We start from the raw sequence: 57671 nt of genomic DNA on the forward strand, positions 1-57671 counted from the left end.
TATCGTCGAGCCAAAACAATTACACTCATTGTTGATAACTACATCATTCATAAGAGCAAAAAGACCCTGAGTTGGTTGAAAAAAAATCCGAAGTTCGTCCTGATTTTTCAGCCTGTTTATTCTCCTTGGGTAAATAAAATTGAGAAACTCTGGCATGCGTTACACGAGACAATCACACGCAATCACCAATGCAAGACAATGTGGAAACTCCTGCAGCAAGTACGCCACTTCATGGACAATGCGTCACCATTTCCTGGCGGAGGTCATGGTTTACTGAAAGTGAAGCACAATTAGGATCAGTTATTTAGAATCATTGAATATAATAACTTATCTCAGTTTTCACACATCAATGAATAAAGGCGCAACTATTATTGGCTAATGGTGCAGCCATGCTGGCCATCGTATTTTATATTAATCCGCAATAGCACTATTCATAAATAGATAGGAACCAGTATGAAAGCCTTTCTTTTCACACTCCTTACTATATTTTCACTCACTAGCTTTATTGCTCACGCCACTCAAGAAAATTGTCGCACAGTACACTTAAACCAGACACAAAACGATACCGTCATCACCAGCATTGCACCGGCCGAAGAAGCTCTCTGCTTCACGCTTTCCGGCCTCACCGGTCAAAAAGTATCCCTAAACCTTGTTCAGGGTCACAACGTTATTTTTTCAATCATAGATTTAATCGATGCTCAGGAAAAGTATGTGTTCGATGCACAAAAAGACACTTATAAAATTATCGTCGGTCAGCTAATGCGCAGTATTAATCCAGAGCCTTTTCGGCTTGAAGTTAAAATTCAAAAGTAATTCCTTAACTGCCAACAAGTTCAAACAATGACAGCTAAGGTAAAAAAAAGGCTTAAGCTCGCTTCTCGCAGGTTGATGACAAGAAAAAAGCGAGCGTAAGTTTTTGAGCGGCAGAAACAACAAAGCCCCGACTTTCGTCGAGGCTTTGTCGTTGAAGTTGGTGCCCGGGGCCGGACTTGAACCGGCACAGTGTTACCACCGGCGGATTTTGAATCCGCTGCGTCTACCAATTTCGCCACCCGGGCAATGGCGGTCATTATACGTATACGGTGTTGATGTGCAAGCGACTTTATGAGGAGTAAGACACTGTTTGCTGCTTTTTTCGTCGCTCCGGCTTTTTACCATGCACAGTGTTGCCAATCCGCTCGACACTATGGCGTGCAATGGCACGGTAACGCGCGACTTGAGTACACTGAGCCTGGAACTATTGCTACACTGTGCCGCAGTTTTTTAGGGCAGGCAGGCTTGCCTGCCCTCTTTACTCTTTGTGGTGGAACCATGACAACAACAGTGAAAAAGGACATGACGCAAACCAAACAATACCCGGGGCTGTTTCGCCGGATCGGGGCCTGGATTTATGACGCTCTGGTCGTTGCTGCGGTGCTGATGCTGGCAGGCGGCCTTGCCATGGCCGTTATTGCTCTGCTGCTCAGCAGCGGTGCACTGAGCCTGGGCAACTATGCGGATGCCAGTGAATACCTCACCAGGCACCCGGTTGCTGCCCCCATCTACTCTGTGTATCTGGGGGCCACCATAGTCGCCTTCTTTGGTTATTTCTGGTGCAAGGCTGGCCAGACACTGGGCATGCGCGCCTGGAAGCTGCGCATTCAAAATGCCGATGGTTCGAATATCCGCTTTACCCAAGCGCTCATCCGCATGGCGACATCGGCCTTTGGCCTGGGCAATTTGCTGGTGCCTTTCAGCCACACCAAACAGTCGCTGCAGGATTTGATGGCAGAATGTGAAATGGTGCTGCTGCCAAACCCCAACTGATCGGCAGCTCAAACGACACAAAAAAGGCGCCTGAACGGCGCCTTTTGTTTATCTGTCATCGGAGCCTGTCACCGGACTCAGAGCTTGCGCCGGAGCAGATAAAGGGTAATAAAGAGGAACACTAAACTCGGCCCCAACGCGCCAATAACCGGGTGCAAACGGTACACCATACTCAGCGGGCCGAACACTTCATTAGATATGTAGAAAGCAAAGCCGAAGATCACCCCGGACAATACCCGCGCGCCCATAGTCACGGAGCGCAACGGACCGAAAACAAAGGACAGCGCCAGCAGCATCATGACGGCTATTGAGAACGGTTGCAGGGCTTTACGCCAGAAAGCCAGCTCGTAGCGGGAGGCATCCTGCTTGGTGTCTTTTAAATACTGCACGTAATCGTATACGCCGGAGAGCGCCAGCTCTTCCGGTTTGACTGTGACGACCGCCAACTTATCCGGGGTCAGACTGGTCTGCCAGATTTTGGTGTCGAAATGGGTATTTTCCTGCTTTTCTTCGCCAATACGGGTTACAGTGACATCTTTCAGCTCCCAGCCTTTTCCGTCGAGAAAAGTCGCAGAGCGGGCGAACAAACTGTCTTTCAACACGTCTTTTTCATCAAATTCCCAGATGTTTATCGCGTTGAGGTTGGTCTGCTCATGGATCCGGCCAATGTAAATAAAGTCGTTATCATCTTTGGCCCAGACCCCGCGCTGTACCGAGAATACATTACCGCCAGAGGTCCAGATCGCACGTAATTCCCGCGCCGCTTTCTGCGCCTCCGGCGCTCCCCACTGCCCCAGCACCATCACCAGCAGCATCAGTGGCACAGCGGTTTTCAGCACCGACAGGCCGATGTCCAGTTTAGAAAAACCTGCGGCCTGCATGACCACCAGCTCGGAGCTGGACGCCAGTGTCCCCAGACCAATCAGCGCTCCCAGCAACACCGCCATCGGGAAAAACATTTCAATATCGCGTGGCACGCTGAGCAGCACAAAGAGCAATGCTTTCCATAAATCGTACGTCCCCTCGCCCACTTTACGCAGCTGTTCCACGTATTTGATGATGGCCGACAGGCCCACCAGAGTCGACAGCGTCAGGGCAGAAGTGGCAATAATGGTACGGCCAATGTACCAGTCGAGAATTTTAAACATCAGCCGCGTCTCCGGAATTTGTCTCTGAATTGTCGCATGGGCAGCGAATCCCAGCTATTGAGCCCTATCGCCACGAACAGCATGAGAATATTGATACTCCACAAGCCGACACCGACCGGCAGTCCACCATCTTCCACCGCCGATTTCGCCGCGCTGATAGCCAGGAAATAACAAAGATAGATCAGCACCGCAGGCACCAGTTTGGCAAAACGGCCCTGACGCGGATTCACCGCCGATAAAGGCACCACCACCATAGTCAGCAGCGGGATACAGATCACCAGGGACATCCGCCACTGGAACTCGGCCTGGGCCGCCAGTTCTGACCGCTGCATCAGGGTCAGGGTCGGCAAGGCATCCCAGTCACGATCTTTTTCTTTGATTGCCCGCTGGCCGATCACCGCCTGATAATTATCAAAAGCCGTGATCGAATAGTCCAGACGGGTCGGCAGCCCTTCATAGCGAACGCCGTCCTGCAGATCGAGGACCTGGCGGCCATCTTTGAGCACATCCACAGTGCCGCTGCTGGCAAACATCACGCTGGGACGCAATGTGTCGCTGGCAGTCGGTTGCGCCACAAAAACGCGGTGCAGTTTGCTGCCCTTGTCTGAAATATCATCGACGAACACCACGCCACGGCCATCCGGCGCGCCCTGAAACTGGCCTTTGACCAGCAGATCCAGACCCGAGTCTGCTTCCACCTTCTCCATGACCTGGGTTTCTTTTTCAGCACTCCAGGGCGCCAGCCACAGCGCATTGAACGCTGCAATGGCGCCAGTGATAATCGCCAGCCACAATGCCGCGCGGATCAGGAAAGTGTTGCCGATACCGGTTGCATTCATTACCGTGATTTCACTTTCGGCGTATAATCGTCCAAAAGTGAGCAGGATCCCGATATATAAACTCAGCGGCAGCATCAGCATCGCCATCGAGGGCATATAAAGCCCCATCAGGGTCAGGACCAGATCACCAGGAATGGAGCCGTCTGTCGCATCAGCCAGAATGCGGATAAACTTCTGACTGATAAAGATAAGAAACAATACAAAAAGGACCGCTACCTGGCTCTTGATTGTCTCACGTGTCAAATAACGAACAATAATCACGCGTTATATACCCATAGAAAACTTGTTTTTTTGCTGGAATCACTATAATTTTCCGGTAAATCAGTTATTTTTTTATCTTTCGGCTAACTGTCAGCCTGCACTTTGATCTTAACCTGAATTCAAGAACCAACAAGTAAGTGCGGTATTATCTAACATTTAGCCCTAATTGTCTTTATAGGATGTAGGAGTACGCATGGAGTTCAGTGTAAAAAGTGGTAGCCCCGAGAAACAGCGCAGTGCCTGTATTGTCGTTGGCGTCTTTGAACCACGCCGCCTCTCTCCAATTGCTGAACAGCTGGATAAGATCAGTGAGGGTTACATCAGTTCCCTGCTGCGTCGTGGTGATCTGGAAGGAAAACCTGGCCAGATGCTGTTGCTTCACCATGTCCCGAACGTTCTTTCCGAGCGCGTTCTGCTCGTTGGCTGTGGTAAAGAGCGTGAGCTGGATGAACGTCAGTACAAACAAATAATTAAGCAAACTATTAGCACGCTGAATGAAACCGGGTCAATGGAAGCCGTCTGCTTCCTGACTGAACTGCACGTTAAAGGCCGTGACACTTACTGGAAAGTCCGTCAGGCAGTTGAGACCACCAAAGACAGCCTCTACACCTTTAACCAGTTCAAGAGCACTAAACCGGAAACCCGCCGCCCGCTGCGCAAGCTGGTGTTCAATGTGCCGACCCGCCGCGAATTGTCACTGGGTGAGCGTGCTATCAGCCATGGTCTGGCGATCGCTTCAGGTGTCCGTGCAGCGAAAGATCTGGGCAATATGCCGCCTAACGTGGCGAATCCGGCCTACCTGGCCTCTCAGGCCCGCCGACTGGCAGACGACTTCGACACCGTCAGCACCAAAATCATTGGCGAGCAGGAAATGAAAGAGCTGGGCATGACCTCGTATCTGGCCGTGGGCCAGGGCTCGAAAAATGAAGCCATGATGTCGATCATTGAGTACAAAGGTCATCCAGACCCGAATGCCAAGCCGCTGGTGCTGGTCGGTAAAGGTCTGACATTTGACTCAGGCGGTATTTCCATCAAGCCGTCAGCCAACATGGACGAGATGAAATACGACATGTGCGGCGCGGCAACCGTATTCGGCGCCATGCGTTCACTGGCGAAACTGAATCTGCCCATCAATGTGATCGGCGTGCTGGCAGGTTGTGAAAACATGCCGGGCGGCAATGCCTACCGGCCGGGTGACATTCTGACCACTATGTCAGGGCAAACCGTGGAAGTGCTCAATACCGACGCCGAAGGCCGCCTGGTATTGTGTGACGCACTGACTTACGTTGAGCGCTTTGAGCCTGAGTGCGTGATTGACGTCGCCACCCTGACCGGTGCCTGTGTGGTGGCCCTGGGCAATCACATCAGCGGCCTGATGGCTAACCATAACCCGCTGGCGCATGAGCTGGTCAACGCCTCTGAGCAGGCCGGTGACCGCGCATGGCGGCTGCCAATGAACGATGAATACCAGGAACAGCTGGCGAGCCCGTTTGCGGATCTGGCCAACATAGGTACACCGGGCGCTGGCACCATTACCGCGGGTTGCTTCCTGTCGCGCTTCGCCAAGAAGTACAACTGGGCGCACCTGGATATCGCCGGGACGGCCTGGACAGGCGGCAAAAACAAAGGCGCTACCGGACGTCCGGTGCCTTTGCTGGTCCAGTTCCTGCTCAACCGGGCCGGGCTGGAAAACCTCGATTAACCATCATCGACAGAGGGGCCAGCCGGCCCCTTTTTTCGGATAAAACATTATGAGCCATGCTACCTTTTATATCATTGACGACGCCGCACCTGAGGCGAGGCTGAAACTGGCCGGTCAGCAAGCAGCATGGTGGTATCAGCAAGGCCAGTCTGTGTTCCTGCTGGCGGAAACCCGTGAGCAGGCCGAATGGCTGGACGAATACCTCTGGCAGCAAGATCCCGACAACTTCGTGCCCCACAACCTGATTGGAGAAGGCCCCAGACAAGGTTCTCCGGTTGAAATCGGCTGGCCCGGCCTGCGACACAGCGGTCGCCGGGCGGTACTGATCAATCTCAGTCAGGATGCACCAAATTTTGCCGTGACCTTTGCACAAGTGGTAGACTTCGTGCCTTGCGATGAAAAACTCAAGCAGCAGGCCCGCGAACGCTATAAAGCGTACCGGTTGGCAGGCATTCAATTGCAGACCACACCTGCGCCTGAATCGCCCTAATTCCACCTAGATCCATCAAGAGCGCTATGGAAAAGACATACAACCCACAATCGATTGAACAAGCGCTGTACAAGCGCTGGGAAGAGGCAGGTTACTTCAAGCCTCACGGTGACACGACGAAAGATGCCTACAGCATCATGATCCCACCGCCAAACGTCACGGGCAGCCTGCACATGGGCCACGCGTTCCAGGATTCCATCATGGATACCCTGATCCGCTGTGAGCGCATGAAAGGCAAAAACACCCTGTGGCAGGTCGGTACTGACCACGCTGGTATCGCGACTCAAATGGTTGTGGAGCGTAAGATCGCCGCAGAAGAAGGCAAAACCAAGCACGATTACGGTCGTGATGCCTTCATCGACAAGATCTGGGAATGGAAAGGCGAATCCGGCGGCACCATCACCAAACAGCTGCGCCGCCTGGGTGCGTCTGTTGACTGGGATCGCGAACGCTTCACTATGGACGAAGGGCTGTCTAACGCCGTGCGTGAAGTCTTCGTGCGCCTGTATGAAGACGATCTGATTTACCGCGGCAAGCGCCTGGTAAACTGGGATCCTAAGCTGCACACCGCGATTTCGGATCTGGAAGTCGAGAACAAAGACAAGAAGGGCCACATGTGGCACTTCCGCTACCCGCTGGCCGACGGTGTCAAAACCGCAGACGGTAAAGACTACATTGTGGTTGCCACTACCCGTCCTGAAACTGTACTGGGTGATACGGGCGTTGCGGTTAACCCTGAAGATCCGCGCTACAAAGATCTGATCGGCCAGCACGTCCTGCTGCCAATCATCAATCGTCGCATCCCGATTGTCGGTGACGAGCACGCCGACATGGAAAAAGGCACGGGTTGTGTAAAAATCACCCCGGCGCACGATTTCAACGACTACGAAGTCGGCAAACGCCACAGCCTGCCGATGATCAACATTCTGACCTTCGATGCCAACATCCGCAACGAGGCTGAAGTCTTTAACAGCAATGGCGAACCCACAGATGCTTACAGCACCGACCTTCCGGCGGCCTACCAGGGCATGGAACGATTCGAAGCACGTAAAGCCATCGTGGCCGAGTTCGATCAGCTGGGTCTGCTGGATGAAGTCAAAGATCACGACCTGACCGTCCCTTATGGCGACCGTGGCGGCGTGGTGATCGAGCCAATGCTGACCGACCAATGGTACGTGCGTACCGCCCCGCTGGCTGCACCGGCGGTGAAAGCGGTTGAAGACGGCGATATCAAATTCGTGCCTAAGCAGTACGAGAACATGTACTTCTCCTGGATGCGCGACGTGCAGGACTGGTGTATTTCCCGTCAGCTGTGGTGGGGTCACCGCATCCCGGCCTGGTACGACAACGACGGTAAGGTCTATGTGGGCCGCACCGAAGAAGAAGTGCGTGAAAAATACAGCCTGGCCCCTGTCGTGGTGCTGAAACAAGACGACGACGTGCTGGACACCTGGTTCTCCTCTGCCCTGTGGACCTTCGGCACCCAGGGCTGGCCTGAGCAGACTGACGACCTGAAAGTCTTCCACCCGTCAGATGTGCTGGTGACAGGTTTCGACATCATCTTCTTCTGGGTTGCCCGCATGATCATGATGACCATGCATTTCTGTAAAGACGAAGACGGCAAAGCCCAGGTCCCGTTCAAAACCGTTTATGTCACCGGTCTGATCCGTGATGAGAACGGCGACAAAATGTCGAAATCAAAAGGCAACGTGCTGGACCCGATCGATATGATCGACGGTATTGATCTGGAATCGCTGGTTGAGAAACGGACCGGCAACATGATGCAGCCACAGCTGGCGGCGAAGATCGAGAAGAATACCCGCAAGACGTTCGAAAACGGCATTGAACCATACGGCACCGATGCCCTGCGTTTCACCCTGGCTGCCATGGCGTCTACCGGCCGTGACATCAACTGGGACATGAAACGCCTGGAAGGTTACCGTAACTTCTGTAACAAACTGTGGAACGCCAGCCGCTACGTGCTGATGAACACCGAAGATCAGGATTGCGGTTTTGCCGACGGTGCCGAGCTGGAATACTCACTGGCTGACAAGTGGATCGAGTCGCAGTTCGAGCTGGCCGCGAAAGAGTTCAATGCCCACATTGACAACTTCCGTCTGGACATGGCTGCCAACACGATTTACGAGTTCATCTGGAACCAGTTCTGTGACTGGTACCTGGAGCTGACCAAGCCAGTGCTGTGGAAAGGCAGCGAAGCCCAGCAACGCGCAACCCGCCGTACACTGATCACTGTGCTGGAGAAGACCCTGCGTCTGGCCCATCCGGTGATCCCGTACATCACGGAAACCATCTGGCAGAGTGTCAAACCACTGGTGAAAGGTGTTGAAGGCGACACCATCATGACTCAGGCGCTGCCTCAGTATGATGACGCAAACTTCAATGCGGACGCCCTGGCTGACATCGAGTGGGTGAAGCAATTCATCACCAGCATCCGTAACCTGCGCGCCGAGTACGACATCGCACCAAGCAAAGGCCTGGATGTGATGCTCAAAGCTGCCGACGACAAAGAGGCGGCCCGCCTGCAGCAAAACCAGGCCGTTCTGGTGGCGCTGGCGAAGCTGGACAGTCTGCGTGTACTGGCAGCGGGTGAAGCAACCCCAGCCTGCGCCACCGCGCTGGTCGGTAAGTCTACCCTGATGATCCCGATGGCCGGCCTGATCGACAAAGACGCCGAGCTGGCGCGTCTGGACAAAGAAATGGCCAAGACGCAGGGCGAAATCAAGCGCATCGCGGGCAAACTGGGCAATGAAGGTTTCGTGGCGAAAGCCCCGGAAGCCGTCGTGGCCAAAGAGCGCGAGAAGCTGGAAGGTTACAAAGAAACCCTGATCAAACTGGAAGAGCAGAAAGCGACCATCGCGGCGCTATAAGCAGTTTCGGTTTACTCAGACAAAAAAAGCGACCGATATCGGTCGCTTTTTTTATCCTGTTTTTCGGCATGCTGACGACGCTTTAAACCCGCAGACTAGTCTGCCGTGCACGTCACCCCTGGCTGGACTGCAACAGCGATAGAGACACCTAACCTCCTCAGTTCAGTCATTTGTGAACAAGGCACAACAACCGCCCCGGTGAGATCTACCCTTCTTAAAACCTTGTCGATATCCCCTTTCTTCAGTTCAATCAGCGGGCTGATATCCCGCCCCTGAAAACCTTGCAAGAGAATCTGCTCCGCGAGTGTAAAACGGAGAAAAACAGACAAATCCGTTACCTCAGTATATGAAATATCGATTTCTCTTAAATTCATTGATTTTCGCAATGGCGACAAATCTGCAATGTCAGTATTCGATAGATTCAGCTTACGTAACCTCGTTAACCCAAACAGTGTCGAAATGTCCGTGATTGGGTTACCGGAAATATCCAAAATTAAGAGGTCCGGTTTATTGTCAAACCAATGAGGATCAAGCCGGGTGAGCCCTGAGTCCGCAATCACCAATCCGTACAAATCATATAAGTCAGAAATAAAACCCAGATCTGTGCTCTGTATATGACCGACATTGAGATATCTCAGGCCGGGGAACTTATCCAGAAGATAGCCATCAGTCAGTCCTGTGCCATAAAAATTCGCGGTATACAGCTCAGTCAGTTGAGGCAGAGCACTAAAGTCGGTCAACAACGGACTGTGCTTGAGGCTTAACTGTCCCAGTTTCAGGACAGTGAATGCCGTTAGATCCGTCATCACTGTCTGTTCAATGGCGAGATTGCGCAGCTTGGGTAAACTTGCTAAGGGAGTGACATCCGTGATCTGGTTTTGCGCCAACACGCCCAAATAAGTCAGATAGGTAAATTGCTCCATGCCATCCAACTGGCTGATCCCCGCATAATCCGGACCACATTCAAGACGCCTGACATCCTCTATATCGCGGACTTTCGGAGAGCGCAACTCAATACATTGGCGCAGTTGCGGATCGATAATTTTATCCAGTACGGCATTGGGATAAGGCTGTACCTCAATCGAAAATGTTTCTGAAGCGGTCAGTTCATCCCAATCGCTGACCGTGACTTCGAAGGTCAGAGTTTCAGCGAGCTCTCCATTGAGTTCAGGCAAGCTAATTCTGAAAGAGTTTCTGGATTGCTTCTCTGTGAATTTCGCTGCCGGCCCACTGAGCTGCCGTAAAGAATAAAAATGGATCCCACCTATCCCTGTGTCTTGAGCCTGCACCAGCACATTGATTTGCGCCCTTTCATAACCATCACTGGAAGAAATTAACAGTATTTCAGGTGACGTACTGCGATAAAATCTCCGCGCTAGATTACTGTCCAGCTCTGTAATTCTGACATGATTGTGAGGCGAGCGGATAAAACTGTTTACCCCTCGATACAAAGCATTCAGTGTCTCAATATCATCAATTTTTCCGTTATCGGATAAGTCTTCAGACACCCGATCCAGCCAGTCGGTTAAACTCTGTGAATGTGTGTGCATGGCAACCATAGCCGCAGCCAGAGAGAGTGCATAATCAGACTCAGCACTGAAGCGCTCGATCTTGTTCCAGGGATCCATCAGGTTTACAGGTTCAGTGCCGACCACACTTGACCCACTCAATGCGTTTGTCACCTCTTGGTTTGCTTGTTCTACCGTGGTTTGAGTAAAGTGCTCCCCCAAGTTTTTGGCCCGGCGAACCGCCAGCTCAGTGAAGGGAGTGATATGAATCGATTGATCAGTGGCTTTCAGGTGGGTGACAGCATGTAAAGTTGACTCTAGCGGCACTGTCTTTCCCGTCGCTTCGCTGACATACGTGCCACCCGTCACCTCAGCGATGACCAAACCCTGATAAACATTGTTATTCCTGATCTGATACCAGCCATCCGATGTAGTAGTGGCTTCCCCGATGAGGGTACCGTCAACTTGGGTGATTTTGACCCTTGCCCCCTTAATGGGCCCTTTGAACGCCACACCGGAAATCACAGGAATCGGCAACACCCTGACATAGTAAGTTTGACTGACACTTAAGCCATCTATGTCAGTCACGGTTAACTCGAATGCCAGGGTCTGTTTTTTTACCGTGTCCGCTGCCTTGAAATACATTGCCTCGGTGTGAGCACCTTCCATCAACACTGTCGGCCCCATCACCTGACGCCAGTGATAAAACAGTTGCCCTTTATCATCGGTGATGTCAGGTGCTATGCGCAGTTGATGATTTGCATAGACAGACAGCATGTCTAACGGGGCCACAACAGGATAAGTATTGCGATAATGTTGCGCCTTGTTCACCACCACTTTGTTCTGCGCTGAATCGAGAAAAGCATTGATCCCTTTATTTAACCGGGTGAGTTGCAGCTCATCATCAAGCGTGCTGTTGTCCGCAATATCCTGATTCAGTTCGAACATCAAGTGACTGAGTTTCATTTCCTCCGCTTCGGCGGCTTTCGTCATCCCGGCGATGACCAGCGCATAATCGACCCTGCCGCCCGTTTTGCCTACGTTCGCTTCATCCAGCAGATCGACTGGCGCTTCGCTGACAATATCCAGATCTAAAAGCATGGCTTTTGCCACCTTGCGGTTTGCTGCTGCGACAAGCTCAGGCACTAAAAAAGGCAGCTCGCGCACAGCCATTTCCGTCAGTAACGTCACATTCATGACAGAGTCTTTCTCTGTCAGTACTTTCACGGACCGGAGCGTTTCAGTCAGAGGTGTTCGCATGCCCGTTGCTTCGTTAATGTAGTCCCCGCCGGTCGCATCAATCTGCACAACCCCACGATAAGACGCATCCAGCGACAGGGTGTAAAAACCTTGATCATCGGTCACCGTACTTGCCAACGCGTTGCCATCGGCATCAAACGCGGTGACGGTCGCATACGCAACCGGCCCTTTAAATACCTGGCCGCTTACCCTGGTTGATATATCTTCAACCGGCGGTTTATCTGATTTTTTACCATCACTGTCGCTGTCACTGCCCCCGCCGTTACAGGCAGTCAGAAAAATCACACTTGCAAGTAACACTATTTGTTTGATGTTTGAATATGTCAGCATCGCCATTTCCGTTTTATGACGCAATCCGATAAGAAAGCACAGTGATAAACCCTTATTCAGCAACAGGATAGTCAGCACGCCCCCTGCGTTATCAGGAGAAAAGCTTGGTATTTAAATATGCTACTGATTTATTAATATTCCGGAGGCGAAAGATACCTTGCATATACAATGTATTGCAATATTTGATTTATGCACCTGATTGATTTTTGCGTTCTTATCTGAACACAAAGCGACCATCGCAGCGCTGTAAGCAGTTTCGGTTTACTCAGACAAAAAAAGCGACCGATATCGGTCGCTTTTTTATGCCACAATTTTAAACCGAATCTCCGACCTGAATCGGATGGATACTATTTCAAGGCCTGAATCCGTTGCTCCAGTTCAGGGTGACTTTGGAGCCACTCAGGTAACTCGCTGTCGCCATAATGTTCCATAAAACGGTTAAACATGGCGGCCATCGGTTCTGTGGTGCCATAGTTTTTCCGCATTTGCTCGGCCGCAAACTGATCCGCTTCCCGTTCGGCATCCCGTGAGTAGCCGCTGGAGGCAACGAATACGCCTGTGCTGGTCAGCATATCTGCCATCCCAGAGCTGTCGCCGACAATCAGTGCGGTGGCTACAGAAATCAGCGCCGATTGCACCACAGACTCCATCACATGCTGATGATACACATGCCCGACTTCATGCAACAAAATACTGTCCAGCTCGGCGGGTGTGGTGGCCATTTCCACCAGTGAGTCCAGCACGATCACTGTGCCATCGCTCAGGGCAAAGGCATTCGGGCCATGCGGCCAGGATCGAAACACTATGTTCAGCTCAAAAGGTAACGGCGGCAGGTTATCCTGTAATAAGGCAAACCTGTCCTGTATTTGCCACTGTTCCTGAGCATCAAGCTGAGAAGGTGCCAGCATATGATCGTCCAGCGTCTCCAGGACATGCTCGCCCAGATACACAGGCACGGCTTGCGGCAGCAGACGCGTAAGCATATGACTGGCCGCCGGAATACCGTAGCGATAAGCGCCCAGGCACAATACGGCGACCAGCGCCGCGCTGGCCACTATCGCCAGCCAGTTTCGCTCCAGCCTGTGTACCCAGCGCTGAGACTGAACCGCGTTGTGGCGAACCCAGTCAGCCAGCTCATTATCCTGAACAGCTTTAAACTGCCAGCCATCCGCAAAATCAATGCGGGCAGGCAAGGTACCCAAAGGCGGCGATATCTTCAGCTCGGCCACGGCAACCATGACTACATGCTCGCCACAGCGCAATGTCACCTGACCCGTCTGATCGCAGTCCAGCTCAGCTTCCCGCCGCTCAGAGCTGAGCGGCGGGTGGCAGAAGCCTTTGATGATCATCCAATACCCACTCCGACATCAAAGGCCTGAGCCACTTCGTCGGCAATGGCTGCACCGTCGTCGAAAGCCTCACCTGTCACGTTGAGCAAAGACAAATCACCAATGACAGCCGTGTTATCGGCCAGGTAACGCTGGGTACGCACCATGGCCCAGGGACGGGCCAGCCCCAGTGTCAGCAGTTGCATCAGAATATTCGACACGATCAGCCAGACAAAGGCCGGGGTTCTCAGTGAAGAGGAAAAGCCATACTCTGGCTCACCGGCCGCTTTCAGCTGAGCAAAGGTGTAATTGCGGGTGCGGGCTTTCACAAATGCCGATACGGTAACCATCACCAGCAACATACCTATATAGACGATAAATATTGCCAGGAAAGGCCAGAGCGAACCGCCTTGCAGGTTATCCAGTTGCCCGCTGGCAATGGATGACACCGCCCCCACGCCAGCCACCAGCACAAACACGCCAATCAGCGCCACAAACAGCCCTAATCCGAGCAAAGACGCCAGCGCTGTGGTTTTCACAAAGAAACCTGTCCCTATCTCAGCGCTAAACTGACGGTCACCATACTGGTAACCATTGGCAAAATAGCGGGTGATGGTGGCCGTGATATTAGCAAACACATAGATATAAGCGGCAACTGCCAATAACGCAAACAGCGCGCCGACTAACAGCGATTTATCAAATACCATGGCAGTGATCACAAACAGGATCACCAGCGGAATCATGGAAACCAAACCACATCCCAGCATGGCCCAATACGCCCCTTTCACCGAGCCGTTAAAGTTAAAACGGACATTGCGGTAGCTGCTCATGCGGGCATCAAAGCGGGCATTATTGCGGGCCAGCAATGGATAAATAGCAACAAACGCCAGCATCAGCACAAGGGCGAAAAGCGGCATGAAATGGCTGGCGGTAAACCACACCAGCACACAGACAGAGGCAATAACACGGCTAATCAGGATCTGTTTCGGTGTGGCATGGTAATCAAACCTATCCCCCGCCAGCTCAGTATTACCGTAAAAATATTTCTTGGTGCGGACTTTCGCCCAGGCAGAATAAATCCCAAGAGTGACGACAGAGAGCAGAATATTCACGATCCAGATACCGAAAAATTCGCCTCCCTGACCGTGAAACCTAACCTTGTTTTCCATTGTTTTTATCCTAAGTCTTCGCAAAAAATGTGAGAAATCCAGCCCCATTGCTGGAAAAGAGTGTGTTCAATATAAACCAACTAAATGCAACCAACAGCATAAAGTTTTTGCTCACTGTTTGATTCTGAAACAGCGCTCCCAATCATAAAGCGACGATAAGTCATTATTCATGTTTATTAATATCAAACCATAGGTTTTGACTATTAATTAGATAGAATTAAACGCTTTTTCTGATTATATGGTCACACCCATACTGAGAACATCTACAGAGGGTTTTACTATGAAAAAGACACTCAGCTTTGCTGCCATTCACTTTACCGTTGCCTTCAGCATCGCTTATTTGCTGACGGGTGATGTGATCCTCGGCAGCCTGATCGCCATGATTGAACCTATGGTCAACACTGTGGCTTTTTATTTTCACGAGAAAGTCTGGCAGTGGCCTGTGCTGAAACAGTCCCGCTTTGGCAAACCCGCCAATAAAACCCTGAGTTTTGCGGTAATCCACTTCAGTGTGGCTTTCAGTGTGGCGTACTTACTGAGCGGCAGCTGGATGGTAGGAGGGGTGATGGCACTGATCGAACCGTCGATCAATACGCTGGCTTATCTGGCACATGAAACCTTCTGGCAACGCAAAGAGCAGCGCCGGCATCAAGCCGCTTTCTTATCCTGCCAGCATCACTCCGTCATCCATTAACTTGCTCTCTGTTGACATAGTTGTGGTTCGCAATTATATTTAGCTGCAAATAACAACTATATGGATAAAGCAACATGGATGCCCAGACACTCCGCCAGTTATCCCGCCAGCTTGTGCGCCAGCTCGGCATGCTCGACAGCCAGTGCGGCAACATGGATCTCACCCCGGTTCAGGCCCATGCCCTGATTGAGCTGGAGGCGAATCCCTGCACGGTCAACGACATGGCCGCCCTGCTCAATGTGGATAAATCCAACGCCAGCCGCACACTGGCGGTGCTGAGCAACAGCGGGCTGATCATCAGCCATCCGCACCCTGATGATAAACGCAGCCAGATTGCCAGCCTTACCGCGGCAGGTCAGTCCAGACTGGCTGAACTGCACCAGAGACTGAATCAGCAGGTCGACGGTTTTCTGGCGCAAATGGACGCAGATGAAATCGAACAGCTGGGCAAGAGTCTGGAGCGGTACCGCAAAGCCATGGTGATGGCGGGCAGACAGCAAGGCTACGAAATTCGTCCGCTGACGTCATTGGACAATGCGTCGATTGCGGCCGTGATCCGAAAAGTCTCTGCGGAATACGGACTGACGGCAGACAAGGGATATGGCGTGGCCGATCCCACCTTAGACAGCATGAGTGAGGTTTACCAGCCTGAAGGGCACGCGTACTGGGTGATTGAACACCGTCACCGGGTGCTCGGAGGCGGCGGTATTGCCAGGCTGGCTGGCGAAGAAAACATCTGCGAGCTGCAGAAAATGTATTTCCTGCCTGAGCTGCGCGGTTTAGGTCTGGCGCGCAAGCTCGCGGTAAAGGCCCTGAAATTTGCCCGTGAGCAGGGCTACCGGGCCTGCTATCTGGAAACCACCGCCAATCTGACAGAAGCCATTGCGCTGTATGCATCGTTAGGTTTTGAACACACCAAAGAACCTATGGGCAACACAGGCCATGACGCCTGTGAGATCCGGATGGTGAAGTGGTTCTGAGCATCCGTGGTTTAGCAACTGACAGATAAGAAAAAAGCTGGCAAGCCAGCTTTTTTCCTGAGCACGGAATGGAATTACTCTTCGTCGTCTTCACCAGACTCAAAGTACGTTCCCCAGCCGTCGTAATCGATATTGTACTTCTGAGCCAGCTCTACCAGCCTGAGTACCTGCTCATCGATCAGCTCGGCGTCCAGGGCCGACTCCATGACCGCATCGAAGCAAACGACGGTACCGCCACCGTCTTCTTCATCCAGCTCCAGCTCTTCGGCATCCATCACTTCAAAGCCCATCTTGAAGGCTTCAGCAGCGGCACCTTCCAGCTGAGCAAATGTATCAGCAGAAAAATGGTGTTCAATCGAATACAGCGCATCCGGATCACTGCCATCTTCCAGCAGGGACTCAATGATCTCGCGAGTCTCTTCCTTCTGCTCTTCAATCAATTCTGCGTAAGACATAAGGTCTCTCCAAATAGGGGCACCAGCCACACTAGTATGTATGAAATTGGTCGCCAATATGGCACGGATCCCCGCGAATTTCCATCCTCTGTCGCGATTTCCCGTCCCATTCTCTGTTCAGCGAAAGTTGCACTATCGCCTTTCTGATGCATCAGGCGATTTTTCCCGCATTTACTTGCGGCTTTACGATTGACACGGATATATATAATTTCATATTTTATGGGTAATTATTCATAAAACATCAATTTTCACACATAACGCAGCGATCAGTGTTCGCTGAAGTCATGAACACGAGGACGAGATATGGCATTTAATCTGCGCAACCGGAATTTTCTCAAGCTGCTGGATTTCACCCCACGCGAAATCGGGCACCTGTTGTCGCTTTCCGCAGAACTGAAAAAAGCCAAATACGGCGGTTATGAACAGCCGCGCCTGAGCGGTAAGAACATCGCCCTGATTTTCGAAAAGTCCTCAACCCGTACCCGCTGTGCTTTTGAAGTTGCCGCCTTTGATCAGGGTGCCCGTGTGTCTTATCTCGGTCCGTCCGGCAGCCAGATCGGCCACAAAGAATCCATGAAAGACACGGCGCGTGTGCTTGGCCGTATGTACGACGGTATCCAGTACCGGGGTTTCGGTCAGTCTGTGGTTGAAGAGCTGGGACAATATGCCGGTGTGCCGGTCTGGAACGGTCTGACCGATGAGTTCCATCCCACTCAGATTCTGGCCGATTTTCTGACCATGCAGGAACACAGCCCGGGCAAGCAGTTACAGGACATAACATTTGCTTATCTGGGTGATGCCCGTAACAACATGGGCAATTCCCTGATGGTCGGTGCGGCCAAAATGGGCATGGACATCCGGCTGGTTGCGCCCAAAGACTACTGGCCGGAAGCCGATCTGGTCACCCAGTGTCTGGAGATTGCCAGTGAGACAGGTGCCCGCATCACCCTGACCGAGTCAGTGCAGGAAGGCGTACAAGGCTGTGATTATCTGTATACCGACGTCTGGGTTTCAATGGGTGAAGCACAGTCGGCCTGGGACGAGCGGGTTAAAACCATGCTGCCGTACCAGGTTAACGCGTCGACACTCAAGGCAACCGGCAATCCCAATGTGAAATTCATGCACTGCCTGCCAGCGTTTCACAACGATGAAACCACAGTAGGTAAAGAGGTGGCCGAAAAGTATGGCCTGTCTGGCCTGGAAGTGACCGAAGAAGTCTTCGAGTCAGCCCACTCTATCGTCTTCGATCAGGCTGAAAACCGAATGCACACCATTAAAGCCGTGATGGTCGCGACTTTAGGTCAATAGCACTGACATATGCGCAACCGTCAGGGTCAGATTCGGTGCAGGCAAACGCTTGCGCCATAGAGAAATGGCGGTATAATCCTCCGCAATTTGTCTAGCGAGTACCAAAAATGGCCCAATCTGCGATCACAGTTGTGCAGCGACGCCGCCGGTTACCGGTGTGCCGTGCCGTTTTTGTTACTCCGGATCGTCATCCGAAAGCCTCCTGATCTCAGGGGGCTTTTTTTTGCCTGTACGACAGCCAAGACAGATCCCAAGCACCGTTCCAGACCAAAAGAGGGAAAAGCGCCATGGCGAATTCGCTATATCATAAGCACATTATTTCCATCCCCGAGCTTAGCCGCAGCGAACTCGAGCTGATCGTTGACACCGCGGCCCAGCTGAAGAAACAGCCTAATCCTGAACTGCTCAAGCACAAAGTGATTGCCAGCTGTTTCTTCGAGCCATCTACCCGCACCCGCCTGTCTTTTGAAACGGCGATTCAGCGTTTAGGCGGCAGCGTGATTGGCTTCGATAATGGTGGCAATACCTCATTGGCAAAAAAAGGCGAAACACTGATCGACTCGGTTCAGGTTATTACCTCCTACGTGGATGCGTTCGTGATGCGCCATCCGCAAGAAGGGGCCGCCCGTCTGGCGTCAGAATTCTCAGGCAAAGTGCCGGTGATCAATGCCGGTGACGGTGCCAACCAGCACCCGACCCAAACCCTGCTGGATTTATTCAGTATTGCCGAAACGCAAGGCCGCCTGGACAACCTCAATGTTGCCTTTGTCGGCGATCTGAAATACGGCCGCACGGTACACTCGCTGACTCAGGCACTGTCGAAGTTCAACAATATCCGCTTCTATTTCATCGCTCCTGAAGCGCTGGCGATGCCGGATTACATCTGCGAAGAGCTGGATGAGGCCGGTATTGCGTACAGCCTGCACACCCAGATGGAAGAAGTGATCCCTGAGCTGGACGTCCTGTATATGACCCGGGTACAAAAAGAGCGCTTTGATGAATCCGAGTATGCGCACATGAAAGCCGCCTATATCCTGAGTGCTGACATGCTGACCGATGCCCGTGACAACCTCAAAGTACTGCACCCGCTGCCACGTGTTGATGAAATCACGACAGATGTAGACAAAACCCCGCACGCTTATTATTTCCAGCAGGCGGAAAATGGCGTCTATGCCCGCCAGGCGCTGCTGGCACTGGTGCTCAATCAAGACATTTAAGCAGGAGAATATCGCATGACGAAAGAGTCCCAACTTCAGGTCGAAGCCATTAAGAACGGTACTGTCATTGACCACATCCCTGCCAATGTCGGTATCAAAGTGCTGCGCTTGTTCCAACTGCATCAGGCTGAAGAAAAAGTCACTATCGGTCTCAATCTGCCTTCCTCGGCACAGGGAACCAAAGATTTAATCAAAATCGAAAATGTGTTCCTCAATGAGGAGTTGGCTAACCAGCTGGCGCTCTACGCCCCCAGGGCAACAGTGAACCAGATTGAAGACTACAAAGTGGTCAAGAAGCTGACCCTGTCGCTGCCTTCACAGATCAACGCTGTATTTAAGTGCCCGAATTCAAACTGCATTACCCACAACGAGCCGGTCGACAGCAGTTTTAAAGTGGTGACCAAACATGACGAAGTCCGCCTGAAGTGCAAATACTGTGAAAAAGTGTTCGCTCGCGACATAGTGACAGATTACCACTGACATTCCGGCACTCATGCCTGAAAAACCGCCTGTGACAAAAATAAGAAAGCCGGCTCAGCCCTGAGCCGGCTTTTCAGTTTCCCGCCCCTTTTCTGCCTCAGTTCAGCCATTCTCAGTTCGACAACATTGTTTCGCTAATTCCGTTCCTAGACTCAGGGAAAGTGCCACTTTTGGCTCCTTTAACAGCCAAAGTGCCGCGCTGAGCCGAAATCTGTCCAGAACGGTTAGCAACCCGTTCTGTAAGAGCAAGTGTGACCAACAACGAGTACATAGCATGAATATCTGTGCGCGGTTTTGTCATCGTTATCTCTGGCCCCTGTTACCCGTACGGCCTGCCATACTGGCCGGCCTGGCCCTGTCTGGCTGTGTCATGACCAACGGTGACGTCTTTGATGCCCCGAAAAATATGGCCAACCAGCAGGTAGTTATCGGGGTGCCCATTTTGCTGGGCGGATTTGGCTCAGCCGTTCCGGTCACACCGAATTTGCAGGTCACGGCCAAACATGTCGCGCGCTATTCCTGGAACCGTGATGTTATCTATCACCCGCTGTGTGATCTGGCGTTGATCCGCACTGACTCTGCCCAGGTGCCCACCTGGGGGTTAATTTTCCCTGATCAGCCTGTGGTCCATCAGGGCCACTCTCTGCTCGGAAACAGCATTGAAGGTAAAGGCAAGTACCTGCAGGATGTGATAGATACCAACAATAATTGCCTGTATTCCCTGAGCGATGCGCCTGTGATGTCTGGCATGAGCGGTGGCCCTGTGTTCAATGAGGCCGGTGAAATCGTCGGCATTACCGTGGCCATTGTCGATAACCCGGAAGATCTCGCTAACCTGCGCCCGGCCGCGCGCTACAGCCAGTTTGTCCCTGCCACGCTGATTTTTGACTGGCTGCAGGAGCTGGGCATCCGCCCGGTATCAGCCAGTCCGGCGCTGGCCAGCGCCCAGGTGTCCCCTTATGTCAATCGCCTCAACCGCAGCACAGACGTGCCCGATTCTCTGGGCCTGCCCGGTAATCACAGCAGCAACGGTCTGACACCGCTTGCCGCCCCTCACAATGCGGCGGCGGCCTCTCCGCTCACCAGCTATGCAACGCAAGTGTCCGGCTCGTTCCCGCCGCCGGATGAAAACAGTAATGATGTGGCCCTGCAGCACAGTGCGACGACTATTTATCAGGAAGAAAAACCCGAAACCAGCCGTTCACCGGCCGAGGTCATCCAAAACCTGAGCAATGATCCCGCGTTCCGCTAGCAAACCTTTTGACCTGTGCATCAAGGCATTGCACACTAGAGGCCGTAAGCATTTCTGTTGAAGCCAAAAAGGATCAAGCATGACTCAAGTACTGCACACAGACAAAGCACCTGCCGCTATCGGCCCATACGTTCAGGGTGTTGATCTCGGTAACATGGTTCTGACCTCGGGTCAGATCCCGGTCAACCCGGTCACGGGAGAAGTGCCGGAAGATATCGCCGCTCAGGCTCGCCAGTCGCTGGAGAATGTCAAAGCGGTCGTCGAATCTTCAGGGCTGAAAGTGGCGGATATCGTGAAAATGACGGTATTTGTGAAGGATCTGAACGATTTTGGCACAGTTAATGAAGTGTACGGCAATTTCTTTGATGAAAACCATGCTTCTTACCCGGCGCGCTCTTGTGTGGAAGTCGCTCGCCTGCCAAAAGATGTCAAAATCGAAATTGAAGCCATTGCGGTCCGCAAAGCCTGATGCTGCCTGCGGTGGGTACTACCGTGGTACAGGGTACAGTAAAGACGGGGTAAACCCGTCTTTTTGCTATTTAAGTGACGCCAGCACCTTGTGATACACCTGACTGAACCAGGCCGTGAACTGCTGCGGTTGGCGGTTCAGACAAGCCGTTAACTCCGCTTGCGGCCACCAGCGGTAGGCCATGACCTCCTCCGGATTTGGCACTATGCGCAGATCCGAGGTTTCCGCCACCAAAACATAATCCAGTTCATGCTCTGTCAGATCGTTATCCAGTTCAGCCCGGTAAATGAAGGGGGCGAACTGTTCAAACTGCGCCACCTCGTCTATCCCCATTTCCTCGCCCAGCCGGCGTATTGCCGCCTGCTGCAGACTCTCACCGTCGCGCGGATGCGAGCAGCAGGTGTTGGTCCATAAACCACCGCTGTGATACTTACCTAACGCTCGCTGTTGCAGCAGATATTCCCTGCCTGATTCCGTCTGGCGGTACAGCAGGACGGAAAACGCCAGATGCAGCCTGCCGTCACGGTGAGCCTGCATTTTTTCCGCCAGGCCGAGGGGCTCACCGGCCTGATTCACCAATATCACGTATTCCCGGCTCATCACTCACCACTTTGACGACTAAGGGCAAAATACCCTGAAAACAAAGACAGGCCCTAACGGCCTGCCTTCCTGATAATTCGATGCAATCCCAAAACGGTTATTTCGCTGAGCGGGCCTGCGCTTCGGCGTTCAGATCATCCAGCTTAGCTGCCATCAGATTGCGACAGTGCTCTGACAGCTCGCGGACATCTTCTTTGGTCATGCCTGCCGTTGAAACAGGCGGCATCACTTCCACAATCACCACACCGTTATTCCAGCGGTTAAACTTCACCTTGTCGGTAGAGCTGCACACAATAGGCACCACAGGCACACCGGCCCCGATGGCGGCATGAAAAGCACCGGTTTTAAAAGGCAACAGACCCCGGCCACGGGAACGGGTACCTTCCGGGAACATCCATACCGAGACCTTGCGCTCTTTAATTTTAGCCACCACCTGACCGATAGTCCCCATCGCTTTACTGCGATTGGCGCGATCAATCAGAATGTTGCCTGTCAGCCAGTATAACTGACCAAATAACGGCATCCACAGCAGGCTTTTTTTACCGACAGTCACAGTGCGTGGCAGCACGGCGCCTGAAATCGTAAACAAATCATAGTTATTCTGATGGTTGCCTATATGTACGCTCGGACCGACTTCCCGCGCGGCGTCCGCAACCCGTAATTCCAGTTTAATGCCCAGAAAGCGGGCCATTTTCGCGAAATACAGCGCAATAGTGTGGACGTGTTTCGGGTTACGCGGGCTTAACAGGCAGTAACCACAGCCAAACACAAACATGACGATGGCAAACAGCGTAAGTGCCAACAGTCGTAATACAGCAATCATCAGATTCTCCTCAGCGTACAAGCGTGCGCTAGTATACTCAGTCAAAGGGAAATTACACCCTTATCACGGCTTTTTTGTTTGATCCTGACGCCATTTCCGTTCGCTAAAGCGCAAATAAAATAAGCCTCTGAACGAGGCTTATTGGGTCTGATGCGCTGACGGCGAATGGCAATCAGCTGTCTTCATTCTGATCCGGATACGCAATTTCATAACTGGTGACCCGCTGCAGACCGCGAGGCAGCATAGCGCCTCTTCTGCCACGCTCACCGTAGAAATTCTCCAGATCCGACACTTTCAGGCCCAGCTTACGTTTACCTGCGTACAGGGTCAGCTCGCTGCCTGCCGGTAAGACCAGCAAGTGAGACAGAAACTCTTCCCTGGCTTTGGCTCTGGCCGACGGAATGTTGATAATCTTGTTGCCCTTGCCTTTACCCAGTTGCGGCAGATCCTGGATCGGGAAGATCAGCATGCGGCCTTCATTGGTAATCGCCAGCACCTGATCTTTGCTCAGATCCGAGATCGGCTGGGGCGGCATCACCTCACATTCCGCCGGAACGGACAGCAAGGCCTTACCATTGCGGTTCTTGGAGATCATATCGCTGGCCTTGCAGACAAAGCCATAACCGGCATCAGAGGCCATCAGCCAGTATTGCTCTTCTTCGGACATCAGCACCTGACGCACGCTGCTGCCGGCCGTAATATTGAGACGACCGGTCACAGGTTCGCCCTGACTCCGCGCCGAGGGCAGTGTATGGGATTCCAGCGCATAGCTGCGGCCATCGCTGCCAATAAAGATCGCAGGCTGGTTACTCTTACCGCGGGCATGGCTCAGGTAACTGTCGCCAGACTTAAAGTTCAGGCTGCTCGGATCCACCTCGTGCCCTTTGGCGTGGCGGATCCAGCCTTTGTCGGACAGCACCACAGTGATAGCTTCGCTTGGCAGCAAATCACGTTCAGTCATCGCCTTGGCTTCCGCACGCTCAACCAGCGGCGAACGGCGATCATCACCGTATGTCTCGGCATCGGCCAGAATTTCTTTCTTCAGCAAAGTGTTCATGCGTCGCTCAGAGCCCAGCAGCTGTTCCAGCTTCTCACGCTCTTTGCTCAGCTCATCCTGCTCGCCGCGGATCTTGATCTCTTCCAGCTTGGCTAACTGGCGTAATTTGATCTCAAGAATGGCTTCAGCCTGCGTCGCACTCAGCCCGAAGCGGCTGATCAGCTCAGCTTTCGGATCGTCTTCCGTGCGGATAATCTCAATCACTTCGTCGATATTGAGATAAGCCGCCAGTAAACCTTCGAGAATGTGCAGGCGCGCCAGCACTTTATCCAGACGGTGCTGCAAACGGCGGCGCACGGTTTCGCGGCGGAAGACCAGCCATTCTGACAAGATGGTCACCAGGCCTTTCACCTGAGGACGGCCATCCAGCCCCAGCATGTTGAGGTTCACCCGGAAGCTCTTTTCCAGATCGGTCGAGGCAAAGAGGTGCTCCATCAGCTGCTCGGCGTCGACCCGGTTTGAACGCGGAACGATGACAATGCGGGTCGGGTTCTCGTGATCCGACTCGTCACGCAAGTCTTCCACCAGCGGCAGCTTCTTGGCGCGCATCATGCCGGCAATCTGCTCCAGCAACTTAGAGCCGGATACCTGATGCGGCAGTGCAGTGATAATGATTTCGCCGTTGTCCTTCGACCACACAGCCCGCATCTTCACGCTGCCTTTACCGGTACGGTAAATTCTTTTCAGATCCTCGCTCGAAGAGGTGATTTCCGCTTCCGTCGGGTAATCCGGGCCTTTGACGAATTCCATCAGGGCATCCAGATCCGCCTGCGGATGCTCAATCAGATGCACCACGGCATTGGCCACTTCACGGGCGTTATGCGGCGGAATATCGGTCGCCATGCCCACGGCAATACCTGTCACCCCATTGAGTAAAATATGCGGCAGCCGGGCTGGCAGCATAGTCGGCTCTTTCATGGTGCCGTCGAAGTTCAGTCCCCACTCCACCGTGCCCTGACCCAGCTCGCTCAGCAGGATTTCAGAGAAACGGGACAGACGCGATTCGGTATAACGCATCGCGGCGAACGATTTCGGATCATCCGGGGCACCCCAGTTCCCCTGACCGTCCACCAGCGGGTAACGGTATGAGAAGGGCTGCGCCATCAGTACCATGGCTTCGTAGCAGGCCGAGTCGCCGTGCGGGTGGTATTTACCCAGAACGTCACCGACAGTACGGGCCGATTTCTTGTATTTGGCTGTGGCGCTCAGGCCCAGCTCTGACATAGCGTAAATAATCCGGCGTTGTACCGGTTTCAGGCCATCGCCGATAAACGGCAGGGCCCGGTCCATGATTACGTACATGGAGTAATTCAGATAGGCATCTTCAGTAAACTTGCGCAGCGGCAGCTGCTCGATACCTTCCATTGAGACATCAGTCATGGTGGCTAAATCCGTGTTGTCCTGATACCTGCCGGTCTGACCGGCAGGCGGAAATCATCAATTGGCGAGGCTCAGACTTCCACGTCGGCCAGATCACCCTTGCTCTGCAGCCAGCTACGGCGGTCTTCAGCGCGCTTTTTGCCCAGCAGCATATCCATCATCTGAATAGTCTGCTCGTCATCATCCACTGTCAGTTGCACCAAACGGCGCGTATTGGGATCCATAGTGGTTTCACGCAGCTGCAAGGGGTTCATCTCACCCAGACCTTTAAAGCGCTGTACATTCACTTTGCCGCGTTTGCCGCTGAGGCGATCGAGAATGCCTTCTTTCTCCGCCTCGTCCAGGGCGTAGTACACTTCTTTACCCAGATCGATACGGTACAAAGGCGGCATGGCAATATACACATGACCGGCCCGTACCAGGGCTTCAAAGTGCTTCATGAACAGCGCACATAACAAGGTGGCGATATGCAGACCATCCGAGTCGGCATCGGCCAGCACACAAATCTTACCGTAGCGCAGGCCGCTCAGATCATCACTGTCCGGGTCAATCCCCAGCGCCACTGAAATATCATGGACTTCCTGTGAGGCCAGTACCTGATCCGCCGACACTTCCCAGGTGTTCAAAATCTTACCGCGCAACGGCATGATCGCCTGAAACACACGATCACGAGCCTGTTTGGCGGAACCGCCTGCTGAGTCACCTTCCACCAGGAAAAGTTCGGTTTTATTCAGATCCTGCATCGAACAGTCGGCCAGTTTGCCCGGTAATGCCGGTCCGCTGGTGATTTTCTTACGCACCACTTTCTTGCTGGCACGCATCCGGCGATGGGCATTGGCAATACACAATTCCGCCAGCTGTTCGGCAATTTGCGGGCGCTCATTGAGCCACAGGCTGAACGCATCTTTGACCACGCCCGAGACAAAGGCCGCACACTGACGGGATGACAGGCGTTCTTTGGTCTGACCGGCAAACTGCGGATCCTGCATTTTCACCGACAGCACATAGGCACAGCGCTCCCAGATATCCTCAGCCGTCAGTTTCACCCCGCGCGGCAGCAGGTTACGGAATTCACAAAATTCCCGCATCGCATCCAGCAAGCCCTGACGCAGGCCGTTAACATGCGTGCCGCCCTGCGCCGTTGGGATCAGGTTCACATAGCTTTCAGTGATTAACTCACCGCCTTCCGGCAACCAGACCACGGCCCAGTCGGCCGCTTCGGTCTGTCCGCTAAAGACCCCGGTAAAGGGGGATTCCGGCAGCAGGGTATAGCCCTTGACCCCTTCAAACAGGTAATCTTTCAGGCCATCTTCGTAGCACCAGCGCAGGGTTTCGTTGGCTAATTTGTCGGTGAAGACAATTTCCAGGCCAGGGCACAGTACCGCCTTGGCTTTCAGCACGCTTTTCAGGCGGCTGACTGAAAACTTCGGGCTGTCGAAATACTTACCATCCGGCCAGAAATGAACACGCGTCCCCTTGGCGCGACGGCCGCAGGTATCAATGACTTCGAGTTCACTGACTTTATCGCCGTTTTCAAACGCAATCTGATACACCTGTCCGTCACGTTTGACCGTGACTTCGACGCGCTTAGACAGGGCGTTCACCACAGAGATACCGACCCCGTGCAAGCCGCCTGAGAACTGGTAGTTTTTGTTAGAGAATTTGCCGCCTGCGTGGAGTTTACACAGGATCAGCTCGACCCCGGATACCCCTTCTTCCGGGTGAATATCCACAGGCATACCCCGACCGTCATCAATCACCTCAAGCGATTGATCATCGTGCAGGATCACTTCGACTTTCCTGGCATGGCCAGCCAGGGCTTCATCGACACTGTTGTCGATGACTTCCTGACCCAGGTGGTTTGGCCGCGCCGTGTCGGTATACATGCCAGGGCGACGTCGAACCGGCTCTAGGCCGTTCAGAACCTCAATGGCTCCAGCGTTATAGCTTTGGTCTGTCATAGATTCGGAAAGTTACGAGAAAATGTTGCCACAATAGTCAGTAACCTCAGCCTTGATGTCAAGCTGAGGCTAATACGAGTCAATAAACAATGCCGTGCCAAAAAGCACGCTGCGAAACAGTTATAAACCTAAAAAGCGGACAATATCGGCGGGATAACGATTAAATCCAATGAAACTGTGATCGCCGTTCGGTTCTACCGTCTGACGACAGGCTGCATACTTTTCCACCGCCTGACGGTAGTCCAGCACCTCATCACCTTCCTGCTGCAATAACCACAGTAAATCCGGCTGATTCAGCTCAGGCATCTCCAGCAGCTTCAGCTCATCCATGTGAACCGGCGACAAGGCGTATTTTTCCTCTGTATACGGATTGACCTGTTCCCCCAGGTAGTCTGCCAGCAGCTCGAAAGGCTTCACGGCCGGGTTAACCAGCACAGCTGGCAAGTGATGCCGCTGGCTCAGCCAGGTGGCCAGATAGCCGCCCAGCGAGCTGCCGACCAGGCCAATGCGATACGCCGGTTTTAATTCAGTTACCAATGTATCAATAAAGTGCGCCGCCTGGCTCGGATAAGCGGGTAGTTGTGGGATCTCGAGCCGGATATCAGGCCGGCTTACCTGGCAGTATTGTGCCATGAGCCGGGCTTTCATCGATTGCGGCGAGCTGTTGAAACCGTGCAGATAAAGCAGCAAAGATTCCATCAGTAACCTGCGGCGTCAAACTGAGGCGAGAAGCTACGCTGGCGCACCCGCTCGACTTTGGTATCAATTTCGCCGTTTGCTTGCAGGCTCAGCCAGCGCCATCCGGGGTTGGACTGATCCAGAGCAAAATCGTTGGAGTCAGGTTTAAACTGGATACAGGTCGACGGCGTGGCCAGCACCCGAACCCCCTGATGCAGCACATCCAGTTCCTGGTGAATATGTCCGCATAATACGGCTTTTACCTGAGGATATGCAGAGACCACCTGCCAAAAGGCCTGATGATTTTTCAGCTGATGCTGATCCAGCCAGCGGCTGCCGGCAGCCAGCGGATGATGGTGCAGCAACACCAGCGCATGGCGGTCCGGGTAGGCGGCCAGAGCTTGATCAAGCATCTGAAGCTGCGCCTGGCTTAATTCACCGTGCGGTACGCCTACCACCTGGCTGTCGAGCAGGATCACCTGCCAGTGTTCACCGGCCAGCACCTGATCACAAGCCTTGATCTGCGGTGAAGGCAGCACGCTTTTCATACTGGGCTGATAGTCGTGGTTACCGGGCAGCCAGAAACAGGGCTGCACCCAGCGCCCGATCCCATCAGCAAAGCGCTGATAGGAGGCCGGTGTGTGATCCTGCGAGATATCACCCGTTGCGATAATGGCATCAAACGGGCGTAGCTGAGCCGCCACTTCGTCGAGTACGGCATGAAAGCTGTCTTTTGTTGCAACGCCCAGCAGGCTGCCTGTGGCATCCGCAAACAAATGGGTGTCGGTCAGTTGCAGCAAAAGTACACTATCTGAATTATCCTGCGGCAGAGAATAGGTCTGCAAAACGTCAAAACCTTGTTGAATGAAATCGTTAATAAACCGATTGCTTACTGAGACCGTTCTTCAGGCAGTAAGCCAGCCAATCTCCCAAAAAGCGATTAACCTGATGTTTTTCATCTTTTTGGTGCATCCGCATATTGGGGTAATCATACCTTGGCTTCAAACGTGAAATCTGCTGAATAGAACACACTTCTGCCACCCTGGCGTCATGATAAAGCCGCACTTTAAAGGTAGGAACCAGATATTCAGGCAAGCTTGCATCGGTTTCCATTTGCAGCTGAATCAGCGTGGTGTAGCGGGTTGATTCCAATATCCTGAGCTTATAATCATGGCCGCCGACCTGATAGGCACACTCCTCCCCTACCGCTTCACTTTTTGGCAGTAATGGAAGCAACTTCGCATAGTTGGTTTCATATAAACGCATGATACCCGCGAGATCGACCGTGTACCTTCTGTTCACAACCCGTCCTTAACCCAATCGGCCTGCAGTTGGTGATAGTGTAATTGCAACCATTGTAGCGCAATGATGCTGGCTGCATTTTCTATTTTACCAGACACCACCCAATCATACGCTTCTTCACGGCTGACCACATGCACCTTGATATCCTCACCTTCATCTTCAAGCCCGTGAATACCGGCTGCCAGACGGCTGTCGACACAACCGGCATAGACGCTCAGGGTTTCCGAACACCCGCCTGAGCTGGACAGATAGCGGGTGATATGGGCGAGCTGCTCAACCTGGATGCCCGCTTCTTCCACCGCTTCCCGGCTGACCACCTCTTCCGGGTTTTCGCCCGGTTCAATGATACCGGCCACAATTTCCAGCTGCCAGGGCTGGCAATCACCCACCAGGGCGCCAATTCGGAACTGCTCCACCAGCACCACCTGATCACGCACAGGATCGTACGGCAGCAGGGCCGCCGCATGGCCGCGGTCCAGCAGCTCCCGGGTCAGAGTCTGGCTCCAGCCGCCGGCAAACAAGCGATGGCGGAAACGGAATGCCTTCAGGCTGAAAAAACCCTGATAAAGCGCTTCTTCATGCTCCACTTCGACATCCATCGCGCCGAGCGCTCCAGGATTATTTCTGGACGGATCAGACATCAGTAATCTCCATGTCACGGACCTTTCACGATTATCGCTCAGGCTCACTGGGGTCACAGTAAACCAAAACAGCATTTTTTCATTCATCGCTATTATGACGCAATGGCTGAACTCAACTTTTTTGATAAATGTTGCAGTAATATTTAACGTGACGCGAAAATGAACACTCGTGATCTGGCGACTAATGTTAAACTGGTACAATATTACTTTCTTACAAGTAATTTTTTGCTGGCTAATGATGGAAATCAACTACTACCGTTGCGACACTTGTACAAAAAGATTGCAATTTCCTTCAATAAACAGCATGTTCTTTTGTTAAATTTGCACAAAAAAATCACAATTGATCAGTTTCAAGCAAGGTATCATCAGGTAAACTGAACATTGCACATTATTTTGTCAGGACCAGGAAAAAGCATTCATGAAAAAATTGCTTCCGCTTTATCTAGGCTTAGCACTGGGTAGCCTCAGCCCATTTGCCATGGCTGACGATCTTGCCGATATCTATGAACAAGCCAAACAGCACGACCCTCAGCTGCTACGGGCCGCGGCTGATAAAGATACCGCTTTCGAAGCGATTAATTCATCCCGCAGTACGCTATTGCCTCAGATCAATCTGACTGCCGGATTGCAGGCCTCCCGCCTGGACTATGATGATGAAGGATTCACCGGTGGCCTGAGCCTGAGCCAGTCGCTGTACAATCGCGCCAGCTGGGTCAACCTTGATATCAGCGAGAAACAAGCCCGTCAAAGCGATGCCAGCTATGCTGTTGCTCAGCAAAACCTGATTTTGCGTGTATCAACTGCGTATTTCTCCGTATTACGTGCGATGGACGATCTGGTATTCGTTCGTGCCGAAAAAGCGGCCGTTGGCCGTCAGCTGGAACAGACCAAACAGCGCTTTGAAGTCGGCTTGTCTGCCATTACTGACGTACACGATGCACAGGCCCAGTATGACAGCGTTCTGGCTGATGAGATCCTGAAAGAAAACGCCCTGACCAACAGTTATGAAGAGCTGCGTGAAATCACAGGTCAGGCACACAAAGATTTATCGGTTCTGGATACCCAGCGTTTCTCCGCCAGCAGCCCGAACAGCGCGGTGCGCACTCTGCTGGAAAATGCAGAAAAAGAGAACCTGACACTGTTAAGTGCCCGTATTGCCCAGGATGTCTCGCGCGACCGCATTGCCCTGGCGGAATCAGGTCATTTACCAACCCTGAGCTTTGATGCCGGCTACAGCTACAACGACATGCAGCAAGGCCAAAGCAGTGATGAAGGAACCATTTCTGCAGGCATTAACCTGAATCTGCCGGTTTACACTGGTGGCCGGGTCACCTCTGAAGTGAAGCAGGCCCAGTATGCTTATGTCTCCTCCAGTGAAACACTGGAAGAAACCTACCGCGGCGTAGTTAAGAATGTGCGGGCTTTCTATAACAACATCAACGCCTCGATCGGCGCTCTGAAGGCTTACCAGCAGTCGGTGATCTCGGCCCGCTCAGCACTGGAAGCCACCGAAGCCGGTTTTGATGTCGGTACCCGTACTATCGTTGACGTTCTGGATGCGACCCGCCGTTTGTATGATGCCAACCGTCAATTGGCTAATGCCCGTTACGATTACATCATCAGCCAGCTGCAGCTCAAGCAGGCTGTCGGCTCGCTCAATGAGCAGGACATTCTGGATGTCAACACAGGTCTTATCCCGGCCAAAAAATAAGACTGCAATACTGCCCTGAAACAGAAAAAGCGCCTGCAATGGCGCTTTTTTTATGGGTGTGGCTCACTCTGTAACCATAGCTTCAGTGCTATGACCTCAGCCACAGTGGCCGCAGACACTCAATCGCTGTACTGCGGCCAGCACCGGTCAGCCTTTCCCGCCGCGGATCGCTTCGATAATTTCTGTGGTTGAACAGCCGTCTTCAAAGTTCAGCACACGTACTTCACCGCCGTTGGCAATCACTTCCTGGCCGCCGGCAATCTGCTCAGGTTTATAATCACCGCCTTTTACCAGCAGATCCGGCAGGATTTCGCTGATCAGGCGCTGAGGCGTCTCTTCTTTAAACGGCACCACCCAGTCTACCGCAGCCAGACCGGCAAGTACGGCCATGCGGCGATCCTCAGGATTCACCGGACGCCCGGCCCCTTTCAGAGCCCGCACTGAACTGTCGGCATTCACTGCCACAATCAGGCGATCACCCAGCTTGGCGGCTTCAGTCAGATAAGCGACATGACCGGCATGCAGGATGTCGAAACAACCATTGGTCATCACCACTTTTTCGCCACGGGCCTTGGCTGCCAGTACCGCTTGTTTGAGCTGGCTTTCAGCCATCACCCCAAAACCGCTGTCCTGGCTGCCGTGCACCGCATTGGTCAGTTCAATGGTCGAGAGCGTTGAAGTACCCAGCTTACCGACCACCACACCAGCGGCGGCATTGGCCAGTTTGCAGGCATCAGACAGGGATTTGCCGGCCGACAGCGAAGCCGCCAGTACCGAGATCACTGTATCACCGGCACCGGTGACATCGTAGACTTCTTTGGCCTGTGTGGGCATGTGCAGCGGCTCCTGACCTTTCTGCAACAAGGTCATGCCATGCTCGCTGCGCGTGACCAGCAAGGCGTCCAGCTCAAACTGTGCGAGCAACGCCAGCCCTTTTTCCACCAGCTCTTCATCGGTTCTGACTTTGCCGGCAACGGCTTCAAATTCAGTCAGGTTGGGGGTCAGCATAGTCGCGCCGCGATAACGCTCGAAGTCTGTCCCTTTCGGATCGATCAGCACTGCCACGCCGTAGCGGCGCCCCAGTTCAATCATGGCGCGGACATGCTCCAGTGCCCCTTTGGCATAATCGGACAGTATCATTGCCTTCACGTTCGGCAATGCCAGTTCCAGCCGTGGCAGGATCAGATCGGCATCCACATCGTGGAAACCTTCTTCAAAATCCAGACGGATCAGTTGCTGCCCGCGGCTCATCACGCGCAGCTTGGTGATGGTGGGATAATCCGGCAGGGAGACAAAATCACAACGCACTTTGAGCGATGCCAGCTTTTCATTGAGCGCCCGCGCAGCATCATCAATGCCTGTCAGGCCAACCAGGCGGGCGTGACCACCCAGGGCGGCAATGTTCATGGCTACGTTGGCTGCACCGCCGGGACGCTCTTCAATCTGGTCCACTTTCACAACAGGTACCGGCGCTTCCGGGGAAATCCGTCCAGTCGGGCCAGTCCAGTAGCGATCCAGCATTACATCACCCACAACCAGCACACTGGCTTGGTCATAATCAGGCAGCGTCAGTTTCATTCTTCTCTCCGGAACGGTAAAAACAGCGGAATATTATCATAAAAGCCGGTACTGCATACAGGCAGGGCATGTCACTGGCATCGGGTTAACATTCAGGTGCCGTGTTGGGTTCAGGCCGGAAAATGGTTTGCCACAATTGCGTCACCAGGTGCCGCTCTGCCGCAAACTGGCTGTCATCGACATAAGCATCATAGCCGAGCAAATTCAGGCGGTGCATTTCATCACGCAGCGTGCAGTATGCCTGAATCAGCGCCAGCGCCTGATCCTCTTCCAGCACCCCTTTGGCTGCCATGGTTTCAAACAAACGAATATTATCGGACCAGCGGGTTAAGGCCGGCTGATCAGCGCAATGGCGTAACACCAGATACTGAGTGATAAATTCAATGTCCGTAATGCCGCCGGGATCCTGCTTCAGGCCAAACTGCCCCGGTTTTTTTGTGCCGAGGTGCTGGCGCATTTTCTCGCGCATGTCCATCACCTCCTGACGCAGCGCACCGGCGTCACGCGGGCGTGACAGTATGTCCGCTCTGACCTTGTCAAAACCGGCCCTGAGTACCGGATCGCCATACACTATGCGCGCACGCACCAGTGCCTGATGCTCCCAGGTCCAGGCTTCCTGCGCCTGATAGGCCGCAAAGGCATCCAGCGGGCTGACCAGTAACCCGGATGCGCCAGACGGACGCAAACGGACATCAACCTCATACAGTACACCGGATGAGGTACGGGTAGAAAACAGATGAACTATCCTCTGGGTCAGCCGCAGGTAGAACTGACGACCGTCAATGGCTTTATCGCCATTGGTGTACACCTCTGTCGGGCAGTCATGCAGGAAGACCAGGTCCAGATCGGAACCGTAACCCAGCTCCAGCCCCCCCAGCTTCCCGTAGCCGATCACACCAAACCCGGTACTGTTGCGCTCAGCCAGATGTGACGGCTCACCATACTTAGCCACCATCTGTAACCAGGCCTGTTTGACCACAGCACCGATGATCGCTTCCGCCAGATAAGTCAGGTGATCACTGACTTTCATCAGGGGCAGCACATCAGCAATGTCCGCCGCCGCAATACGCAATAACTGCGCCTGCTTAAACTGGCGGATGGCTTCCATCTGCTGCTCCATATCTTCTTCCGGAATTCTCGCCAGATACTCCTGCAGCTCAGGCTGGTACTGATCCAGAGGGACAGGATTGTACAGATGCTGAGGGTCGAGCAACTCATCGAGCAGAATAGGGTACTGAGCCAGTTGCTCTGCCACCATAGAGCTGGCCGCACAGAGCCGGACCAGGTGATCCAGCGCGCCGGGATGTTCGCTCAGCAATTCCAGATAGGTCGTCCGGGTGGCAATACTGACAATCAGACGGGAAACACGATCCAGCACCACAGGTGCATCTGCACGGGTGACAATACGCGCCAGCACTTCCGGCATCAGGCGGGCCAGCACTTCGCGGCCTCTTGGCCCTATGGTGCGCTTTACCAGCTCGGCTTTCATATGGCTCAGCACTTCGGCCTGGCGGATGGCATCAGGGGCGGCAACATCGTTCAGAATCGCTGTTACCAGCTCTTCATCCTCGATCATGGTCCACATTTCATGATAAGGCTGCGCCGCGGCGTCCTGGCTGTCTTCCTCATCGGCGCCGATAATCTCGTCGAACACTTGGTGGATCTCAGCCATGTGCTGCTGAATCTGCTGCTGCAGCTCGTGCCAGTCTGAACACCCCATCGCGGTAGCCAGCCGTATTCTGTCCAGCTCGGTATCCGGCAGTGTCTGCGTCTGTTTGTCATTGATGGCCTGCAACAGATTTTCCAGACGACGCAGAAAAGCATACCCTTGCTCCAGATGCTGCACCTGCGCTGCCGGCAATAATCCCAGGGTGTTGACGGCATCCAGCGTTTCCCGCAGGCCGCGGTGCCGCAGGCTGGGCTCCCGCCCGCCACGGATCAACTGGAAGGATTGGGCGATAAATTCGACTTCGCGGATCCCGCCCGCGCCGAGTTTGATGTTATTGCTCAGACCGCGGCGGCGAACCTCTGAGCTGATCATCGATTTCATCCGGCGCAGTGACTGTATCGCGCTGAAATCAATGTAGCGGCGGAAGACAAAAGGACGCAGCATCTGCCGCAATGCCTGATAATGGCCGGCGCTTTCGTTGCCCATGACTTTGGCTTTGATCATGGCGTAACGCTCCCACTCCCGGCCCTGTTCCTGATAATAATCTTCCAGTGCGGCGTAGCTCATCACCAGCGGGCCACTGTCGCCAAACGGGCGCAGACGCATGTCGACCCGATAGCAAAAGCCGTCAACTGTCTGTTGATCCAGCGCCTTGATCAGTCTTTGCCCCAGACGGGTAAAAAACTGGGCATTGGCAATGCTGCGCCGTCCGCCCCGGGTTTCGCCGTTTTCCGGATAGGTAAAAATCAAATCGATATCTGAAGAGAAATTCAGCTCACCGCCACCCAGTTTACCCATGCCCAGGATCAGCATCGGCTGGGGCTCACCGTCAGCATTGACTGGAGTGCCATATTCTTGACAACACTGCGCGTAGAGCCAGTTATAGGCTTCCATGATCAGCGCCTCGGCCAGGCAGGACAGGTGCGACAGGCTTTGGCTCAGGGTGGCCCGGCCGGTAAAATCGCGCCAGGCAATCCACACCATTTCACGGCGACGAAAAGCGCGCAGCTCCCTTAACAACACGGTTTCGTCGGCCACTGCTGACAGGGCCTCCCTGAGCTCAGAACGGTATTGCTCAGCGCGCTCCCCGACAGCCAGGGTTTGGGACAGCCAGGACAGTAAATCACCATCCTGCACCAGGGAGGTCTGTATGAAATCACTGAGACCGAGCACAGCACTCAGTTCGTCGTTCAAATCCGATGGCCACTGGGCCAATGCATCAGGGTGAGCCTGCTGCAGCTTTTCCAGTGCCCGTTCAGCAGCGTGTTGCAAGAGTGCGTGTGTCATATCAATTCCTTGGCAATCAGTCAGGGCTCTCCGCCCAGCATCGCAGTCAATCACCCGAGCCTGGTCAGGTTTCTCAGGTATAAGCAATAAGATAACGGATTACGACAACAACGCCCACCTGTCGGTGGGCGTCTGAGTGTAATCATGGAGCGAAGAACAATCCGGGATCGGTCAGATGCGGAAGGCCTGGATTTTCTGTTCCAAATCGGCTGACTGGCCTTTCATCGTATCCGCCGTTTCTGTCAGCTCAGTGACGACCACCACAGAAGCCTCCACTAACTCCCTGACATTATTAAGGTTTTGGTTCATCTCTTCCGCCACCGCGCTTTGCTGTTCAGAGGCAGTCGCAATCTGGAAGTTCATATCATTGATGCGCTGAACCTGCTGGACAATCTTATCCAGCTCGCCGCCAGCACTGGTCACCAGATCCACCCCTTCTGCCGCCTCAACCACACTTTGCTCCATCAGGCCGACAGCCTGCTTGGCACTGTCTTGCAACTGACCAATCATGTCCTGAATTTCGACGGTGGCCACCTGGGTGCGCTGCGCCAGGTTACGCACTTCATCGGCTACCACGGCAAATCCTCGCCCGGCATCACCGGCCCGCGCCGCTTCAATAGCAGCATTGAGCGCCAGCAGGTTAGTTTGCTCGGAAATGCCCTGAATGGTGACAATCACGCTGCCAATTTTTTCCACCCGGTTTTCGACCTGGGTCACGGCTTCGGCAGAGGCACGGATATCGGTGGACAGCTGATCAATGGTGGCGATCGTTTTCACCACAAATTCCTGCCCCTGATGCGCCTGCTTCGCTGTCCCTTCGGTGGCACCGGACGCTTCACGCGCGTGCTCGGCCACGGTTTGCACCGTAGAGGTCATTTCGCTCATGGCAGAAGCCAGCTGGTCAATCTCATGAAACTCTTCCTGCGCCGACTCTTTGGTTTCCTGCATGCTCATTGACATCACATCCGCCAGCTCATGCAGTTCACCCGACACACTGCGCTGATTCTGAATCACCTCTTTGAGCTGGAGACGGGTACGTTCCAGTTCGCGCGCCAAATCCCCGTATTCATCCTGACAGTTCATCACTATCGGCTGAGAAAGATCGCGGTTGGCCAGACGCTTAATGGCATCGGCCAGATAACCGGTCTGACGCAGCATCAGGCTGGCAGCCCCTAACAGCAACACCATGAAAGCCAGGATCATCAGGGCCGTCTGCCAGGCTATCTGCACCATATAGGCGCTGTAGTAACTGTCGGCGTTATCGGCAGACTGCGAAGCGATCACTAACCAGTGGCCGCTGCCGGCCAGTGGCACGGCATATTCAAACCGCTTGCCGCCGTCCAGAGTCAGGGCACGCTCACTGCTTAACTGGGACAGCACAGAGCCGAGCGGCTGGCCGCCTTCAGCGGAACGACTCAGCGCCTTGATCTGCTCAGCGCCGGGATGACCCAGTACCCGGCCATTCTCTGTGTTGACCAGGTAGTAATACGCACCGTCCGCACTTTTTTGCGCCTGCACCGCAGCAAGGGCCATCGCCTGCCCCTGCTCGCCCTGAGACAAGAGGCTGCTGAACATAGCCGCTTGTTTTTGCGCCTGCTCTCTGACTTGCTCTTTCTGAATATCAATTACTGACTGATAGAAAATACTGGCGTCCCACAATTGTTTCCCTACCAGTAAGAAGGTACTGAATACCATCAGTACGATGAGTTTGGGTACTAGCCTGATATTACTCAGCCCTTTTTCCCAGGGTTTGAAAGCCATGTCAGCCATAATTATTGTTTCTCCTTTGTCCTAGGATCTGTTGATCCTAAAGCGGTTCAGTCCTCGAACGCTTTGAATCATCGGCCTGGCTGCAAGGAGCCAGTGTTGAATAAGTTGTCTGCAAACCGGCAAAAATGCCGTCTGTGCTCAGAACAGGCTTGCAATTAACTCAGCAACACCAGTAAATTCAACTTGCCAGCGGTACTGAGTATCATATATGCCTGTATTAAATATCTGAAATTGAATGATGAAAAAGATCGACGGTGTCAAACATGAACTGAATCCCATGAGCCTGGTGGCGCTGGTATTGTCATTCGTGTCACTGGCTCTGGTCACCAGCCTGTTCTTTATACCGCGTGATGACAGGGTTTATTCACTGTTTATCACCATAGATACGCTGATCTGTCTGGTATTCTGGCTCCAGCTCACCTCTGATCTGCTGCGAAGCCAAAACAAAAAAGCCTTCCTGAAAACACACTGGCCCGATTACCTTGCCAGCATACCTATCATCGAGCCGTTACGCTTTATCGTCTGGTGCAGATATTCCGGGTAATACGTCTGATCCGCTCCGGCCAGCAGCTCCTGCGGCATATTCTGGATTACCGCCGTGAAGCCACCATAGCCACTATTGTCCTGCTTCTCACTGTACTGGTTACCGTCGGCTCCTCCTTGATCCTTATCATTGAAAGTCACGATCCCAATGCCAATATTCAGTCGGCCGATGATGCTATCTGGTGGGTCTTTGTCACTATCTCCACAGTAGGTTACGGGGATCACTATCCGGTGACGACACTGGGTAAAATACTGGCGACCGTGATTATTACCTGCGGCGTTGGCCTGTTCGGTATGGTGGCCGGTTTGATCAGCTCGTTTGTATCAGACCCCGACCGACACAAGCCTTCCGCCCGCCACCATGATCAAAAGCACTGGGAGAAGATCCTTGATAACCAGGAGCTGTTGCTCAAGCGCATAGATGATCTTGAGCAGCGCCTGGCCGAATCGACCCAGTACAACGGGAAAGACAACGAAAAAGAAAAATAACACAGCCTCCACCAAAGGCGGTGATTAAGGGAAACAACAAAAAACGCCTTCTGAATCAGAAGGCGTTTTTTGTGTACAGCTGCTGTGGCAGATGGGGGAGAGATTATGGCCAGTAAGGCGGCTGTGCCAGACCTATCTGACGGCTCTGATCCATCGCATGCAGCAGGGAGTCTTCCTTGCGGTGCAGCCATTTATCGATCTGCTTGCGATCCTCTTCATCGTCGTAATCAGGCTGAAGAGAGCGAATCGGCTCAAGCTGACGCAAATCTTCCATGCCCTGCAGAATATCCAGCCACGGGCTGCGGAACACTTCGCGGCGCTCCTCTTCATATAAAGAGGCAAAACACAGGCCGCCGACCAGATTGCGCAGCAGTCTTGCCTGCTGGTCGAGATAATCTGCCCGGCTGAGCGCGCGCTTCTCGCTGAAGGCCTCAGCCAGCTCTTCCCAGGCTTTCGACAAGGCCGAATCGGCAAACGATTTTGCCGATGCCGCCAGCCGCTCTCTGGCTTTTTCGTCCAGGAATGGTTGCCATCCGCGGCTCAGCAGCCAGTTGCTCAGGTTGAGCAGCAAATTACAGTAACGCCCCGATTTGAACAGACGCAGAATATCCTCCGGCTCCGGCAGTTCTTCCTGCCGCTCCTTCAGCTGTTTGACCAGGGATTTCCGGGCATTGAGCTTTTTCAGCGCATGGCCTTTTTCGGCCAGCCAGCGTTGTATCGCGTCCGCTTCCTGCAGCCAGTTCAGCTCACCTTCGAGCCAGGTCAGTTCCTGGCGGAGCTGCGCGCTGGCCCGGCGAGGTATCATGCTGCCATACACCACCAGGGTCTGGCGGATCAGGGAAATTGAATGGCTGATCTCTGTCAGGGCAGGCAATGCCTGACGCTCAACATAGATCTGCTCGTGGTAGTGCCAGTGCGCCAGGGCATGCTCCATGGCAATCACTAAGGCATTTTCAGATGAGACATCCGCAGCAAGGGGCACATAAGACAGAGGCAACACATCATCGCCCTGATGCCCGGCAGCAAGACGATAGCCTCTTGCCGCTTTACTCAGGTTCCCCAGTCGCATGCCGCCTTCTTCACACAGCTCGCGCGCCAGAGTGAACAAGGCATCGGTCTGGCCGGATTTCAGCTCCAGTTCCACTTCGCAGATCGGCTCACTGCGGTCATTGGCACGCACCTCACCCTGGTCGAATGCCAATTCGATCTGACTGCCATCCGGCATGGCAATCAACCACTGCTGGCGTTCAAAGTCGGTAGAGAATAAAGGCGAGATTTGGCTGGAAATAGCCGCAATATCAAAATGCTCAGGCCAGGCATCGCTCGGATGTAAGGCTAAATCCGGTTGCGGGCCGCTGAGTTCAGCATTGTATTCGGGGCGCTGATGCAGTCCTGCAACAACACGTCCGGCTGTCTTAAGGGTCTGAATATAAACATCATCAATGCGGCGAACCCGCAGGCCGATGTCATGCTGACGAAGAATTTGCTCAGGGGTATCAAAGTAAATGTTACCCAGTCGTTTACTGCTTTGCTGCAAGATTTTGGCTTGAGCAATCTTCCGCAATAACTGACCCGAAAAATCCGCTGAGACGAAAAACTTCAGTTCTATCTCGGTTTCCATAATTGTCCCTATAAACGGTAGCCAGCCAAGGATATTGGCTAATCCGGCCTGTAGCAAGCAAGAAATCTCCAGAAATAGGCGTACAAAATGTGTTTCCCTGTACTAAGTTATACGTTAACATGCGCGCCATAGGGCCTGTTGACCTTTGGACTATTTGCTCTAACCAGTGCTGAAAAAGCGCTAATCAAGGCACGAATCATGGAGTTTAGTGCGCTAAATAAATGATGAGTAACGCAGAGAAGCGCTTGTTCTCCTCAACCTGATGGGGCGGTGGGGACAATTCTGACTTGCGACGTTACCCTCTTTCTCTAGCTCTCTTTCCGCCACACCATTCCTGTCTGTTTAAAGCATAGAATTCGCCTCTTTTCGGGTCGATACTCCAAAGGCAACAGGCTCTGATCCATCGCTCAAGATTTCGCCTTTATTACAGGTATCTTTAGGTTGATCGGCTATGCCAGTAAATACAATTATGGGGCTCTTTGCTAAATCCCCAATCAAACCATTGCAACGCCATGTCACTCGTGTGAATGAATGTTGTGAATTGCTTGTTCCGTTTTTCGAGGCGTGTCACGCCAAAGATTGGGAAAAAGCCGGGCAGTATCGTGAACAGATTTCGCAGCTTGAAAAAGATGCGGATGTGCTCAAACGTGAAATCCGTCTCAAGCTTCCTCGCGGTCTTTTCATGCCAGTCGACCGGACTGACATGCTGGATCTCCTCACTCAGCAGGACAAACTCGCAAATCTGGCCAAAGATATTGCAGGTCGTGTCTACGGACGTCAGTTAGACATCCCTGAGCACTTTTACCCAGACTTTCTTGCCTACGTTCAACGCTGCCTTGATGCTGCCAATCAGGCCAGCCGTGTCATCCATGAACTGGATGAACTGCTGGAAACCGGCTTTAAGGGCCGTGAAGTGACTCTGGTTGCAGAAATGATCAATCAGCTTGACGTTATCGAAGATGATACCGACAGCATGCAGATTATCCTGCGTCAGCAACTCCGCAAGGTCGAAGACCAGTACAATCCAATCGATGTGATGTTTATGTATAAGATCTTCGAATGGATTGGCGGTATCGCCGACCAGGCTCAGCGTGTCGGTTCGCGACTCGAAATCATGCTATCCCGCTCATAACGAGCAAGGTAAATACAACAAGGTTTTACAATGGAAATCCTGGCTAATTATGGCACCATGATCATCGTGGTGGCGGCCCTCTTTGGCTTTCTAATGGCTATTGGTATTGGTGCCAATGATGTGGCTAACGCAATGGGTACCTCAGTGGGTTCCAAGGCGCTGACCGTCAAACAGGCTATTATTATCGCCATGATCTTTGAATTTGCCGGCGCCTATCTGGCAGGCGGCGAAGTCACAGACACCATACGTAAAGGGGTCATTGACACCTCTCACTACATCAATCAGCCTGAAGTACTGGTTTACGGCATGATGGCGTCGTTACTGGCGGCAGGTTCGTGGCTGTTGCTGGCGTCCTACATGGGATGGCCGGTCTCCACGACGCACTCCATCATTGGTGCCATCATAGGTTTTGCCTGTGTATCTGTCGGTACGGAAGCAGTTGACTGGGGCTCGGTACAGGGCATAGTGGGCAGCTGGATTATTACGCCGCTGATCTCAGGGATCTTTGCCTATGTCATCTTTATCAGTGCCCAAAGGCTGATATTTGATACCGATACTCCGCTCATCAATGCCAAGCGCTTTGTCCCTGTCTATATGTTCCTTACCACTATGGTCATCGCACTGGTGACTATCAAAAAAGGTCTGAAGCATGTTGGCCTGCACTTGTCGACCGGTGAAGCCTGGCTGGCTTCGATCGCGGTTTCACTGATCGTGATGGCATTTGGCTATATCTACATCCGTCGCAACTATGCCGATGCCGAGCAGTCGTCCGGCAGTAATGGTTACGCGGGCGTTGAGCGCGTATTCAGTCTGCTGATGGTAGTCACCGCTTGTGCGATGGCATTTGCGCACGGCTCCAACGATGTGGCTAACGCCATTGGTCCTCTGTCTGCTGTGGTATCAACGGTAGAGCACATGGGTGAGCTATCCTCGAAAACCGCCATTGCCTGGTGGATTCTGCCGCTGGGTGGTTTTGGTATCGTCGTGGGTCTGGCGACCATGGGTCACAAAGTCATGGCGACTGTGGGCACAGGGATTACCGAGCTGACACCGAGCCGCGGCTTTGCAGCACAGCTGGCCACCGCGTCAACCGTGGTACTGGCGTCGGGCACAGGTTTGCCTATCTCTACCACGCAAACCCTGGTAGGTGCGGTACTGGGTGTGGGCTTTGCCCGTGGTATTGCCGCTCTGAACATGGGTGTTGTCCGTAACATCGTGGCATCGTGGATCATTACCCTGCCAGCTGGTGCCCTGCTAGCAGTCATTTTCTTCTATGTAATGCAAGCGGCTTTTGGCTGATTTTTGTCAGTCTTCCGTAAACTTTACAAAAAAGTAGCACAAGGTCAAAAGAGGGAGGCTATGCCTCCCTCTCCTCTTGCGCCATCGCCGCAAAATTCTTAGTATCTGTGCTCCATCGATTAATCAAGCTCCTTCAAGGATCCCAGAGTGAAGCAACTTATCCGCTTAGTTTTTGCCGCTATCACCGTTCTGATGACAGCTCAGGTACACGCTCAGCAGGTGCGTTACATCTCCGATGACCTGTTTACTTACATGCATCGCGGGCCAAGTACGCAATTTAAAATTATGGGCAGCGTAGACGCTGGCACGAAAGTCACCCTGCTGGAAGTCAACAAAGAATCGGGTTTCAGTAAAGTGATTGACGACCGCGGCCGCACAGGCTGGGTCAAGAGTGATTTCATTTCTAACCAGGTTGGCCTGAAAGAACGCCTGCCAAAATTAGAAAAAGAGCTGACCGAAGTGAAAAAAGCCCTCGCCAATGCCAAGCAGTCCAGCGACGAACGCAATGCGGCTCTTCAGTCATCACTGGAAAACCGTACTGAGCAGATCACCGACCTGGAAGATCGCAACACCAAGCTGAATGACCTGCTGTCGAGCTCCCAGTCTGAAATCCGCGAGCTGCGCGCTAAACTGGATACCCAGGCAGACGATCTGCTGATGAGATGGTTTACCTACGGCGGTATGGTCGCAGGCGGAGGCCTGCTGTTTGGTCTGGTGCTGCCGCATCTGATCCCACGCCGCAAGAAACGTAATAACGGCTGGGCCTGATTGCCAGGCTATACGCCAATCACCGTTCCGGAAACAAAAAAGGCAGCTCAGCTGCCTTTTTTGTTTCCGTCTGTCATGCTCTCCGGATGCCATGATTTCCGGTTGCCGCTGATAGTGAGCCTTACCCTGACGGCCACTGAGACAATGCCGCCATCTCAAAGCGGATATGCTCAAAGCCCAGAATCACCTTACGCGGCTCAATCTTCTCCAGCGTCACACCAGGAGCAACCTCATCCCCCTCATAAGCCTCGCGGTTGTTCACCTTCACCCAGCGACTGTCCGCACTGGATGAGTAGATATGGGTTTGCAGGTTGATAGCCGGTAAACGTGCCTGAACGCCCTGAGGCAAGTCTGCCAGCGTCATGACATTTTCTGCAACGTACGGTTTTTGTTTCGCCGCGGCTGCAGTGACCGTTCTGGGATCAACCAAAGCCGGTGTATCGGACTGATCGGTGGCAGCAATCGCCTGATGCAGTCGATTGGCCAGCTCTGGCGACAAGCCCGACAAATCCAGTTTATCCAAGTCCAGAAAACTTCCCTGCCCCTCACCTCCTGCGGCGTCGCCTGGCTGTTCACCGGTAAAGGAGGTCAACGGCGGCTTGGCTTCAAAGGCGTTGCGCTCTTCCTTGCCGTATAAAGGTAAACCGGGGGCCGGCAAAGCCTCTGTGGTTAACTTGGGGAACGGCAGAAATGACATCGGATGGCGGTCGTTAACGGCATCACCATCGGTACGGTACTCCTGATACAGTGTCGGCCCGGGCAGTGACAAGGCCGTATCCAGCACCATCAGCGTCATCGGTCCGGCAATACCATCGGCATACAAGCCCTGAGCCTGCTGAAAACGACGCAGTTTATCGAGCACAGTCTGGTCAAAATCTCTGCTGGCCACACCCGGCTCGCCCAGTAGACGGTTAAGCTGCTGGTCCAGCCAGGCCACCCGGCCACCTTGCTGACCATAACGGATGCTGGTGCTCTCCCCCATGGGAGGACGCCACATCAGGGTATAGTCTTGCTGCCAGTGCACCTGCAGCCATTCCCGGCTCACTCTGAGCCGCTCTCCGCCCAGCATCAGCTCGGCGTCGCCCGGCCAGAGCGCGTAAAGTACCGCATAAAAGCGCTCGCCATCATCATTGCTCAGAGGCAGGATAGCAGGACGATTGATCAGGCTGAGCTGCGCAAGATCGCCCTTGCTTTGCTGGCAGGTCAGCCCGATCCGCGAGCTGCTGAGGCAGTTCGCCTGACTGGGCGAGACCTCATAGCCCCACAGCCGGTACAAGGTCTGCATGGCTTGCCTTTCCGTCGGCTGCAGGGCCAGCACGGCTTGCCAGCGTTTTTCCAGTGCCGTCAGCGCCTGAGCTTCGTCCGTTTCTGGCGCATCCCCCGAAGCGGCAGGCGCAGACACTACAGCCGTTTCCTGCACGACCGCGCCCAGTGTATTTTCTGCTACCCAGCCGCCGCCCCAGTAGCCCGCCGCAATTAATGCCGGCGCCAGCACAATGGCAATCGCCCAGCCCAACCGTTTACGCGTCTGGCCCGCGGCCGGTACAGGTTGTGCGACCGCCCATCCCAGCGCCAGTTCACTGGCCTGCCTGATGTGCTCAGGATTGATCTGATAGCGGCTGTCCCGGCAGGCAAGCTGCAGGGCTTTATCGCACACCAGATTGATCTGGCGCGGAATGCCGTCGCATACCCGTGCCAGTGTTTTCAGCGCCTGAGGCGAGAAAATCTGATGAGCACAGCCGACCTGATCGAGACGAAAACGGACATAAGCCGCCACTTCCACTTCGGTCAGCGGCAGCAGGTGATAGCGTGAGGTAATACGCTGAGCCAATTGGCGCAATCCCGGCTGCTGCAGCAGCTGCTGCAGTTCAGGCTGACCGGCCAGCACCACTTTCAGCAGTTTGCGCTGATCATTTTCCAGGTTGGTCAGCAGACGCAGCTGCTCCAGCACATCCGGCAGCAGATGCTGCGCTTCATCGACCAGCAACAGAGTATGGCGACCGGCCTGATCATTGGCTTTGAGGTGGGCATACAATCTGTCGGTCAGGATCTTATAGCTGTCTTGCGGTGACGCCGGCAGGCCTAACTCATCGCAGATGCTTTCCAGCAACTCATGGGCCGATAACGCCGGGTTCAGTACCACAGCGACCTGAGTCTCCTCACCCAGTTTGGATAACAAGGCGCGCAGCACTGTGGTTTTGCCGGTACCGACCTCGCCGGTGAGCAGCCCAAAGCCCCCGCCATCAGCCAGTCCGGCAAGCATGTGGTTAAGCGCTTCACGGTGGCGATCGCTGAGATAAAGAAATCGTGCGCTGGGCACAATCGAAAACGGGGCTTCGGTCAGGCCAAAAAATGCCTTGTACATGTCTTCGTCCGGGATGAAGTAAAATAACTGAGATACATTAGCGTTCGTGACACCGATTGTATACCCTTCGGGGGCAAGACTGACAAAAGACGAGGAGAGAAACGTGGATATTTATCTGGTTGGCGGCGCGGTACGGGATCGGCTGCTGGGATTGCCCGTCAAAGACAAAGACTGGGTGGTCGTCGGCACCACGCCTCAGCACATGCTGGACCAGGGGTTCAGCCAGGTAGGTAGCGATTTTCCTGTCTTTCTGCATCCCAAAACCAAAGAAGAATACGCTCTGGCCCGTACCGAACGAAAATCAGGCAAAGGCTATACCGGCTTTGAATGCTACGCCGCACCGGACGTGACGCTGGAGCAGGATCTGATGCGGCGGGATCTGACCATCAACGCCATTGCCGAAGCGCAGGACGGCACCTTGGTCGACCCTTATCAGGGCCAGCAGGATATAGAGAAACGTCAGCTGCGCCATGTGTCGCAGGCTTTTGTTGAAGATCCGCTGCGTGTCTTGCGGGTCGCCCGCTTCGCTGCCCGTTTTGCCCCGCAGGGCTTCACCGTTGCACCGGAAACACTGGCTCTGATGCAGGAAATGGTGGCGGACGGTGAGCTGGCAGCCCTGACGCCCGAGCGTGTGTGGCAGGAATGGGAGCGCGCCCTGCATACCGAGCGCCCGGATATCTTCCTGACCGTGCTGCGCCAGTGCGGCGCACTGGGCATCGTGATGCCTGAGATCGACGCGCTGTTTGGCGTTCCGCAGCCCGAGAAGTGGCACCCGGAAATCGATACCGGTATTCACACCCTGATGGTGTCCTATCAGGCGGCACTGCTGAGTGACGATCCTGTGATCCGCTTTAGTGCCCAGGTGCATGATCTGGGTAAAGCCTTGTCGCCCAAGGCCGAGCTGCCCAGCCATAAGCTGCACTGCCAGCTGGGGATGGATGTGATCCGCCAGCTGTGCCAGCGCCTGAGAGTGCCGAACCATTATCGCGATACCGCACTCATGGTCTGTGCACAGCACACCAAAGTACACCGCGCGCAAGAGATGCGCCCCGCCACCTTTATCAGACTCTTTGATCAGATAGACGCCTGGCGAAAACCGGAGCGCGTTGAACAGCTAGCCATTTGCTGCCGGGCGGATATTCGCGGCCGGACCGGGTTTGAAGACGACCCCTACCCGCAGGCCGATATTCTTCAGGATGTCTTTACCGCCGTACAGGCCGTCGAAGTGAAACCCATCATTGAGGCGGGCTACCAGGGCGCGGCTATCAAGGAACAACTGGCTATCCGCCGCGCCGAGGCGGCAGCACAGGTGCTGGGGCGTTAAGCACAGCCTCTGCGCATACTCTCAGCGCACAAAAAAGCCGGAGCAAAGTCCGGCTTCCTTTCATTTTACTCTGACTGAATTACTGCTGGCTCAGCAGTAACGCGATCAGGCCAAAGCCCAGCAGCAGCCGGTAAATCACAAATGGCAGCATACCCACACGCGTTACCAGTTTGAGGAACACATGGATACAGGCGTAAGCGCTGAGGAATGACACCGCCAGACCGATGCCTAAACCGCCAAAATCAATCGGGGCACTGCTCTCAACCAGCTTGGTCCCCAGATACGTGCCGGCCAGCAGGATAATAGGGATCGACATCAGAAACGAAAAGCGGGCAGCCGCTTCGCGGGTAAACCCCAGATAGAGCGCCGCTGTCATGGTCGCCCCTGAACGCGACGTACCGGGAATCATGGCCGCCGCCTGCGCCAGACCAATAAACAGTGAGCGCTTGGCGTTTGCATCATACTCATCGCGGGTTTGGCTCGCACGGCGATCCACCCACCACAACAGCAGACCAAACACTATGGTGGTAACCGCAATCACCCAGGCAGAGCGCAGATACACTTCTATGATATCGGCCATAAAGAAACCGAACACACAGGCCGGAATGGTCGCCAGCACTATCATCCAGGCCAGAGTGGCTTCACGACAGCGGTGGCCTTTGAAGATAGACGCCAACCAGGCCGCCAGCAAAGACACCACTTCTTTACGAAAATACATCACAACCGCCGCCAGCGTCCCCACATGCACGGCAACATCAAAAGCCAGACCCTGATCTGCCCAGCCAAATACCTGCGACGGCAGGATCAGATGCGCCGAACTGGAGATCGGCAAAAATTCAGTCAGCCCCTGGATCAATGCCAACATGAACGCTTCAAAATGACTCATTGTTTACCTTTAACTCTTCGAAAACATAATACGAGAAAGTGTATCGCCAGTGGGTTGACCCCTGGTTTCCCTGACAGTTCAGTACATTGCTGTCAAACTGTGTCAAATTCCAGCGCAACCGGCCTTAATACCTGCTGCTTGTCGAAAGCCTGCCAGATTTGCGCCACAGTGCGTCCATCTCCCGGTATCACCAACTGCGGGTTCAGCTCATACAGCGGCAGTAACACAAAAGCAAACTTGTAGATATCCGCTCGCGGCAGCGCAGGCGCTTCAGGGCTGATCCGATCACCAAACAGCAACAGATCCAAATCCAGCGTCCTGTTTTGATTCTTCACCGCATCCGGCTGGCGGCCATACTGCAGTTCCAGATCTTTCAGCCTGTGCTGCAGGGCATCCAGCGACAAATCTGTCTCCAGAGCCACCACACCATTGAAAAAACCAGGACCGTCAAAGCCGACAGGTTCCGCTTCAAAAATACGGGAAACACGACACCGGGAACCTAGCTGCTTCAGCTCAGCCACCGCCGCACGCACATAGTGCTCACGGTCGATATTACTGCCGATGCTGATGTACACCTCAGTCACGGCGTCCCCGCTGAATCACCACGCCAACACCGCGCGCATTCGGCACTGCGCCCGGCTTGGTCACTGACACTTTGATCCAGGGTACGTTGAAACGTGTCATGATCAGGCTGGCAACTTCCTCTGCCACCCGCTCGACCAGCAGAAAGCGGCCCTGTTCCACAAACTCGGTAACTGCCTGGCTGACGGCGGCGTAATCGAGCGCCAGCGACACATCATCGGCGAGCGCGGCGGGCTGATTGTCATGGGCCATTTCCAGGTCCAGCACCAGTTTCTGCTTAATTTCCTGCTCCCAGTCATACACCCCGATAGAGGCGATAACATCAAGATGTTCGATAAATACTGAATCCATGTTCCATCGCTAATTTTGTGTAGAGGTCGGATACCCAATGTGAGCAAAAGTGCGTATTATCGGGACGAGTTCATCATATTGATGACAGAAAACAGGCTTCCAGCGTTTCAAACACGCCAGCCTCCTGAAAGTGGATGCACTATACCACAGCTGATATGCCTAGTGTCATCAGACGTGGGCGCTGAGTAATCACATTTTTACCACTTTCATGGTTACCAAAAAGGCCACGGCGTACAGGCTCATCAACACCCGCTCCCCGGATGACAATAACGTCAGGGGCTTACTGGAGATGCTATGACACCATTGGTGCTGCTGATCATTATCGCTGCTTACCTGCTGGGCTCTGTGTCCAGTGCGGTGCTGATTTGTCGCCTGTTCCGCCTGCCAGATCCAAGAGACAGCGGCTCGGGGAATCCGGGGGCAACCAATGTCCTGCGTATCGGCGGCCGGGGTGCCGCGGCACTGGTGCTGGTGTGCGATATTCTCAAAGGCATGCTGCCGGTCTGGATCAGCTATTTTCTGGGGATTAACCCCTTTCTGCTGGGAATCATAGGGATTGCCGCCTGTCTGGGTCATATTTACCCGCTGTTTTTCCACTTCCGCGGCGGCAAAGGCGTGGCGACGGCACTGGGCGCACTGGCGCCGATTGGCTGGGATTTAAGCGGGATGCTGATTGCAAGCTGGTTAGTGGTGGCCGTGCTGTGCGGCTATTCTTCGCTGGCATCCATGATCACCGCACTCATCGCGCCCATGTTTACCTGGTGGGTCAAACCTCAGTACACCATGCCGGTGGCTATGCTGTCGTGCCTGATCATTCTGCGCCATCACGAGAATGTCCGCCGCTTGCTGGACGGCAAAGAATATAAGATATGGCATAAATTTAACCGCCAGTCGAAACCCTGATTCGTCCTGGCGGTTAAGTGCTATTTGGGGATCACTGACCCGGCCTCAGCGCAAGGGCTTGAGGGTATCGATCGGCCAGCGCGGATGGGCTTTGACACTCAAATCCATGATTTCCTGATTTTTCAGACGCTGCATGCCCGCATAGGCAATCATGGCGCCGTTATCGGTACAGAACTCAGTACGCGGATAAAAAACTTCGCCGCCCAGTTTTTCCATCAGGGCAGCCAGCTCGGCACGCAGGTGCTTGTTGGCACTCACACCGCCGGCAATCACCAGACGCTTAAAGCCGGTTTCTTTCAGGGCACGCTTACATTTGATTGCCAGGGTGTCTACCACAGCTTCCTGAAACGCATAAGCAATGTCTGCCCGGGTCTGCTCATCATCATCGTTGCCACGAATGGTGTTGGCGGCAAAGGTTTTCAGGCCGGAAAAACTGAAATCCATGCCCGGACGGTCCGTCATCGGACGCGGGAAGGTAAAGCGGCCTGCGGTGCCTTTATCGGCCAGTTTCGACAGCAGCGGTCCGCCGGGATAATCCAGCCCCATCAGCTTGGCCGTTTTATCAAAGGCTTCACCGGCGGCATCGTCAATCGACTCACCCAGAATGCGGTATTCGCCGATCCCTTTGACTTCCACCATCATGGTATGACCGCCAGAGACCAGCAGCGCCACAAACGGAAACTCAGGGGGATTGTCTTCCAGCATAGGCGCCAGCAAATGGCCTTCCATATGGTGTACCGCCACCGCAGGCAGATTCCAGGCATACGCCAGGCTGCGGCCTATGGTCGCGCCCACTAACAGAGCACCGACCAAACCCGGCCCGGCGGTATAAGCCACGCCATCCAGATCCGCCGGAGTTAAACCGGCATCGGCCAGCGCCTGCTTGATCAGCGGGATGGTTTTTTTGACATGGTCCCGTGAGGCCAGTTCAGGTACGACGCCACCATAATCGGCGTGCAGCTTCACTTGGCTGTACAACTCATGAGCCAGCAGGCCTTTCTCATCATCGTAAATCGCCACGCCTGTTTCGTCACAGGACGTTTCGATGCCCAGGATACGCATATCAACCTCTATACTTATATACTTACACACTGAAAGCCGAAGCCGGTGCGGAACGTCGGAGGGGCATGTTACCGCTGTTGACAGAATTTCACCAGTTCTGACTTGCAGAATGCTTTACAAATGACCCCGGATCAGATTAGAATTTCGCACCATTTTTAATCAGCTGATAATTTTGATCATCAGCGTTAATCGAATCACTCTGAGGTGAGTATTACATGCCAGTAGTCAAAGTACGTGAAAACGAACCGTTCGACGTAGCTCTACGTCGTTTTAAGCGCTCTTGCGAAAAAGCAGGTATCCTTTCTGAAGTTCGCCGTCGTGAGCACTTCGAAAAGCCAACAACTGTACGTAAGCGCGCTAAAGCAGCGGCTGTTAAGCGTCACCTGAAAAAATTGGCTCGCGAAAACGCACGTCGCGTTCGTCTGTACTAATTTACAGATAACAAGGACAGCGTAATGGCCCTGATCGAAAGTATAAAGAACGAACAAAAAGCAGCCATGAAGGCGAAGGATAAAGCTCGCCTGGGTGCTATCCGTCTTGTTCTTGCTGCCATCAAACAACGTGAAGTCGACGAGAAGATCACTCTGACCGACGACGACATAGTGGCAGTACTGACGAAAATGGTAAAACAGCGTCGTGACTCTGTGGCTCAGTATGAAGCCGCAGGCCGTCAGGATCTGGCCGATGTTGAGCATGCTGAAATCGCCGTACTGGAAGAATTTATGCCTCAGCCGCTGAGCGACGACGAAGTTGCCGCTCTGCTGGAAGACGCTATCGCCAGTACAGGTGCCAGCACTATGCAAGACATGGGTAAACTGATGGCTGTGCTCAAACCACAGCTGCAGGGCCGCGCCGATATGGGGAAAGTTAGCCAACTGGTCAAAGCCAAACTCGGCTAAAACTGCCCCAACTCTACAGCAAGCCGTGCTATCCTCTCGGGAATGCGCGGCTTGTTTGTATCTCTTCCCAGTTAATTTCAGGTAACACTCATTGTATGGCAGGAAAGATCCCTCGTTCATTCATCGATGACCTCATCTCACGGCATGACATAGTCGATGTAATTGATGCGCGGGTGAAACTCAAAAAGCAAGGCAAGAACTACGGTGCCTGCTGCCCTTTCCACAATGAGAAAACCCCGTCTTTTTCTGTCAGTCCCGACAAACAGTTCTACTATTGCTTTGGGTGCGGCGCGAAAGGCAACGTGCTTGATTTTGTGATGGAGTTCGACCGGCTGGACTTTGTCGATGCCGTTGAAGAGCTGGCGTCTCAGCTTGGCCTTGAAATTCCGCGCGAACAAGGCAGCAGCGGCCAGAGCAGCATCAAGCGACAAGAGAAGCAAAGCCTTTATGACCTGATGGGTCAGGTCGCCCAATATTATCAGTCGCTGTTGCGTCAGAGCGATGCGCAGGTAGCCATTAACTACCTGAAAGGACGTGGCCTGTCGGGCGAGATCGTCAAACAGTTCGGCATCGGCTATGTGCCTGACCAATGGGATCTGGTGCGCAGCCGTTTTGGCCGCAACGAGCAGGCACAGCAAGATTTAGTCAGCGCCGGCATGCTGATCGAAAACGAACAAGGCCGTCGCTATGACCGTTTCCGTGGCCGGATTATGTTTCCGATCCACGACCGCCGCGGCCGGGTGATCGGGTTTGGTGGCCGGGTACTGGGCGAAGGTACACCTAAGTATCTCAACTCACCGGAAACACCGGTTTTTCACAAAGGCCGCGAGCTCTACGGTTTGTATCAGGTGATGCAAGCTTACCGGGAACCTGAACGCGTTCTGGTCGTCGAAGGCTATATGGATGTAGTGGCCCTGGCGCAATACGGCGTCGACTATGCCGTCGCCTCGCTGGGCACCTCGACCACAGGGGAGCACATTCAGACCCTGTTCCGGCAAACCGGTACTGTGGTGTGCTGTTATGACGGTGACCGCGCCGGTCGCGATGCGGCCTGGCGGGCGATGGAACAAGCGCTGCCGTATATGAACGATGGCCGCCAGCTGAAATTTATGTTCCTGCCCGACGGCGAAGACCCGGACAGTTACGTGCGCCAGCATGGCAAAGAAGCGTTCGAGCAGGCGATCACTCAGGCAATGACCCTGTCTGATTTCCTGTTCACCACCCTGCTGCAGCAGGTAGATACCAGCAGCCGGGAAGGCAAAGCCAAGCTCAGTACGCTGGCGGTGCCACTGATTGACAAAGTGCCGGGCGGCACCCTGAGACTATACTTACGGAAAGTTTTAGGACAAAAACTCGGTCTTCCTGATGAAGAGCAGCTGAAACAGCTGATCAGCGAGCACGGAGACAACAAGCCGGTCAGAACGGCTCAGCCCGCCATCAAGCGTACGCCGATGCGCATCGCGATTGCGCTGCTGCTGCAAAACCCGGGCTTTGCCAGTGAACTGGGCTTAAACACCCAGGATTTTGCAGGCACAGAGCTGGCTGGCTTAAAATTATTACTGACAATAGTTGATAAATGTCGACTTCATCCCAATATCACAACTGGACAGTTGCTTGAAGATTGGCGTGAGACCGAGCAAGCCTCAATGATGGCCCGTCTGGCCAGTTGGGACATACCGCTCGGCAGCGATGAAGACAGTTTACACACTGTATTTTTTGACGCGATGGATAAAGTTATCGATCAATGCGTCACACAACAAATTGAGAAGTTGCAGGCTAAATCGAACACCGTCGGCTTATCAGTCGAAGAGAAGCGGGAGCTTCAGCTATTGCTGTTAAATCGCCCCGTCTAAAAAGTAGTCAACAATTCTGACATTTGTTATAATTACTGGTTTGCATTTCTGCATCCTTTTTTCTCACTCAGACCCTAAGTTGGATATCGTCTATGGAGCAAAATCCGCAGTCACAGCTAAAGTTGCTTGTTGCCAAAGGCAAAGAGCAAGGTTATCTGACCTATGCCGAAGTTAATGACCACCTGCCAGAAGACATTGTTGACTCTGATCAGGTTGAAGACATTATTCAGATGATCAACGACATGGGTATTAAGGTGGTGGAAACCGCCCCTGATGCCGATGAACTCATGATGACTGAAGATAACGCCGATGAAGACGCCATTGAAGCGGCGGCTCAGGCATTATCGAGCGTAGAAAGCGAAATCGGCCGTACCACTGACCCGGTTCGTATGTACATGCGCGAAATGGGTACAGTTGAGCTGTTGACCCGCGAAGGCGAAATCGACATCGCTAAACGCATCGAAGATGGTATCAATCAGGTTCAGTGTTCTGTTGCTGAGTACCCGTCAGCAATCTCGCATCTGCTTGAGCAGTTTGACAAGGTTGAAGCAGAAGAGCTGCGTCTGACTGATATCATTTCAGGCTTCGTGGATCCTAACGAAGAAGAGACAGCCGCTCCGACAGCCACGCACATCGGCTCCGAGTTAAGTGAAACTGATCTTGAAGATGAAGACAAAGATCTTGAAGACGATGACGACGATTCAGAAAGCGAAGAAGACGACGGCAGCATCGATCCGGAAGTAGCACGCGAGAAGTTCAAAGAACTGCGTGTCTCTTACGAAAATATGGCCAAAGCCATCGACACCAATGGCCGTCATCACCCGGATACTGAAGTCGCTATTGCCGAGCTGTCTGAAATTTTCAAGCAGTTCCGTCTGATCCCGAAACAGTTTGACCGTCTGGTCAGTTCACTGCGTGATTCCATGGATAAGGTACGTACCAATGAGCGCCTGATCATGCGTATGTGTGTCGACAACAGCAAAATGCCGAAGAAGACCTTCGTACAGCTGTTCAGCGGTAATGAATCTTCTTCTGCGTGGATCGACGAAGCACTGAACTCAGGCAAACCGTATGCCGAGCGCCTGAAAAACTACGAAGAAGACCTGCGTCGTGCCTCGCTGAAGTTGCGCATACTGGAAGATGAAACCGGCCTGTCGATTGAGCGTATCAAAGACATCAGCCGCCGTATGTCTATCGGTGAAGCCAAAGCACGCCGCGCCAAGAAAGAAATGGTTGAGGCCAACCTGCGTCTGGTTATTTCTATCGCCAAGAAATACACCAACCGTGGCCTGCAATTCCTGGATCTGATCCAGGAAGGTAACATTGGTCTGATGAAAGCGGTCGATAAGTTTGAATACCGTCGTGGTTACAAATTCTCGACTTACGCCACCTGGTGGATCCGTCAGGCAATCACACGTTCAATCGCAGACCAGGCACGTACGATTCGTATCCCTGTGCACATGATCGAAACCATCAACAAACTGAACCGTATCTCTCGCCAGATGCTTCAGGAGATGGGCCGTGAACCACTGCCGGAAGAACTGGCTGAACGCATGCAAATGCCGGAAGACAAGATCCGCAAAGTGCTGAAGATTGCCAAAGAGCCAATCTCGATGGAAACCCCAATCGGTGATGATGAAGATTCACATCTGGGTGATTTCATTGAAGATACCACGCTGCAGCTGCCAATGGATTCTGCCACGGCAACCAACCTGCGTGCGGCCACCAACGAAGTACTGGCTGGCCTGACGCCACGTGAAGCCAAAGTACTGCGTATGCGCTTTGGTATCGACATGAACACCGACCATACACTGGAAGAAGTGGGCAAACAGTTTGACGTGACTCGTGAGCGTATCCGTCAGATCGAAGCCAAAGCCCTGCGAAAACTGCGCCACCCAAGCCGTTCCGACGTGCTGCGCAGCTTCCTGGACGAGTAAGCCACTCACCACAAACACCACATCACAAAGCGGGCTAAACAGCCCGCTTTTTCTTTGCCCGCCGCACATGCGACCTCGCTCACACCCCTTGCCACGCAAGGGCTTGCCCTGCATTTAACTGCCTAAGAAACAAACAAAACTTGCCCCTTCGCACCTAGACAATGCCCCACCCATCCCATATAATCGGTGGCACATTTGGCCCCTTAGCTCAGTGGTTAGAGCAGGCGACTCATAATCGCTTGGTCCCCAGTTCAAGTCTGGGAGGGGCCACCAAACAAAACAAGGGCTTAGCTGATTTTTCAGCTAAGCCCTTTTAATTTTTTCATTTCTATGTAGCACATATGTAGCAAATATTATTTAGCCTGAACAAGTCATTGACGCCCTCTAGCCACCACGCAGCACCTGACTAACTACCTGCACTCTCGCTTAGCGAGGCTATCAAGCTAGCAGATAGGGATCAATTTCGGCAAATGGAACAGTAGTGATTCATTAATAAGTACAGATAAGCGCCAAAAATCAACTATTGACGCTATAGTCTTTTGTATGGCACCGTTTGTGTATGTGCAAGTGTCACACTTGCTGTCACATTTCCTCCCCTATGACCGTTCCATATTGCAGAGTTTGAATCCCAGAAGTACGCCATTACGTGCGTAATGCTCTGTTTATCACAATCAACTCTATTCAAATACAAGTCTATTTGTATAATGCGTTGTATAATTTATGTGTGGTAGCTAACTAGTTGAAAAGAAAATGACAGAGCAAGCTTTAATAAATCCAAGAATAGTTACTTGGGCTAGAGTTCGTGCTGGCCTGAGTGAGGATTCCCTTGCTCAAAAACTGAACGTTAAGAACGTTCAGAAAATCATTGAATGGGAATCTGGTGAATCCAGACCCACTTTTAAGCAAGCTCAAAACATCGCTAACATCACAAATATTCCTTTTGGTTATCTGTTCCTACCAGAACCACCCGATGAGGAACTTCCTATACCTGACCTACGAACAGTAGCTAATAGGCATGTCGATGCAGTCTCTATTGATATGAAAGAGATCATCAAGCAAGTCATGCTCAAACAGGAATGGTATAGAGACTACCTTATCAAGCTAGACGAACCTCGTTTACCATTTATTGGCAAATACAACGTCAATGACTCTGTGTTTGATGTAGCCCAAGATATCCGAAATACTCTCGGGGTTCCTCTTCCACAAAAAGGGAGTTGGGAAGAATACCACCGAACACTTATCAAAGGTGCCGAACAAGCTCGAATATTAGTTATGAGAAGCGGTATCGTAGGCAATAACACTCGTCGTAAACTTGAAGTTTCAGAGTTTAGAGGTTTTGCCATTAGTGATGATATTGCTCCCGTTATTTTTATAAATAGCTCTGATGCTCCCACTGCAAGACTGTTTACTCTCATTCACGAACTAGCTCATCTATGGATAGGCAGTAGTGGTATCTCTGACTTAGAGCATTCCCATGCTGAAGAAGAAAAGTTCTGCAATGCTGTAGCTGGAGAGTTTCTTGTACCACAAGAAGCTTTTCATCGTATTTGGAACCCCGAGCTAAGTCTTGTTATGAACCTAACAGAAATAAATCGTCAATTGCATGTAAGTAAGCT

49 protein-coding genes and 2 tRNA genes (1 of these 51 running past the window's edge) are annotated in these 57671 nt (G+C 53.2%); 27 read left to right on the plus strand and 24 right to left on the minus strand.

Annotated features, from left to right (window positions below; genetic code table 11):
- Positions 1–294: IS630 family transposase (locus H511_RS22885; RefSeq protein WP_036759222.1), on the plus strand; the 294-nt coding region annotated here is incomplete at its 5' end.
- A gap of 159 nt (positions 295–453) precedes the next feature.
- A complete protein-coding gene (locus tag H511_RS0108300) occupies positions 454–813 on the plus strand; it encodes a hypothetical protein (protein ID WP_027251893.1) in 360 nt (119 codons plus the stop codon).
- A 158-nt stretch (positions 814–971) separates the two neighbouring features.
- Here the strand turns inward: H511_RS0108300 and H511_RS0108305 are convergent.
- Positions 972–1058: transfer RNA gene (locus H511_RS0108305), tRNA-Leu, on the minus strand.
- A 253-nt stretch (positions 1059–1311) separates the two neighbouring features.
- Here H511_RS0108305 and H511_RS0108310 point away from each other — a divergent pair.
- Positions 1312–1806 carry an RDD family protein gene (locus tag H511_RS0108310; protein WP_081669228.1) on the plus strand — a complete coding sequence of 165 codons (495 nt, stop codon included), beginning with the start codon at positions 1312–1314 and terminating at the stop codon, positions 1804–1806.
- Between the two features lie 77 nt (positions 1807–1883).
- Here the strand turns inward: H511_RS0108310 and lptG are convergent, their stop codons facing one another.
- Both lptG and lptF read right to left on the minus strand, forming a co-directional pair.
- On the minus strand, positions 1884–2954 hold the full coding sequence (gene lptG / locus H511_RS0108315; RefSeq protein ID WP_027251895.1) for an LPS export ABC transporter permease LptG: 1071 nt from the start codon (positions 2952–2954) through the stop codon (positions 1884–1886).
- A complete protein-coding gene (gene lptF, locus H511_RS0108320) occupies positions 2954–4054 on the minus strand; it encodes an LPS export ABC transporter permease LptF (RefSeq protein ID WP_027251896.1) in 1101 nt (366 codons plus the stop codon). The genes lptG and lptF overlap by 1 nt, the downstream gene beginning before the upstream one ends.
- A 193-nt stretch (positions 4055–4247) precedes the next feature.
- On the opposite strand from lptF, the gene pepA reads away from it, so the two are divergent.
- Genes pepA through H511_RS0108335 form a run of 3 tightly spaced genes read left to right on the plus strand, consistent with a single transcriptional unit; the run spans position 4248 to position 9134 of the window.
- Complete coding sequence (gene pepA / locus H511_RS0108325) at positions 4248–5756, plus strand: leucyl aminopeptidase (RefSeq protein WP_027251897.1); 1509 nt, start codon at positions 4248–4250, stop codon at positions 5754–5756.
- A gap of 49 nt (positions 5757–5805) precedes the next feature.
- Entirely contained in the window at positions 5806–6246 is a 441-nt protein-coding gene (locus H511_RS0108330; protein WP_027251898.1) for a DNA polymerase III subunit chi, read from the plus strand.
- Between the two features lie 26 nt (positions 6247–6272).
- On the plus strand, positions 6273–9134 hold the full coding sequence (locus H511_RS0108335; protein WP_027251899.1) for a valine--tRNA ligase: 2862 nt from the start codon (positions 6273–6275) through the stop codon (positions 9132–9134).
- A gap of 95 nt (positions 9135–9229) precedes the next feature.
- Here H511_RS0108335 and H511_RS0108340 read toward each other — a convergent pair whose 3' ends face one another.
- The 3 genes from H511_RS0108340 to H511_RS0108350 form a co-directional block, all read right to left on the minus strand.
- The gene (locus tag H511_RS0108340) at positions 9230–12232 is read right to left on the minus strand and encodes a leucine-rich repeat domain-containing protein (protein WP_162144604.1); all 3003 of its coding nucleotides are present in this window, start codon (positions 12230–12232) and stop codon (positions 9230–9232) included.
- A gap of 347 nt (positions 12233–12579) precedes the next feature.
- Complete coding sequence (locus H511_RS0108345; RefSeq protein ID WP_027251901.1) at positions 12580–13581, minus strand: M48 family metallopeptidase; 1002 nt, start codon at positions 13579–13581, stop codon at positions 12580–12582.
- Complete coding sequence (locus tag H511_RS0108350; RefSeq protein ID WP_027251902.1) at positions 13578–14729, minus strand: YjgN family protein; 1152 nt, start codon at positions 14727–14729, stop codon at positions 13578–13580. Before H511_RS0108350 ends, H511_RS0108345 begins: the two co-directional genes overlap by 4 nt.
- Positions 14730–15009: 280 nt before the next feature.
- Between H511_RS0108350 and H511_RS0108355 the strand changes: the two genes are divergently transcribed.
- On the plus strand, positions 15010–15423 hold the full coding sequence (locus tag H511_RS0108355; protein WP_027251903.1) for a DUF2061 domain-containing protein: 414 nt from the start codon (positions 15010–15012) through the stop codon (positions 15421–15423).
- A gap of 74 nt (positions 15424–15497) precedes the next feature.
- The gene (locus H511_RS24345; RefSeq protein ID WP_027251904.1) at positions 15498–16403 is read left to right on the plus strand and encodes a bifunctional helix-turn-helix transcriptional regulator/GNAT family N-acetyltransferase; all 906 of its coding nucleotides are present in this window, start codon (positions 15498–15500) and stop codon (positions 16401–16403) included.
- A 74-nt stretch (positions 16404–16477) separates the two neighbouring features.
- On the opposite strand, the gene rraB is transcribed toward H511_RS24345, so the two are convergent.
- Positions 16478–16858, minus strand: a complete 381-nt coding sequence (gene rraB / locus H511_RS0108365) for a ribonuclease E inhibitor RraB (RefSeq protein ID WP_027251905.1) — start codon at positions 16856–16858, stop codon at positions 16478–16480.
- 303 nt (positions 16859–17161) lie between these two features.
- Here rraB and argF point away from each other — a divergent pair, with 303 nt between their 5' ends.
- From argF to H511_RS0108395, 5 genes are all read left to right on the plus strand, one after another.
- Positions 17162–18166 (plus strand): ornithine carbamoyltransferase, encoded by a 1005-nt coding sequence (argF, locus tag H511_RS0108370; protein WP_027251906.1) that lies wholly within the window; start codon positions 17162–17164, stop codon positions 18164–18166.
- A gap of 287 nt (positions 18167–18453) precedes the next feature.
- Positions 18454–19383, plus strand: a complete 930-nt coding sequence (gene pyrB / locus H511_RS0108375) for an aspartate carbamoyltransferase (protein ID WP_027251907.1) — start codon at positions 18454–18456, stop codon at positions 19381–19383.
- A 15-nt stretch (positions 19384–19398) separates the two neighbouring features.
- Positions 19399–19863, plus strand: a complete 465-nt coding sequence (pyrI, locus tag H511_RS0108380; protein ID WP_027251908.1) for an aspartate carbamoyltransferase regulatory subunit — start codon at positions 19399–19401, stop codon at positions 19861–19863.
- A gap of 274 nt (positions 19864–20137) precedes the next feature.
- Positions 20138–21115 (plus strand): S1 family peptidase, encoded by a 978-nt coding sequence (locus H511_RS22890; protein WP_051288009.1) that lies wholly within the window; start codon positions 20138–20140, stop codon positions 21113–21115.
- Between the two features lie 79 nt (positions 21116–21194).
- Entirely contained in the window at positions 21195–21584 is a 390-nt protein-coding gene (locus H511_RS0108395) for a Rid family detoxifying hydrolase (protein WP_027251909.1), read from the plus strand.
- A 66-nt stretch (positions 21585–21650) separates the two neighbouring features.
- Here the strand turns inward: H511_RS0108395 and idi are convergent, their stop codons facing one another.
- The 8 genes from idi to nudF all read right to left on the minus strand — a co-directional run bounded on the left by idi (position 21651) and on the right by nudF (position 30026).
- On the minus strand, positions 21651–22184 hold the full coding sequence (gene idi, locus H511_RS0108400; protein ID WP_027251910.1) for an isopentenyl-diphosphate Delta-isomerase: 534 nt from the start codon (positions 22182–22184) through the stop codon (positions 21651–21653).
- 97 nt (positions 22185–22281) lie between these two features.
- Complete coding sequence (locus H511_RS0108405; RefSeq protein ID WP_027251911.1) at positions 22282–23007, minus strand: 1-acylglycerol-3-phosphate O-acyltransferase; 726 nt, start codon at positions 23005–23007, stop codon at positions 22282–22284.
- A 172-nt stretch (positions 23008–23179) separates the two neighbouring features.
- Positions 23180–25444 carry a DNA topoisomerase IV subunit A gene (parC, locus tag H511_RS0108410; RefSeq protein WP_027251912.1) on the minus strand — a complete coding sequence of 755 codons (2265 nt, stop codon included), beginning with the start codon at positions 25442–25444 and terminating at the stop codon, positions 23180–23182.
- 71 nt (positions 25445–25515) lie between these two features.
- A complete protein-coding gene (gene parE, locus H511_RS0108415) occupies positions 25516–27405 on the minus strand; it encodes a DNA topoisomerase IV subunit B (RefSeq protein WP_036759226.1) in 1890 nt (629 codons plus the stop codon).
- A gap of 120 nt (positions 27406–27525) precedes the next feature.
- A complete protein-coding gene (gene yqiA / locus H511_RS0108420) occupies positions 27526–28104 on the minus strand; it encodes an esterase YqiA (protein WP_027251914.1) in 579 nt (192 codons plus the stop codon).
- Entirely contained in the window at positions 28104–28928 is an 825-nt protein-coding gene (gene cpdA / locus H511_RS0108425) for a 3',5'-cyclic-AMP phosphodiesterase (RefSeq protein ID WP_027251915.1), read from the minus strand. The genes yqiA and cpdA overlap by 1 nt, the downstream gene beginning before the upstream one ends.
- A gap of 28 nt (positions 28929–28956) precedes the next feature.
- A complete protein-coding gene (locus H511_RS0108430; RefSeq protein ID WP_081669229.1) occupies positions 28957–29385 on the minus strand; it encodes a DUF1249 family protein in 429 nt (142 codons plus the stop codon).
- Complete coding sequence (gene nudF / locus H511_RS0108435; RefSeq protein WP_027251917.1) at positions 29382–30026, minus strand: ADP-ribose diphosphatase; 645 nt, start codon at positions 30024–30026, stop codon at positions 29382–29384. Before nudF ends, H511_RS0108430 begins: the two co-directional genes overlap by 4 nt.
- Before the next feature lie 418 nt (positions 30027–30444).
- Here nudF and tolC point away from each other — a divergent pair, with 418 nt between their 5' ends.
- Complete coding sequence (gene tolC / locus H511_RS0108440; protein ID WP_027251918.1) at positions 30445–31737, plus strand: outer membrane channel protein TolC; 1293 nt, start codon at positions 30445–30447, stop codon at positions 31735–31737.
- Between the two features lie 147 nt (positions 31738–31884).
- Here tolC and hldE read toward each other — a convergent pair whose 3' ends face one another.
- The 3 genes from hldE to H511_RS0108455 all read right to left on the minus strand — a co-directional run bounded on the left by hldE (position 31885) and on the right by H511_RS0108455 (position 38041).
- Positions 31885–33315: a bifunctional D-glycero-beta-D-manno-heptose-7-phosphate kinase/D-glycero-beta-D-manno-heptose 1-phosphate adenylyltransferase HldE gene (gene hldE / locus H511_RS0108445; protein ID WP_027251919.1), complete on the minus strand. Its 1431-nt coding sequence runs from the start codon at positions 33313–33315 to the stop codon at positions 31885–31887.
- A gap of 85 nt (positions 33316–33400) precedes the next feature.
- On the minus strand, positions 33401–36271 hold the full coding sequence (gene glnE, locus H511_RS0108450; RefSeq protein ID WP_036759228.1) for a bifunctional [glutamate--ammonia ligase]-adenylyl-L-tyrosine phosphorylase/[glutamate--ammonia-ligase] adenylyltransferase: 2871 nt from the start codon (positions 36269–36271) through the stop codon (positions 33401–33403).
- Between the two features lie 171 nt (positions 36272–36442).
- Positions 36443–38041 (minus strand): methyl-accepting chemotaxis protein, encoded by a 1599-nt coding sequence (locus H511_RS0108455; RefSeq protein ID WP_027251921.1) that lies wholly within the window; start codon positions 38039–38041, stop codon positions 36443–36445.
- A 235-nt stretch (positions 38042–38276) separates the two neighbouring features.
- Here H511_RS0108455 and H511_RS25175 point away from each other — a divergent pair, with 235 nt between their 5' ends.
- Both H511_RS25175 and H511_RS25180 read left to right on the plus strand, forming a co-directional pair.
- Entirely contained in the window at positions 38277–38585 is a 309-nt protein-coding gene (locus H511_RS25175; protein WP_338091523.1) for a hypothetical protein, read from the plus strand.
- Positions 38567–39073 (plus strand): potassium channel family protein, encoded by a 507-nt coding sequence (locus tag H511_RS25180; protein ID WP_338091525.1) that lies wholly within the window; start codon positions 38567–38569, stop codon positions 39071–39073. Before H511_RS25175 ends, H511_RS25180 begins: the two co-directional genes overlap by 19 nt.
- A 103-nt stretch (positions 39074–39176) precedes the next feature.
- Here H511_RS25180 and H511_RS0108465 read toward each other — a convergent pair whose 3' ends face one another.
- Positions 39177–40694, minus strand: a complete 1518-nt coding sequence (locus H511_RS0108465) for a CYTH and CHAD domain-containing protein (protein WP_027251922.1) — start codon at positions 40692–40694, stop codon at positions 39177–39179.
- A 451-nt stretch (positions 40695–41145) separates the two neighbouring features.
- On the opposite strand from H511_RS0108465, the gene H511_RS0108470 reads away from it, so the two are divergent.
- The 3 genes from H511_RS0108470 (at position 41146) to H511_RS0108480 (ending at position 43893) form a co-directional block, all read left to right on the plus strand.
- Positions 41146–41826, plus strand: coding sequence for a TIGR00153 family protein (locus H511_RS0108470; protein ID WP_027251923.1), 681 nt, complete (start codon positions 41146–41148; stop codon positions 41824–41826).
- Between the two features lie 30 nt (positions 41827–41856).
- Positions 41857–43125, plus strand: a complete 1269-nt coding sequence (locus H511_RS0108475; protein ID WP_027251924.1) for an inorganic phosphate transporter — start codon at positions 41857–41859, stop codon at positions 43123–43125.
- Positions 43126–43317: 192 nt separating this feature from the next.
- On the plus strand, positions 43318–43893 hold the full coding sequence (locus tag H511_RS0108480) for a TIGR04211 family SH3 domain-containing protein (protein WP_202601916.1): 576 nt from the start codon (positions 43318–43320) through the stop codon (positions 43891–43893).
- A gap of 121 nt (positions 43894–44014) precedes the next feature.
- On the opposite strand, the gene H511_RS0108485 is transcribed toward H511_RS0108480, so the two are convergent.
- A complete protein-coding gene (locus H511_RS0108485) occupies positions 44015–46258 on the minus strand; it encodes an AAA family ATPase (protein WP_027251926.1) in 2244 nt (747 codons plus the stop codon).
- 103 nt (positions 46259–46361) lie between these two features.
- Here H511_RS0108485 and H511_RS0108490 point away from each other — a divergent pair, with 103 nt between their 5' ends.
- Complete coding sequence (locus tag H511_RS0108490) at positions 46362–47582, plus strand: multifunctional CCA addition/repair protein (RefSeq protein ID WP_027251927.1); 1221 nt, start codon at positions 46362–46364, stop codon at positions 47580–47582.
- 79 nt (positions 47583–47661) lie between these two features.
- Here H511_RS0108490 and H511_RS0108495 read toward each other — a convergent pair whose 3' ends face one another.
- The 3 genes from H511_RS0108495 to folB form a co-directional block, all read right to left on the minus strand.
- Complete coding sequence (locus H511_RS0108495) at positions 47662–48468, minus strand: undecaprenyl-diphosphate phosphatase (RefSeq protein ID WP_027251928.1); 807 nt, start codon at positions 48466–48468, stop codon at positions 47662–47664.
- 92 nt (positions 48469–48560) lie between these two features.
- Positions 48561–49052, minus strand: coding sequence for a 2-amino-4-hydroxy-6-hydroxymethyldihydropteridine diphosphokinase (gene folK / locus H511_RS0108500; protein ID WP_027251929.1), 492 nt, complete (start codon positions 49050–49052; stop codon positions 48561–48563).
- Complete coding sequence (gene folB / locus H511_RS0108505) at positions 49045–49401, minus strand: dihydroneopterin aldolase (RefSeq protein WP_027251930.1); 357 nt, start codon at positions 49399–49401, stop codon at positions 49045–49047. Before folB ends, folK begins: the two co-directional genes overlap by 8 nt.
- Before the next feature lie 294 nt (positions 49402–49695).
- On the opposite strand from folB, the gene plsY reads away from it, so the two are divergent.
- A complete protein-coding gene (gene plsY / locus H511_RS0108510) occupies positions 49696–50304 on the plus strand; it encodes a glycerol-3-phosphate 1-O-acyltransferase PlsY (protein ID WP_027251931.1) in 609 nt (202 codons plus the stop codon).
- 45 nt (positions 50305–50349) lie between these two features.
- On the opposite strand, the gene tsaD is transcribed toward plsY, so the two are convergent.
- Positions 50350–51366, minus strand: coding sequence for a tRNA (adenosine(37)-N6)-threonylcarbamoyltransferase complex transferase subunit TsaD (tsaD, locus tag H511_RS0108515; RefSeq protein WP_027251932.1), 1017 nt, complete (start codon positions 51364–51366; stop codon positions 50350–50352).
- Between the two features lie 215 nt (positions 51367–51581).
- Here tsaD and rpsU point away from each other — a divergent pair, with 215 nt between their 5' ends.
- From rpsU to H511_RS0108540, 6 genes are all read left to right on the plus strand, one after another.
- The gene (gene rpsU, locus H511_RS24350; protein WP_002537656.1) at positions 51582–51797 is read left to right on the plus strand and encodes a 30S ribosomal protein S21; all 216 of its coding nucleotides are present in this window, start codon (positions 51582–51584) and stop codon (positions 51795–51797) included.
- A gap of 24 nt (positions 51798–51821) precedes the next feature.
- Positions 51822–52265: a GatB/YqeY domain-containing protein gene (locus tag H511_RS0108520; RefSeq protein WP_027251933.1), complete on the plus strand. Its 444-nt coding sequence runs from the start codon at positions 51822–51824 to the stop codon at positions 52263–52265.
- Positions 52266–52360: 95 nt separating this feature from the next.
- Complete coding sequence (gene dnaG / locus H511_RS0108525; RefSeq protein WP_027251934.1) at positions 52361–54118, plus strand: DNA primase; 1758 nt, start codon at positions 52361–52363, stop codon at positions 54116–54118.
- 92 nt (positions 54119–54210) lie between these two features.
- On the plus strand, positions 54211–56055 hold the full coding sequence (rpoD, locus tag H511_RS0108530) for an RNA polymerase sigma factor RpoD (RefSeq protein ID WP_027251935.1): 1845 nt from the start codon (positions 54211–54213) through the stop codon (positions 56053–56055).
- Between the two features lie 197 nt (positions 56056–56252).
- A tRNA-Ile gene (locus H511_RS0108535) sits at positions 56253–56328 on the plus strand.
- Positions 56329–56805: 477 nt separating this feature from the next.
- Positions 56806–57671, plus strand: the 5' portion of a protein-coding gene (locus H511_RS0108540; protein ID WP_027251936.1) for an ImmA/IrrE family metallo-endopeptidase. 268 nt of this gene lie beyond the right edge of the window; only the first 866 of its 1134 coding nucleotides appear in the window; it begins with the start codon at positions 56806–56808; the stop codon falls past the right edge of the window.

The organism is Photobacterium halotolerans DSM 18316 (assembly GCF_000425165.1).
Taxonomy (GTDB): Bacteria; Pseudomonadota; Gammaproteobacteria; order Enterobacterales; family Vibrionaceae; genus Photobacterium; species Photobacterium halotolerans.

Coding starts and splice junctions, on each gene's coding strand:
- H511_RS0108300 (WP_027251893.1), top strand. CDS start 454: ATGAAAGCCTTTCTTTTCACACTCCTTACTATATTTTCACTCACTAGC.
- H511_RS0108310 (WP_081669228.1), top strand. CDS start 1,312: ATGACAACAACAGTGAAAAAGGACATGACGCAAACCAAACAATACCCG.
- lptG (WP_027251895.1), bottom strand. CDS start 2,954: ATGTTTAAAATTCTCGACTGGTACATTGGCCGTACCATTATTGCCACT.
- pepA (WP_027251897.1), top strand. CDS start 4,248: ATGGAGTTCAGTGTAAAAAGTGGTAGCCCCGAGAAACAGCGCAGTGCC.
- H511_RS0108330 (WP_027251898.1), top strand. CDS start 5,806: ATGAGCCATGCTACCTTTTATATCATTGACGACGCCGCACCTGAGGCG.
- H511_RS0108335 (WP_027251899.1), top strand. CDS start 6,273: ATGGAAAAGACATACAACCCACAATCGATTGAACAAGCGCTGTACAAG.
- H511_RS0108340 (WP_162144604.1), bottom strand. CDS start 12,232: ATGCTGACATATTCAAACATCAAACAAATAGTGTTACTTGCAAGTGTG.
- H511_RS0108345 (WP_027251901.1), bottom strand. CDS start 13,581: ATGATCATCAAAGGCTTCTGCCACCCGCCGCTCAGCTCTGAGCGGCGG.
- H511_RS0108350 (WP_027251902.1), bottom strand. CDS start 14,729: ATGGAAAACAAGGTTAGGTTTCACGGTCAGGGAGGCGAATTTTTCGGT.
- H511_RS0108355 (WP_027251903.1), top strand. CDS start 15,010: ATGAAAAAGACACTCAGCTTTGCTGCCATTCACTTTACCGTTGCCTTC.
- H511_RS24345 (WP_027251904.1), top strand. CDS start 15,498: ATGGATGCCCAGACACTCCGCCAGTTATCCCGCCAGCTTGTGCGCCAG.
- rraB (WP_027251905.1), bottom strand. CDS start 16,858: ATGTCTTACGCAGAATTGATTGAAGAGCAGAAGGAAGAGACTCGCGAG.
- argF (WP_027251906.1), top strand. CDS start 17,162: ATGGCATTTAATCTGCGCAACCGGAATTTTCTCAAGCTGCTGGATTTC.
- pyrB (WP_027251907.1), top strand. CDS start 18,454: ATGGCGAATTCGCTATATCATAAGCACATTATTTCCATCCCCGAGCTT.
- pyrI (WP_027251908.1), top strand. CDS start 19,399: ATGACGAAAGAGTCCCAACTTCAGGTCGAAGCCATTAAGAACGGTACT.
- H511_RS22890 (WP_051288009.1), top strand. CDS start 20,138: ATGAATATCTGTGCGCGGTTTTGTCATCGTTATCTCTGGCCCCTGTTA.
- H511_RS0108395 (WP_027251909.1), top strand. CDS start 21,195: ATGACTCAAGTACTGCACACAGACAAAGCACCTGCCGCTATCGGCCCA.
- idi (WP_027251910.1), bottom strand. CDS start 22,184: ATGAGCCGGGAATACGTGATATTGGTGAATCAGGCCGGTGAGCCCCTC.
- H511_RS0108405 (WP_027251911.1), bottom strand. CDS start 23,007: ATGATTGCTGTATTACGACTGTTGGCACTTACGCTGTTTGCCATCGTC.
- parC (WP_027251912.1), bottom strand. CDS start 25,444: ATGACTGATGTCTCAATGGAAGGTATCGAGCAGCTGCCGCTGCGCAAG.
- parE (WP_036759226.1), bottom strand. CDS start 27,405: ATGACAGACCAAAGCTATAACGCTGGAGCCATTGAGGTTCTGAACGGC.
- yqiA (WP_027251914.1), bottom strand. CDS start 28,104: ATGGAATCTTTGCTGCTTTATCTGCACGGTTTCAACAGCTCGCCGCAA.
- nudF (WP_027251917.1), bottom strand. CDS start 30,026: ATGTCTGATCCGTCCAGAAATAATCCTGGAGCGCTCGGCGCGATGGAT.
- tolC (WP_027251918.1), top strand. CDS start 30,445: ATGAAAAAATTGCTTCCGCTTTATCTAGGCTTAGCACTGGGTAGCCTC.
- hldE (WP_027251919.1), bottom strand. CDS start 33,315: ATGAAACTGACGCTGCCTGATTATGACCAAGCCAGTGTGCTGGTTGTG.
- glnE (WP_036759228.1), bottom strand. CDS start 36,271: ATGACACACGCACTCTTGCAACACGCTGCTGAACGGGCACTGGAAAAG.
- H511_RS0108455 (WP_027251921.1), bottom strand. CDS start 38,041: ATGGCTGACATGGCTTTCAAACCCTGGGAAAAAGGGCTGAGTAATATC.
- H511_RS25175 (WP_338091523.1), top strand. CDS start 38,277: ATGATGAAAAAGATCGACGGTGTCAAACATGAACTGAATCCCATGAGC.
- H511_RS0108465 (WP_027251922.1), bottom strand. CDS start 40,694: ATGGAAACCGAGATAGAACTGAAGTTTTTCGTCTCAGCGGATTTTTCG.
- H511_RS0108470 (WP_027251923.1), top strand. CDS start 41,146: ATGCCAGTAAATACAATTATGGGGCTCTTTGCTAAATCCCCAATCAAA.
- H511_RS0108475 (WP_027251924.1), top strand. CDS start 41,857: ATGGAAATCCTGGCTAATTATGGCACCATGATCATCGTGGTGGCGGCC.
- H511_RS0108480 (WP_202601916.1), top strand. CDS start 43,318: ATGACAGCTCAGGTACACGCTCAGCAGGTGCGTTACATCTCCGATGAC.
- H511_RS0108485 (WP_027251926.1), bottom strand. CDS start 46,258: ATGTACAAGGCATTTTTTGGCCTGACCGAAGCCCCGTTTTCGATTGTG.
- H511_RS0108495 (WP_027251928.1), bottom strand. CDS start 48,468: ATGAGTCATTTTGAAGCGTTCATGTTGGCATTGATCCAGGGGCTGACT.
- folB (WP_027251930.1), bottom strand. CDS start 49,401: ATGGATTCAGTATTTATCGAACATCTTGATGTTATCGCCTCTATCGGG.
- plsY (WP_027251931.1), top strand. CDS start 49,696: ATGACACCATTGGTGCTGCTGATCATTATCGCTGCTTACCTGCTGGGC.
- tsaD (WP_027251932.1), bottom strand. CDS start 51,366: ATGCGTATCCTGGGCATCGAAACGTCCTGTGACGAAACAGGCGTGGCG.
- rpsU (WP_002537656.1), top strand. CDS start 51,582: ATGCCAGTAGTCAAAGTACGTGAAAACGAACCGTTCGACGTAGCTCTA.
- H511_RS0108520 (WP_027251933.1), top strand. CDS start 51,822: ATGGCCCTGATCGAAAGTATAAAGAACGAACAAAAAGCAGCCATGAAG.
- dnaG (WP_027251934.1), top strand. CDS start 52,361: ATGGCAGGAAAGATCCCTCGTTCATTCATCGATGACCTCATCTCACGG.
- rpoD (WP_027251935.1), top strand. CDS start 54,211: ATGGAGCAAAATCCGCAGTCACAGCTAAAGTTGCTTGTTGCCAAAGGC.